The organism is Variovorax frigidus (assembly GCF_051216515.1).
GTDB lineage: Bacteria > Pseudomonadota > Gammaproteobacteria > Burkholderiales > Burkholderiaceae_C > Variovorax.
The window spans coordinates 1,059,608-1,116,251 of sequence record NZ_JBPJZF010000001.1 but is presented as its reverse complement, the minus strand read 5'-3'; the positions used below and the strand labels follow the sequence as shown (position 1 = coordinate 1,116,251).

Genomic DNA, 56,644 nt, shown 5'->3' with positions numbered 1-56,644 from the left:
GACGGGCCTTCCGCAACCGAAACGCCATTCTTGAAGGAACCGAGTTTCGAGGTTTCATAGTGCCTGCCACGGCGGGGCATTCGGCGTTACGTTCCTTTGCGCGCGCTTCAGCAGGCGCAGGCATCGCCCGCATGAACGGGGCCGCCGTGGCAAGCATTGGCGAGCCCGGAAACAGGATGAACAGGCCCTGGCGAACGATTGGCCAATGGAAGAAGAAATGAGGCAGGTGCTTTTGAATTGATGTGGATCAGCTGTGTTCCGAGACCGCCATCGCGAGCAAGGACATCACGTGCTCTGCGATCAGTTCCTTTTCGAACGGACTGACCACCGCCTCGAGTTCGTCGAAGCGCCACGCGCGCAAGTAGGCGCACAGTGCCTTGGTCGCTTCACTCCCTGCATCGAACCGGTACGCAGCGGTGGCAGGGGTGACGCGCAGCCAACGTGTGATCAGGACCTCCGGCAGGCCGATGAGCCAGGCATCTGTCGCCGAGGACGCAAGAAAACTCCCAGCGTACGCCTCCAGGTCGGCGCTGCATCCCGAGGCGGCGTACACCACGCAGTCGCCATCGCTCGTCACTCGCAGTTGAAGCGGAAAGACCCGGTCTTCGTCTCCATGAGGCGGGGCGTGACGACCCGCGTTGGCGATGTGATGCTGCAGCCGCATGAACTGCAGGCCGCCGATCGTGACGCTCGGGCACGGCATGTGGACCTCGTCGCCTTTCAGATCACCGAAGTTGTAGAACTCGAGCAATTCCTGAAGAGGGTCGGACCGTGGGCCGACGCCGAACGTGGTCGAGCAGATCCCGACATTGGCTTCGTGGATGCGTTTCACCGCTTCGCCCCTCTGTGTGACAGTTCTCCATCACGATGCAATCTGCGTGCCGGCTCGGATCGAGCGGAGCCAATGGCTGATTGACTGCGTCAGGTCGTTGATTTGGCTGGCAATGTGCTGGCTTCCCGTCCCTCGTGGTCTTGCAAAGACGCACTCTGGCAGCGGATGAACGTGTTCCGTTCCGTTCCGTCGTAACGTCTTTGCGGGTAACGAGCGACACCTTCAAGCCGCATCTTTTCTCAGTCACGCCATGAGGCCTCGGCAGCAGATGTGAGAACAAATCCACATCTCCTGCATGCCATCGTGCATGTGTGCGCGATCCTCATAGGAGTGGTTCCGTTTTTTCCGTTCGTGGAAACCGGCCTCCCGCTAATGTCCCTCGACGCCCCGCTCCAGAGTGGCATCTGTTGACAAAGGGGCATCGCGTTTTTCGCCCAAAGGGGCAGTCGATCCATCCGACGCTGCACCCGAGCCGGCCCTTCGAGGCATCTTGCACGAGGCCACCGAGGCGGGGCTCTTTCCACGGATTTTCAGGTTCGCATTTCCATGGCCGATACGCCCTTGCATGTGCATCACTTCGATACGGAGTTCCTGGGACAGAAGGACCGGTTTTCCTACTGGGCCGATACCTTCTCCGGCAGCGTCGGCTATGCGGGGCTCGAGAGCCCCAGTCGAGACGACTTTCATCAACACCTTTCGATCCTCGAGGTGCCGGGCGTGGCGCGTTTTCAACGACACCAGGGCAGTGTGATTTCGGTGCACTCGCAACCTGGACAGGTGCAGCGCGTGGAAGCCTATCCCTTCTACCTGATGCTCAAGCTGGGCAACGGTGCCACGACGATCGAACAGGGGCGCGAGGCACTCATCGAGACGGGCGACATGGTGCTGCTGGACGCCAGCAGGGGCATGCAGATGCGCGCGCACGAGGCCGTGAACTCGTTGGTGATCGGTCTGTCGGCACCGCTCACGCAACGCTGGCTTCCCGGCGGCCACGAGTCGGTGGCCTTGCGTCTCGATGGCGCCAAAGGATGGGCGGGCGTGCTGTCGGCCTATCTGCGCTCGCTCGACATGCACCAGCTCGAACGCATCGAGCGGCCCTTCGAACGGGCGCTGATCGGCGAGCACATCCTGTCGATGCTCTCGTTCACGCTGGAGCAGCGGGGCCTGATGAATGGCGGAGAGCCGGTCTCTTCCCGCGATCACCTGCTGCACGGCCGCATGCGCAACTGGATTCGGGACAACTACAGCAATCCCGCCGTCAGCGCATCGATGCTGGCGGACGATTTCAATGTGTCCGTGCGCTATGTGCACAAGGTGTTTTCCATTGCGGGGCGCGGCGTGACCTTCAGGGACGCGCTGCAGTCGGAGCGTCTCGATGCCGCATTGCGCATGTTGCGCACAGCCGCCAGTTCGAACACCTACATGGCCCAGATCGCCTACCGCTGCGGGTTCTCCGACGCGGCCTACTTCGGGCTGGTGTTCCGCAAGGCTTTCGGCTGCACGCCGCGCGCCTATGGGCGAAAGCTCCTGGGCGAGGGGCCGGAGGACGACAAGGAGTCCGCCGCGGAGATGTCCTGAACGGTGGCGGGTGCAGCGCCGCCGCGAGTACGGTGCCGATGCGCATGCGGTGATCGCACCTTGCGCAACGACGCGCTGCGTCGTCTGGCGGAGAGAACATGTCCCCAAGGGGCGAATCCCGCATTCCCAGTCTGGGTCTTTTCGTTCATCATCCTGCGCACTGCGCTGCTCGACCGGCCATCGACCTTCGGTGCCTGGGCACTCGACGGGCCCGATCAAGCCAGCGAACGGCAGAAAAATGAACCGATGCCATCGAAGTATCGGTAGAAGAGTTCCGTAACTCAGGGGGAAGCGATGACAGTCGCAGCAGAGGCAGACGCCGATATCTTTTCGGCGCCGTATGGCGTTGTTCCGCGCGGGCGCGACGGACCGGCAAGCGCTGGTTTTCCGGCGCAGGAGGTGCCGGGGGCGCATGAGGCGTGTGATGCCCGGCCCGGGTGTCCCACCGTCGATCTGGGGGGCATGTCCTTCATGCGCATTCGCGGCGGCAGCGTGGAGGCGTGCCAGCACGCCTTGATCGAACTCGGCGAAAAGCGGAGCTTCTCGCGCCAGGTGCTCGCCGTTCTCCATGGCGAGCTCACCGCCATCGAACCCTCGGGGCGCAGCCTCACGCTGGGGGCTGGCGACGTGGCGCTCCTCGACGCCAGCGGAGGGCTGAACCTGCTGTCGTTGCAGGCGATGGATGCCTGGGTCATCGACCTGTCGGAAGCCGTGGTCGCACGTTGGCTGCACCCTGCGCCGGCCACCACGTCTCGGCTGGCGGGCGACAGCGGATGGGGCAGGTTGCTGTCCACCTATCTGCGCAACTGGGAACTCGAATCCTTGAGCGCGCTGACCAGTCGCTTTGAGAAGGAGCTCATCGGCGAGCATGTGATGTCTCTGCTCACGCTGGCATTGGCACAGGCACAAGGCGGCGCGGCGGCCAGCTCGCCGGCCGTTTCCGCACGCGATCGAAGCATGTACCTGCAGATGCGCCAGTGGGTGCGCGACAACCATGCGGACGCCGAGATCAGCATGGCCGTGATGGCCGCCCGCTTCGGTGCGTCCGCGCGCCATGTGCACCGGGTGTTTTCCAGGGCGGGCGGCGGGGAGTCCTTTCTCGACGCGGTCCGGCACGATCGCCTCGATGCCGCAGCGCAGCTGTTGCGGGCCGTCAGGGCCGGCGGTGCCGCACCCCTGTCGGTGGCCGAGATCGCCGCGCGTTGCGGCTTCTCCGACCCCGGCTACTTCGGTCGCGTGTTCCGCAAGAAGTACGGCCACTCGCCGAGCGAGTTCGCGAAAAGCTTCAACGGGCCGCGCTGATCGGGCCGCGGCGCGGCCGGCCTGAAGCGGAGGTGCTCAGACCGCCATGGCCGCCGTCAGCGGCGCGTGGTGTTCGTAGCCTTCGAGCGTGAAGTCGCTGGGGAGGACCTTCTCCAGCCACTCGGGCTCGTAGACACCGGTGTCCTTGTACGCCGGCACGCGCGACGAGAGCTTCAGCTGCGGTGCGGCGAAGGGCTCGCGCTTGAGCTGCTGCTGCAGCATGTCGACGTGGTTCTCGTAGATGTGCACGTCGCCGATGAAATAGGTGAACCACTTGGGCGTGTAGCCCGTGAGCCGGCCCACCAGATGCAGCAGCGCCGCGCCTTCGGTAAGGTTGAAGGGCGTGCCCAGGCCGACGTCGTTGCTGCGGATGTAGAGGCACAGCGAGATCTCGCCCTTGGCCTTGTTCGGCAGGAACTGGTAGAGCAGGTGGCAGGGCGGCAGCGCCATCTCCTCGATCTGCGCCCAGTTCCAGCCGTGGAACAGGATCCGGCGGTCGGAGGGGTTGTCGATGATGGTGTCGAGGCACAGGCGCAATTGGTCGACGGCCTTGTACAGCAGCACCTTGGTGCCCTCGTCGCCGTCGTCGAAGCTGGCGAGCTGGCGGTAGCCGCGGGACTTCGCGTCGTCGATCTGGCGGGTCTCGGTCGCCGGCAGTGCCTTGTAGGCCGGCCAGTCGCGCCACTGCACGCCGTACACCGGGCCCAGGTCGTCGGTGCCCAGGCGGTAGGGGTTCTCCAGCCAGCGGGCGTTCTCGTTGGCGTTCTGGTCCCACACCTTGCAGCCCAGTTCGCGGAACTCGGCCGCGCTCCTTGACGCGCGCAGAAAGCCCACGAGCTCGCCGATGGCCGACTTGAACGCCAGCTTTTTGGTCGTGACGGCCGGAAAGCCTTTCGTGAGATCGAAGCGCATCATCGCGCCGGGCAGGCTCAGCGTACGGATGCCGGTGCGGTTCTCCTGCCAGCTGCCGTTGTCGAAGATGTCTTGGACGAGGTCGAGGTACTGTTTCATGGCTTGGCTATTCTGCAGCGAAGGCGGTCTTCGCGCTCAGGCACGCAGCACGCGCCCCGGGTTCAGGATGTTCTGCGGATCGAGCCCCTGCTTGATGGCCCGCATCATGCCCAGCGCGACGGGCGACTTGTGCTTCTCGAGCTTGTGCACCTTGAGTTCGCCGATGCCGTGCTCGGCCGAGAACGAGCCGCCGAATTTTTCGACCGCATCGTAGACCAGCGTGTTGACGCGCTCTTCCTCGTCGCGCAGGAAGGCGCGGGCATCGCCTTCGGCCGGCGCCTGCACGTTGTAGTGCAGGTTGCCGTCGCCCAGGTGGCCGAAGTTGACCAGCCGCACGCCCGTGATCTCGCGCTGCAGCAGCGCGTCGGTCTCCTGCACGAAGGCCGGAATGCGCGACACCGCGATCGAGATGTCGTGCTTGATGTTCAGGCCTTCCTCGGCCTGCGCGAGCGGAATGCTCTCGCGGATGTGCCAGAGCTGGTGTGCCTGCGAAAGGTTCTCGGCCACCACCGCGTCGGTCACGCAGCCGTCTTCGAAAGCCGTCTCGAGCAGCGCCTCGAAGCGCGCGCGCGCATGGTCTTCGGACTCGCTGTCGGAGTTCTCCAGCAGCACGCAGTAGGGCACGGCCTCGTCGTCGACGAAGGGCACGCGCAGCTGCGGCATGTGCTTGGCGACCAGGCTCAGCGCGAACTTGCCCATGACCTCGAAGCCGGTCAGGCCGGCGCCGAGTTGCTTGTGCGCCAGGCCCAGCAGCGTGACCGCATGGTCGAGCGAGGGCACGGCGGCCCAGGCCGTGAGCTGCGCCGCGGGCAGCGGGTAGAGCTTCATGCTGGCGGCAGTGATGATGCCCAGCGTGCCTTCGCTGCCGATCAGCAGGTCACGCAGGTCGTAGCCGGTGTTGTCCTTGCGCAGGCCGCTGGTGCCGTCCCAGATCTCGCCCTGCGCCGTGACGATTTCCAGCCCCAGGCACAGGTCGCGCGTGTTGCCGTAGCGCACGACCTGCGTGCCGCCGGCGTTGGTCGCCAGGTTGCCGCCAATGGTGCAGCTGCCCTCGGCCGCGAGGCTCAGCGGGAACAGGAAGCCGGCCTTCTCGGCGGTCTCCTGCAGGGTCTGCAGGATGCAGCCGGCCTCGACCGTCATGGTGAGGTTGGCTTCGTCGATGCCGCGGATGGCGTTCATGCGCTGCAGGCTCAGCACGACCTGCGTGCCGCTGCCGTCCGGAATGCCGCCCACGGCCAGGCCGGTGTTGCCGCCTTGCGGCACCAGCGAACTGCCGGCAGCCGCACAGGCCTTGACCACGTCGGCCACCTGCTGCACGTTGGCCGGTCGCACCACGGCCAGCGCCTTGCCGCGCGCGCGCTTGCGCCAGTCCTGTTCGTAGGCGGTGAGGTCGCCGTCGGCGAGCACGTGGGGGGCGCCGACGATGGCGCGCAGTTGGTCGATCAGGGCGGTGGTCATGGGTGGGAAGTCTCCGGCAGGGCGGCTGTCTTTTCGGCTTGGGCCGCGTGGGCGGCGTGGGCATTGCGCAGCCGCAGTCGAACGTGCAGGGCGCATGCGACGAACAGCGCCAGGCACAACAGGATCTCGATGCCGGCCAGTACGCGGCCGACGGGCAGGGCGTCGCTCCAGGCGCGCACCACGCCTTCGGTGAAGTAGAGCCAGATCATCAGGCTGACCCAGCGGTAGGTGTACATGCGGTTCTTCATCAGGCCCGCGAGCGGCACCACCAGCGGCAGCACCTTGAGCGCGAGCCACGAGCCGCCCGGGCGCAGCGGCGCGAGCCACATCTCCCAGGCCAGGCCCAGCACGATCAGGCCGACGAGGCTGGCCACGGCCAGCCAGCGGGTGGCGGCGACGGAAGAAGAAGAGACGGGGGCGGGTGGCGGCTTTGTCGTTTTCATATCAGGAACACCGCGGAACCGGCTTTGCCGGGCCGCCGGTGTCGCCCCTCGAGGGGGGTTGGCGGAGCGACACGAAGTGCGCGAAGACTGGGGGGTGGTTGGCATCCCTATGATACCGGCCATGAATCGTCGGCAATGGTGGAGGGACCTTTCGCATTTTCCGTGGGGAAACACCGCGGCCGTGCTGGGCGAGCGTTTCCGCGAAGACCGGCTCGGGCTCACGGCCAGCAGCCTCACCTTCACCACCACCATCGCGATGGTGCCCTTCTTCACGGTGGCGCTGGCACTGTTCACGGTGTTCCCGATGTTCGCCAAGATGCAGGGCCGGCTGCAGCGCTGGCTGATCGAGAGTCTGGTCCCCGACAACATCGCGCGCCAGGTGCTGGGCTACCTCAACCAGTTCGCGAGCAAGGCCAGCGGCTTGGGCATCGCGGGCCTGATCGTGTTGCTGATCACCGCCATCGCCCTGATCCTCACCATCGACAAGACGCTCAACAACATCTGGCGTGTGCGGACGCCCCGGCCTTTCGCGCAGCGGGTGCTGATCTATTGGGCCGCGATCACGCTCGGGCCGCTGATCCTGGCGGTCAGCCTGTCGACCACCTCCTACGTGTTCTCGGCCTCGCGCGAGGTGGTGGGTGGGGCGATGGTCAAGCTGGTGTTCGACAGCTTCGAATTCCTGCTGCTCGCGGCCGGCATGGCGTCGCTCTACCACTACGTGCCCAACACCCACGTGCGCTGGGCGCATGCCTGGGCCGGTGGCCTGTTCGTGGCCGCGGCCATCGAGATCGCCAAGCGCGTGCTGGCCTACTACCTGAGCCTGGTGCCGACCTATTCGGTGCTCTACGGCGCCTTCGCCACTTTCCCGATCCTGCTGGTCTGGATCTACGTGGCCTGGGTCATCGTGCTGCTGGGCGCGGTCATCGCGGCCTACCTGCCCAGCCTGCTGACCGGCGTGGCGCGCCGTGGCGGCACCGCCGGCTGGCCGATGCAGCTCGCGATGGAGGTGCTGCAGCGCCTGGCGCGCGCGCAGGCCGAGCCGGTCCGCGGCGTGGGTGCGGCCGATCTGGTGGCACGCATGCGTGTCGATGCCCTTCAGCTGGCGCCGGTGCTCGAGACGCTGGTGGCGCTCGACTGGATCGCGCCGCTGGACGAACAGACCGCCGACGAGAACCCGCGCTACATCCTGCTGGCCGATCCGGCCACGCCCATGGCACCGCTCATCGAGGCCTTGCTGATGCCCCGGGCGGAGCCGCTCGACAACCTCTGGCAGAAGGGGCCGCTGCGCTCCCTGAGACTGGGCGACGTGCTCCTTGTCTAGCAACGTTCCGGATTGCTCCAGAAACACCGCGGAACCGGCTTTGCCGGGCCGCTGGTGTTGCCCCCTGGAAGGGGGTTGGCGAAGCGACACGAAGTGCGCGAAGACTGGGGGTTAGTCGATTTTCACCCTGCCTCGCCAGATGTCGCGGTACATCGCCCAGTCGCCCATGAAGGAATAGAGCGGCCGCTTGAACGAGGCCGGCTTGTTCTTTTCGAAGCCGAAATGGCCGATCCAGGCGAACGCGTAGCCGGCGACCAGGCCGGCCAGCAGCCACCAAGGGTTCAGCGTGACCACCGCCGCTGCCACGCAGAGCAGGGAGATCGTCGATCCCGCGAAGTGCAGCCGTCGGCAGGTGCGGTCGGCGTGCTCGCTCAGGTAGAAGGGATAGAACTCGGCGAAGCTCTTGAAACGGCGGGGATCGGCGGCAGATGCCGTGCCAGTCGTGGTGTCCATGTGCGTCTCCTGGTGGCCGCCGGGTATGGCGCGAAGGCCTTGTTCATAATAGCCACGACCTCCCGGCCGCACCATCCGGCTTTTCCGATCACCTCTTCGAAGCATCCGCCTTGAGCGCCCTTCCCGCCACAGCCGCCAGCACCGCTTCCGCCGCGCCCGGCAGCGGTGCGCCCTGGGTCGTGTGCCTGTGCGCCGAATGGTGCGGCGCCTGCCGCGACTACCGGCCGCTGCTCGAACAGGTGGCGCGCGCGCATCCGCAATTCCGCTTCGCCTGGGTCGACATCGAGGACCATGCCGAGATCGCCGATGCCTTCGACGTCGAGACCTTCCCGACCCTGCTGGTGGCCGGCGCCGACGGCACGCGTTTTCTCGGGCCGCTGCTGCCGCACGCCGAGACGCTTTCGCGCCTGCTCGACGCCCTGCAATCGCCCAAGCCCTCGAGCGCCGACGTCGCGGCGCTGCTGGCGGCGCTGAACCAGTCGCCGGCGGCCTTCTCGGTCTGACCGGCGCTTCCCCTGAACATCCCGGTCTTAGGCGCTGACGCGCCGGCCTGAGTTTCAGCGCCGCGCGCGGCCCCGCTTGCGCCGCCCGGCGTTGGCGATCGCGTGCACCAGGTGCTGCACGAAGGCCTCGACCAGCGGCGGCAGCGTGCGGCCCTCGAGCGCCAGCACCTGCAGCTGGCGCTGCTGCAGCGGTGCCTCGGCGAAGGGCCGCGCCACCACCTGGCCCGCCTCGATCAGGTGCACCACGGTCAGGTGCCCCGACAGCATCACGTCGGGCGTGCGCAGCAGCGGCAGCAGCACCGACGAAAAATTGCTCACGAAGAGCGCGCGGTACTGCAGGCCCTGCAAGCTGCAGGCCTGGTCGAACAGCTGGCGCGCCGTGACGCCCTTGTCGCCCACGGCCAGCGGGTAGCGCACCGCATCGGCCACCGACACCATGCGCTGGCGCGCCAGCGGATGGTCGGGCCGCAGCACCGCGAACACCGGCGCGTTGGCCGCATGCGCGATGCGAAGGCCGGGCTCGGGCGCGACCACGTACTTGAGCGCGATGTCGGTCTCGCCGCGCGCCAGCAACGCGCTCACGCCGTCGGGCGAACCCACGTGCAGCTCGAGCTGGCAGCCCGGATGCGCGGCCTCGAAGCTGCGCATCACCAGCGGCATGAAATGGCCCGCGAAGCCCTCGGTGCAGGCCATGCGGATGCGGCGCGCGCCCTGGCCGCCGAGGTCGCGGACTTCCTCCACCACCTGCTCGATGTCGCGCTGCGCATTGCGCAGATGCGCGGCCAGCCGTTCGCCGGCCGCGGTCAGCGCCATGCCGCGCGCATGCCGCTCGAACAGCGGCGTGCCCAGGCTGTCCTCCAGCTTCGCGATCTGGCGGCTCACGGCCGACGAGGCCACGAACAGCCGCGCCGCGGCCTGGTTGACCGAGCCGCTGCGCGCCACTTCGAGGAAATGACGCATCGGGATGCTGAGCAGGGGGAGGGACATGGCGCAGAGGTATTGCTTTCAAGGCAATGGTAGCTTGCGAAAACGGTGCTGGAAGCATCGGCGTTCAGGCCTTGTACTTGCTGCATCCCAAGCACACACAGGAATCCGCCCATGCAACGCAACGACAGCCTCGCCGCCGCCGCCGCCTATTTCGACGACGGCCGCTTCTTCGCCGACTTGCAGCGCCGCATCGCCTTCCGCACCGAGAGCGACACCGGCGCGGCCACGCCCGCGCTCGAGGCCTACCTGCGCGAGGAACTCATGCCGCCGCTGGCCGCGCTGGGCTTCGAGGCCGAGGTCATCGCCAACCCGGTGCCCGGCGGCGGTCCTTTCCTGATCGCGCGGCGCATCGAGGACCCTGCGCTGCCCACCGTGCTGAGCTACGGCCACGGCGACGTGGTGAGCGGGCAGGACGCGCAATGGGACGAGGGCCTCGGCCCCTGGGCGCTCACCGTGCGCGGCGAGCGCTGGTACGGCCGCGGCACGGCCGACAACAAGGGCCAGCACAGCATCGCTCTCGGCGGACTCGCGGCCGTGCTGCAGGCGCGCGGCGGACGGCTCGGCTACAACCTGACCTGGCTGATCGAGATGGGTGAGGAGGCCGCATCGCCCGGCCTGCACGCGGTGTGCGTGCAGGAGCGCGACAAGCTGCGCGCCGACCTGTTTCTGGCCAGCGACGGCCCGCGGGTCAGCGCCGAGCGGCCCACGCTTTTCCTGGGCTCGCGCGGCGCGGTCAACTTCAGCCTGCGGCTGCGCGCGCGGCCGCGCGGCTACCACTCGGGCAACTGGGGCGGCGCGCTGCTCAACCCCGGCACAGTGCTGAGCCACGCGGTGGCTTCGCTGGTCGACGCGCACGGCCGCATCCTCGTCGACGCGCTGCGCCCGCCGCCGCTCACGCCGGCGGTGCGCGATGCGCTGGCGGACATCGTGATCGGCGGCGGCGCCGACGATCCGGCGGTCGACGAAAGCTGGGGCGAACCCGGCCTCACGCCCGCCGAGCGGCTCGTGGGCTGGAACACCCTCGAGGTGCTGGCGCTGGGCGCGGGCTCGGCCCAGCGGCCGGTGAATGCGATTCCCGCCGAGGCGGTCGCGCACTGCCAGCTGCGCTTCGTGGTCGGCACGCCCTGGCAGGACCTGCAACAGATCGTTCGCGCGCACCTCGACGCCCACGGCTTCGCGCAGGTCGAGGTGCAGGTCACGCTGAGCGGCGCGGCCACGCGGCTGGACCTGGCCAACCCCTGGGTCGACTGGGCTCGCGCGTCGATCGCGCAGAGCAGCGGCCGGCGCGTCGACCTGCTGCCCAACCTCGCAGGCTCGCTGCCCAACGACGTGTTCGCCAGCCTGCTGGGCCTGCCGACGCTGTGGGTGCCGCATTCGTACCCGGCCTGCGCGCAGCACGCGCCCAACGAGCACCTGCTGGCGCCCCTGGCGCGCGAGGGGCTGCAGATCATGGCCGGCCTCTACTGGGACCTGGGCGAGCCTGGCCGCGCGCCCTGGGCCGCGGGCCGGCTGTCGCCGCACACCGCCTGATTGTTCTTTCTATTTCTTCGTACGCACCATGACCCACCTCCACACCCGTCGCCATCTGCTGCTCGGCGCCTCCACCCTGTGGCTTGCTGCCATGCCCGCACTGGCGCAGCCGAACGCCTGGCCCGAACGCCCGATCAGGCTGATCGTTCCCTTCCCGCCGGGCGGCGGCACCGACATCGTGGCGCGCGGCATGGGGCAGGCGCTGTCGGAGCGGCTGGGCCAGCCGGTCGTGATCGAGAACAAGCCCGGCGCTTCCACCATCATCGGCACCGACGCGGTCGCCAAGGCCGCGCCCGACGGCTACACCTTGCTGCTCTCCGGCTCGACCAGCTACAGCGTGAACCCGGCGCTGCGCGCGAAGCTGCCCTACGACCCGGTGCGAGACCTCGCACCGATCGCGATCGTCGCGCGCACGCCGCTGGTGCTGGTGGTGGGGCAGGGCACGCCGTACCGCTCGCTGCCCGAACTGATCGCCGCCGCCAAGGCCCGGCCCAAGGGCCTGCGCTACGCCACCTTCGGTGCCGGTTCGGGGCCGCACCTCGCGGGTGAACTGCTGGCGCTGGCCGCGGGCATCCAGCTGCAGGACATCCCGTACAAGGGCAGCGCGCAGGGCGCGATGGCGGTGATCGGCGGCGAGATCGAGATCGGCCTCGACACCGTGGCCTCGGTGGCGCCGCATGTGCGCTCGGGCAAGCTGCGCGCGCTGGGCATCGTGGGCGCGACGCGCTCGAGCCTGCTGCCGGACGTCCGCACGTTGGCCGAGCAGGGCCTGCCCGAGGCCACCTTCGACGCCTGGTACGGCTTCGCGGCGCCGGCCCGCACGCCGGCCCCGGTGATCGACAAGCTGGTGCAGGCCGTCGGCGCCACCATGGCCAGCCCGGCCCTGCAGGCGCAGCTGCGCGCGCAGGGCATGGAGCCGGTGGTCATCGGCGCGGCGGCCTTCCGCCAGCAGATGGAAGGCGAGATCGCGCGCTATCGCGCGCTGGCCCACCGCGCGGGCATCGCTGCGGAGTAGGGCCGCGGCCGCCGGGGGTCAGGACACGAAGTCACGCAGCGCGAACAGCACGGCGTCGGGCGCCTCGCTCATCAGCGCATGGCCGGCCTGGACCGTCACCACCTGGGCCTGGGGCGCCTTGCCGATCAGTGCCTTGGCCGCGCGCGGTGGTGTCATCTGGTCGGCTTCGCCGAGCAGGAACAGCACCGGGCACTGCACCTGGGCGATCGCGGCCTCGCCGTTGGCGTAGTCGTTGCAGGCCTTGAAGCCGATGTGGAACACGTTGGCGTCGCGGTTGCTCGCCAGCACGCGGCGCATCAGCGCGCGCGAGCTGCCGTGCAGCCAGGTGCCCGGCCCCAGCGAGGAGGGCGGCGGCGCCATCATCGAATGCGAGAAGGTGTTGACCATGGCGATCGCACGCTCCGGGTCGTTGAGCGCACCGTCGAGCAGCGCGGGCGACACCACCATCGGGTAGGCCGTGCCGACCATCGCCAGGTGCGTCACGCGCTGCGGCGCGCGGGCCGCGGTCTCCAGCGCGATCAGCGAGCCGAAGCTGTGGCCGATGAGCGCCGCCTTGTCGATGCCGGCCGCGTCGAGCAGCGCGATCACGAACTGCGCCGCATCCTCCACGCTGGCCGGCGCCGGGCCTTCGCTCTTGCAGTGGCCGGGCAGGTCGATCGCCAGCACGTTCCAGCCGTGGTTGGCGAACCAGCGGCTCTGCAGGATCCACACGCTGTGGTCGTTGAGCACGCCGTGGATGAACACGACCGTGGGCTTGGCCGCGTCGATGGACTTGCCGCCGGTGTAGGCGTAGGTGCGGTGGCCGTTGACGAGGAGTTCCATCTCAGGTCCCCGCCTTTTCTGCGGCCTTGAGGGCGCGCTTGAGGTCGTCGATCAGGTCGGCCGGGTCTTCCAGGCCGATCGACAGCCGGATCGTGCCCTGGCCGATGCCGGCGCCGGCCAGTGCTTCGTCGCTCATGCGGAAATGCGTGGTGCTGGCCGGGTGGATCACCAGGCTGCGGCAGTCGCCCACGTTGGCCAGGTGGCTGAACAGCTTGAGCGCCTCGATGAAGGCCTTGCCCTGCGCGCGGCTGCCCTTGATGTCGAAGCTGAACACCGCGCCCGCGCCGCGCGCGCCGTGGCGCAGCAGCTTCTTCGCCAGTGTGTGGCTGGGGTGCGAGGGGATCAGCGGATGGCCCACGCGCGAGACGAAGGGGTGCTCGGCCAGGAACTCGACCACCTTCTGCGTGTTGTCGATGTGGCGCTCCATGCGCAGCGGCAGCGTCTCGATGCCCTGCAGGATCAGCCAGGCCGTGTGCGGGCTCATCGAGGCGCCGAAGTCGCGCAGGCCCTCGCGGCGCGCGCGCAGCAGGAAGGCGCCGACCGTGCTTTCCTCGCTGAACACCATGTTGTGGAAGCCGTCGTAGGCCTGGCTCAGCTCGGCGAACTTGCCCGACTTGTCCCAGTCGAAACTGCCGCCGTCGACCACCACGCCGCCGATCACGGTGCCGTGGCCCGACAGGAACTTGGTCGCCGAGTGGTAGACCAGGTCGGCGCCGTGGTCGAAGGGCTTGATCAGGTAGGGCGAGGTCAGCGTCGAGTCGACCAGGAGCGGCACGCCGGCCGCATGGGCGATGTCGCTCACGGCCGGGATGTCGAGCACGTCCAGGCCCGGGTTGCCCACCGTCTCGCCGAACAGCAGTTTGGTTTCGGGCCGGATGGCGGCGCGCCAGCCGTCGAGGTCGTTGGGCTTGACGAAGGTGGTCTCGATGCCGAAGCGGCGCATCGTGTAGTGCAGCAGGTTCTGCGAACCGCCGTACAGGGCCGTGCTGGCCACGATGTGCGAGCCGGCGCCCATCAGCGTCGCCACGCTCAGGTGCAGCGCGGCCTGGCCGCTGGCGGTGGCGATGGCGCCGATGCCGCCTTCGAGCGCCGACACGCGCTGCTCGAGCACCGCGTTGGTCGGGTTGCTGATGCGGCTGTAGACGTGGCCGGCGCGTTCGAGGTTGAACAGGGCGGCCGCGTGGTCGCTCGATTCGAATACGAAGGAGGTCGTGAGGTGGATCGGCACGGCGCGCGCGCCGGTGGTCGGGTCGGGCGAGGCGCCGGCGTGCAGCGCGAGCGTGTCGAATCCGGGGTCGGAATAGCCTGGCATGGGTCTCCTGGGAAGTCGGTCTTGGAAGCCTGTAACGCCCGGTCACGCCTGCAGGGCGGAAGGGCGCGCACCGTGTGGTGCGATGGGCGGCTATTGTGAGCCAGATGGGCTATATTCAAAATGCAAACCGGCCCCTGTCAGAAGAGGATGACCCCGAGGTAAAAAAGATGAAAGTCAGCGACATCCTGCGTGTGAAGGGCAACACGCTGTACACCGTGACCCCCGACGAATCCCTGGCCGATGCCGTGACGACGATGGCCGAGAAGGACATCGGCTCGCTCGTGGTCATGGAACATGGCGACCTGGTGGGCATGCTCACCTTCCGCGAGGTCATTGCCGCCATCGTGCGCAACGGCGGCCAGATCGGCGGCTCGCTGGTGCGCAAGGCCATGGACGATGCCCCCGTCACCTGCACCGCCGAGACCGACCTCGACGAGATCCGGCGCATCATGCTGGACCGCCACGCGCGCTACATGCCGGTCATGGACCAGCGCATGCTGATGGGCGTGATCAGCTTCTACGACGTGGCCAAGGCCGTGGTCGACAGCCAGAACTTCGAGAACAAGATGCTCAAGGCCTACATCCGCGACTGGCCCGCCGAGGACGAGAGCAGCGGGAGCTGAACGGGACCATGAGCGACAGCGCGGAAGCCATCGCCCGCGACATCGCTGCCGTGGCGCGCATCAGCGCCGTTCCTTCGCTGCTGCGCCTGATCTGCCAGAACACCGGCATGGGCTTTGCGGCAGTCGCCCGTGTGACGGACGGCACCTGGACCGCCTGCGCGGTACAGGACAACATCCGGTTCGGGTTGCTGGCGGGTGGCCAGCTCGACGTGAAGACCACGCTGTGCAACGAAGCGCGCACGGCCCGGCGGCCGGTGGTGATCGACCATGCCAGCCTCGACCCGGTCTACCGCGACCACCACACGCCGCGCATCTACAACATCGAGAGCTACATCTCGGTGCCCATCATCCGGCCCGACGGCACCTACTTCGGCAACCTGTGCGCCATCGATCCGCGCCCGGCCGTCGTGTCGGACCCCCGCACGGTCACCATGTTCACGGTGTTCGCCGACCTGATCGCGCTGCAGCTGGAAAGCGAAGACCGCCGGGATGCCACCGAATCGGCATTGGTCGATGCGCGCGCCACGGCCGAACTGCGCGAGCAGTTCATCGCGGTGCTCGGGCACGATTTGCGCAACCCGCTGGCCGCCATCGGCGCCGCTGCCGAAGTGCTGGTGCGCAGCAAACCTGAAACGGACGTGGTGCGCGTCGGCGAGCGCCTGCGCACGACCACGCGGCGCATGTCCCGGCTCATCGACGACGTGCTCGACTTCGCACGCGGTCGGCTCGGCTCGGACATGGGCCTGAACTTCGAGCGGGTGGACGACCTCGGCGCCGCACTGAGCGACGTGGTGGCCGAACTGCGCGAGGCCAATCCCCATCGGGCCGTCAGCGAATCCATCGCCGTCGACGTCGCGGTGCACTGCGATCGCGGCCGGCTGCAGCAACTGCTGTCGAACCTGCTGGGCAATGCGCTGACCTACGGCGCGGTCGACCGGCCGGTGAGCGTGCGGGTCGCGGTCGATGACGATGCGCTGGTGCTGGCCGTGTCCAACCATGGCGAGCCGATCCGGGCCGAGGACCTGCCGCGCGTGTTCGAACCCTACTGGCGCCCGCGCAGCAGCGTGCCGGGCGGTGGCCTCGGACTCGGTCTGTACATCTGCGCGCAGATCGTGCTGGCGCACGGCGGCGAATTGCGGGTGAGTTCCTCGGCCGAGGCGGGCACCTGCTTCACCGCGCGCTTGCCGGTAGACGGCCCGGTCGCGATCGCCTGAGCGCCGGGGCGCTCAGCAGTCACTCACCACTTCATCTCGCCCTTGGCGACCTTGGCACCCAGCTCGAGCGACGAAGTCTCGCCCAGCGCAGGGTAGCGCTTTTTCATCGCCTCGATCAGCGCCGCCGAATCCTTGGCCTTCGCGGTCTCGGTGTCGAAGGCGCGGATATAGCCGGCGGTGAAGCGGGCCGCCTGCAGCGGCGTCGAGGCGCCGGCCAGGAAGTGACCCGGTACCACGGTCTTCGGCTTCAGCCCGTCGATGGTCTTCAGCGTCGACAGCCAGTCGGTGTGCGACTGCGGCGTCTGCGTGTCGGCCATCCACACGTGCAGGTTGTTGGCCAGCACGACGCCGCCGACCACGGCCTTGATCGAGGGAATCCAGACGAAGCTGCGGTCCGGCTGCGGCCCCTTCAGGCCCATGACCTGCAACTTGTGGCCCTCGAGCGTCAGGCTGTCGCCTTCGAGCACCTCGGGCACGAGTGTCGTCTTCGGCGCATCGGCGCCCAGCTTCGGGCCCCAGAACGCGAGCTTGCCGGCGGCCGTCTCGCGGATGTGGGCCACGGTCGGCGCGGTGGCGAGCACCCGGGCGTCGGGGAAGGCAGCCTTCACCGTTTCGAGGCCGAAGTAGTAGTCCGGGTCGCCGTGGCTGATGTAGATCGTGGTGAGCTTCCTGCCGCTGGCGCGGATCTTCTCGACCACGTCCCGCGCCTGCGCGGCGCCGAACTGTGCATCGACCAGGATGGCCTCGCTCCGACCGGTGACCAACACCGAGGAGACCGGGAAGATGGCCTTGGCGCCCGGGTTGTAGACCTCGAGCTGGAGGCGATCGGCTGCGAAGGCGGGAGCGGCAAGGCTCAGCGCGGCGACAAGCGAGAACAAAGGGCGGAAAAATTGAACGCGGACCATCTGGATTTCCAACAAGTGACAAGGAAACCCCAGCGTAGTTGGCCGGAATCAAATGAAAAATGGCGGAATCGCGTTCGGTCTGTTTCTGGAATCGGTCGAATCAGGGGGCGGACCGCACGCGATCCGCCCTCCGTCCCCGATCAAGGCGCGGCATCGACCGCGACCAGCGCAGCTCCCGGGAAGCGCGCGAACAGGTCGCCCATCCGCAGGGCGCCGTCGTGCACGGTGTGCACCTCGCCCGTGAGCACGTTGCGCAGGCGCGTGCCGTCCGGCCAGCCTGGCAGGCACAGCACCGTTTCGCCCCAGACCGCCTCGCCCAGCGGCAGCCAGTGCGCGGCCGCATGTTCGGGCGCCGCCCATTCGACGTCGCTCGACAGCCTGGCGAACAGCCGCCCCGCGACCACGATCAGCGCCCGGCCCTCGTGGCGGCGCGAAAAGGCCAGCACATGCTCGGCACGCGTGCCTTCGGCCGCGAGCGCGGTGTAGTCCCCGTCGCGGAACAGGGCCGGGTCGGCGCGGCGCAGCGCCAGCAGGCGCCACAGCACCCACAGCTTGGCACCGCCGTCGTGTGGCGCGGCGGCCAGCGCGTGCGCGCCTTCGGCCTTGGCCGGCGACCGGTTCAGCGCCGTCAGCCGGTCCAGCCAGCCCGCGCGCGCCGGGTAGTCGACCGGGCGCCGGTTGTCGGGGTCGACCAGGCTCAGGTCGGTGAGTTCGTTGCCCTGGTACAGGTCGGGCACGCCCGGCGAGCCGTACTTGACCAGCGTCATCGACAGGCTGTTGAGCGCGCCGAACCAGGCCAGCGTGCGGCCCAGCGCCTGCAGGTCGTCGAGGAAGGGGTTGTCGTCGACGCGCGCCAGGATGCGCTGCACGAAGCCGGTCAGCGCGTCTTCGTAGGACTGGTCGGTGAAGACCCAGCTGGTGTGGACCTTGGACTCGCGCGCGGCCTTGAGCATGTACGTTTCGATGCGCTCGACGTAGCCGGCGCGCGCCTCCGCCGTCAGCCCGCTCGCGGGCAGCGTGCCCAGCAGCGTCTGGTAGAGCAGGTACTCGTCGGCTGCCGACGGATCGGGCTGTGCCTCGTCGGTGCGGTTCATCGCACGCCAGCGGCGCAGCGCGAGCCGCCAGGTGGCCGGCATTTCCGACAGCACGTCGATGCGCGTGCGCACATCCTCCGAGCGCTTGTTGTCGTGTGTCGAGGTGGCCAGCATGGTGTGCGGCCAGCGCGCGGCGCGGTCGGCACTGGCGGCGTGGAAGTCGGCCACCGTCATGCCGAAGTGCGCCGGTTCGCCGCCCACTTCGTTGAGCGAACTCAGCGGGAAGTAGCGGTAGAAGGCCGTGTCCTCCACGCCCTTGGCCGTGACCGGCGCGCTGAACTGCTGGAAGCGGATCGCCAGCCGCAGCGCGCGGGCGCGCAGCGATGCGTCTGCATCGGGCACGGTCTCGCCCAGCAGCGTGAGCCGCAGGAAGTCGAACACCGAGCCGTCGGCATCGCGGCTGCGCCGGCGCGCCTCGTCGACCGCGCGATCGATGTAGTGGCGGTCCTGGTCGGAGGGCGCCTCCAGGATGTAGCTGCGGTAGACCGGCAGGCAGGCCGCCACTTCCGACAGCGCACGGCGCAGCGTGTTGAGCGTGTAGTCGCGGGTGCGGCGGTCGCCGCGCGCGATGCGCAGCAGTTCGCTCGACAGCACGTTGAGCTCCGACGACAGCGCGTTGCGCATGATCGCGCGCTTGCCCTCGTAGGCCAGCTCCTCGAAGGGCTGGAGCACGCCGGTGAAGCTGCGCCAGATGCGCGCGAAGCGCCCGGCCGCGGCGGTGTCCACCAGCACGCCGTTGACCACGGTCGCGAAGCGATAGCCCGTGGTGCCGTGGATCGCCCATTGCACCGGCACTTCTTCCTGCGAGGCGGCGATCTTCTCGGCCACCACATAGAGCGGTCGCGCGGGCCGGCCCTGCGCGTCGGGGCCGGGCAGCACCAGGCCGGCGCGCCGCGCATAGCCCTGCTGCAGCCGGTCGAAGTACTGGGCCGGGTCGTACAGGCCGTCGGGGTGGTCGATGCGCAGCCCGTCGACCGCGCCCGCGGCCGCCAGGTCCAGCGCCATGCCCTGCGTCGCCTCGAACACCTGCTCGCGCTCGATGCGCAGCGCGGCCAGTTCGTTGATGTCGAAGAAGCGCCGGTAGTTGATCTCGTCGGCCGCCACGCGCCAGTAGGCGACGCGGTAGGCCTGTGCGTCGAGGAGGTCGTGCAGCGCATCGCGTTCGGCGGGCGCGTTGAGATCGGCCACCGCGGCGGCGATGGCCTGCGCCACGTCGAGCTGGCGCGTCACCAACCGTCCCAGCCGGCTCTTGAGCAGTTCCTTGTCGCGCGCGCGTTCGGCCACGGCGTCGGGCTCGGGCGCCTCGCGTGCGGGCAGGTGGCCGAAGGAGGTGGCGATGCTGGCCAGGCTGGCCGCCAGGTCGGGGTCGGCGAGCCGGGCCTGGGCACGCTCCAGCACGCGCGGGTAGGTCTCGGGTGCGAGCGGCAACCGGTGGTCGTGGTAGCGCAATGCCAGGCTGCCGGTGTCGGCGTCGAAGGCCAGCACCAGTTCGCCGCGCGCCAGCACGTCGCCGTAGTGGTCGCCCAGCACCGGCACCAGCACCTTGCCGTGCAGCTCGGCGTTGAGCGGCTGCCAGTCGATGTCGAAGTGCTGCGCGTAGAGCGAGGCGGGGCCGTTCTCGAGCACGTCCATCCACCAGGCGTTGTCGGCGCCCAGCACGCCCATGTGGTTGGGCACCAGGTCGAGCAGCTGGCCCATGCCTTGCGCGCGCAGCGCGGCGGTGAAGCGTTCGAAGCCTTCGGGGCCGCCGAGCTCGGGGTTGATCTGGTCGTGCGCCACCACGTCGTAGCCGTGCATGCTGCCCGGGCGTGCGCGCTGGATCGGCGAGCAATAGACGTGGCTCACGCCCAGCCGCGCGAGGTAGGGCAGCACCGCGATCGCGTGGTCGAAGGTGAAGTCCTTGTGGAACTGCAACCGGTAGGTGGCGCGCGGCACCAGCGTCTCGACACCGCGGCGCGCGGTCGGCGCGCGGGCCGGGTGCGGGCGCACCGCCTCGAGCGTCTTGAACAGCCGCAACGCGTTTTCGTCGGTGGCCAGTTGCTGCAGGTCGAGCGTGAGCTTGCGCTGCCAGTTCGGATGCGCGTCGGTGGTGCCGGGCATGTTGGCCTGCTCGATCTGGCCGATCACGTCCTCGATCTGCACCATCATGACCTGCGACGGCGTGCCGGCCATGAAGGCGTGCAGCGCGGCCACGGTCTCGGGTGCCAGCGCCTGCGCGCCGGTGGCCACGGCCACCGCGTCGGGTGTCAGCAGGCCCGCACGCTGCACCGCGAGCAGCAGGCGCACGCGCTCCTGCGCGCGGTCGAACAGCTGCTGCTCGAACAGCGCCTGGCTCGGGAACAGGCCGAGGGCGAGCCGCAGCCGCAGGTCGTGGCCGGCCCACCAGCCGGTGAGCGTGGCCAGGTCGTGCGTGCTGATCGCCACCAGCGCACGGCGCGGATAGTCCGCCGGCGCCTTGAATTCGCCGTCGGCACCGCGCTCGAAGTACATCAGGCGGTACGACAGCACCTCGAAGCGCGCCAGCGCGCCGCGCATCTCCTCCGCGACGGTGCCCAGGTCTTCGCCGATCACCATGCACTGCGCGCGTTGGCTCTCGATGGCGACCACGGCCAGCATCTCGTGCAGTGCGTAGTGCACATAGGCGCCGTCGTGCGGCGTCTTGCCGGGCGGAATCCAGAACAGGCGCATCAGGCCCATCACATGGTCGATGCGCAGCGCGCCGGCACCGCGCATGTTGGCGCGCAGCGTCTCGACGAAGAAGCGGTAGCCGTCGGCGCGCAGCTTGTCCGGCCGCAGCGGCGGCAGGCCCCAGCCCTGGCCGTTCGGATTGAACTCGTCGGGCGGTGCGCCCACGCTCGCACCGTGTGCGAAGGTCTCGCCCTGGCACCAGGCATCCGAGCCCGCACGGTCGACCGACACGGCAAGGTCCAGGTACAGCCCGACCGCCATGCCCAGTGCCGCGCACTGGTCGCTCGCACGCTGGAGCTGGCGGGCCGCCTGCCACTGCAGGTACTCGAAGAAGCCGATGCGCCCGGGCTGCGTCTCGGCGAAGCGCGCGACCTCGGGCGAGGCCGGATCGCGGTAGGCCTCGGGCCAGACCGGCCAGCCCCAGACCGACGCATCGGTCTCGAAGAAATGCGCCTGCAGCGCCTCGAACAGCGCATGGCGTCGCAACGCCTCGCCGCGTTCCGCGCGGAAGGCCTCGAAGGCGGCCGCGGTGGCGCTGCGGCCGCTGCGCTGCTGCGCGCGGAATTGGGCATACAGCAGTTCGAGCACCTCGAACTTGGCGGCGGCGACACCCGGGTAGTCGACCAGCGGGGCTTCGCGCAGCGCGGTCAGCCGGGCCTGGAACTCGGGCGATTGCACCAGCCGTTGCGCAGGCTCGCAGTCGCGGAATTCCTCCACCGCCTCGACGTCGATGTAGAGCACGTCGAGCATCAGCCGCGACGAGGGGCTGTAGGGACTGGCATGCGCCGGGTTGTGCGGGAACAGCGCGTGCAGCGGGTTCAGCCCGATGATGCCGGCGCCGCGCGGCGCGATCTGCTGTGCGAGCTGGGCCAGGTCGCTGAAGTCGCCGATGCCCCAGTTGCGGGGCGAGCGCAGCGCATAGAGCTGTACCGCCGGGCCCCAGACGCGGCCGTCGCCCTCCAGCGCGGGCGGTCGGTAGCAATGCGGCGGCGCGGCCAGCACCAGCGTTTCGCCGGACAGGCCGTCGAGACTCAGCCGGTGATAACCGACGGGCAGTGCGAGGTCGATCGTGAGGCGCCGTTCGCTCATCGGCATGCCGTCGCGCTCGGCGCGTGCGATCTCCGGCGTATGCCGCAGGTCGATGCGGCCATGGTGCAGCGTGCCGTCCTCGGCATGCACGGCCCAGGCGGCCTCGCTGGCGTCGGAGGGCAAGCGCACCGTGAGCGACCAGCCGGCCCGCCCGGCGTCGATCGCCACGGCCGGGGGCAGGCCTTCGCGCCAGGCCTGCGATTGCACCTGCGCCAGGCTCTCCTGCGGCAACGCGGCCGCATCGATGCCGAAGCTGCCGAGCAGCGCGACCAGATTCGTCGGCGCGATGACGTGGCGATGGCCAAAGATGTCGTGGTAGTCGGTCGCGATGCCGAAATGGGCGCACAGGCGCTGCAGCGCGTCGTGTTCTCCGAGATGCGGGAGGTGCGGGACGTCAGGCAAGCGGGTTCTCCTCGAGGGTGACGCACACGGCGCCGGGCAGCAGTCGGTTTGAACCGGCTTCGATGCCCCAGGCATGAAGCAAGTCTCCGGCCAACGGTGCGGCCTCGGTGGGCCGGGGGCCGAAATGGGCCAGCAGGTGGAGCTTGGCGGTCGTGCCCGGCGCGGCACCGCCGACCGTCCATTCGACGCGCAGCGCTTCGCCGTCGCGCCAGAAGCGTCCGCCGCTGTGCTGCCCTGCGAGCCGCGGCACGAGCCGGTCGCGGCGCAACGCGAGCAGTTCGCGCACATGTGCGAGCAGCTCGGCATGCGCGCCGGTCTCGCGTTCCTCCCATTTCAGCTTCGACGCGAGAAAGCTCGATTCCGCATTCGGGTCGGGAATCCGCGCGCGCGCGGCCTCGTCCTTGAAGGCGGCAAAGCCGCCGAACTCGGCGCGCCGGCCTTCGGACACCGCGGCCGCGAGCTCGGGGCCGAAGTCGCAGAAGTAGAGGAAGGGCGTCGACGCCGCGTACTCCTCGCCCATGAACAGCATCGGCGTGTGCGGCGACAGCAGCAGGCAGGCATAGGCCGTACGCAGAAGCACCGGGTCGGCCAGCATCGCGATGCGGTCGCCGAAGGCGCGGTTGCCGACCTGGTCGTGCGTCTGCAGGAAGGACACGAAGGCGGCCAGCGGCAGCCGGTCGCTGGGTTCGCCGCGGCGTTCGCCGTTGCGGAAGGGCGAAGGCTGGCCCTGGTAGACGAAGCCCTGCGCCAGCGCGAGGCCGAAGCTCGCGACCGCGTCGTCCGCATAGTCGGCGTAGTAGCCGTCGCGCTCGCCGGTGGTCAGCACATGGGCCGCATGGTGCAGGTCGTCGTTCCACTGCGCGGTGGCGCACAGCGGTGCATGGTCGGCATCGCGCTCGAGGTAGTGCGCGCCGTTGGCATCGTTCTCCAGCACCACATGGACCCGGCGTTCGCGGCCCGGTCCGTCGCGCAACGCGGCGCAGATCTCGCTCACGATGTCGGGCGTGGAGTCGTCGCGGATCGCGTGCACCGCATCCATGCGCAGGCCGTCGAAGCGGAACTCCTCGACCCAGTAGAGCGCGTTGTGCACGAAGAAGTCGCGCACCGTGCGCGCGTGCTCGCCGTCGTAGTTGATGGCCGCGCCCCAGGGCGTCTGGTGGGCGGGGTTGAAGAAGGCCGGGCTGCCCGCGTGCAGGTAGTTGCCTTCGGGGCCGAAGTGGTTGTAGACCACGTCGATCAGCACCATCAGGTCCAGTGCATGGGCCGCGTCGACGAAGGCCTTGAGTTCGTCGGGCGTGCCGTAGGCCGCATCGGGCGCGAACAGCAGCACGCCGTCGTAGCCCCAGCCGCGCTGGCCCGGGAAGTCGGCCACCGGCATGAGTTCGATCACGGTGAAGCCCAGCGCCGCCAGTTCGGGCAGGCGCTTCTGCGCAGCGGCGAAGGTGCCTTCGGGCGTGAAGGTGCCGATGTGCAGTTCGTAGATCGCGGCCTCGGTCCAGGGCCGGCCGCGCCAGGCGTCGTCCTGCCATGCGTAGGTGGACGGGTCCACCACTTCGCTCGCGCCGTGCACGTCGTCCGGGTTGCGGCGCGAAGCCGGATCGGGCACGGCCGTGCCGTCGGCCAGGCGGAAGCGGTAGCGGTCCCCGGCTTGGGCTTCGGGCAGCACAAGTTCGTGCCAGCCGTCGTCGCTGCGCACCATGGGCAACGCGTCGTCGCCGCGCACGAGCGCGACGCGCTCGTGGCCGGGGGCCCAGTAGCGAAAACGCACGCCGCCGCCGTCGAGGGGCGTGGCGCCGAAGGGCATTGCGTGGAGGTGTTTCATGGTGTCTTCCTGACGGGTCGGCTCAGCAGCACCAGCGATCGGCAGTGCAGGTTCAGGCTCGGGGTGTCGAGCGGAGGGTGCGCTTCGGTGAGCGCGTCATGGGTGGTGTCGAGCACGAGCTGCCAAGGGCCGCCTTCGTCGATCGGCAGCACGAAGTCGAGGTGCTCGTGGTGGGCGTTGAACAGCAGGAAGAAGTCGTCGTCGTCGAGCGTCTCGCCGCGTGCACCCACATCGGCGATGCCGCGGCCCGACATGAACATGCCGATGCAGCGCGCATTGCCGTCGTTCCAGTCGTCCGGGTTCATCTCCTGGCCGTCGGGCCGGAACCAGACCAGGTCCTTGACCTCGGCACCGTCGAGCGGTGCACCGCGGAAGAAGCTGCGCCGGCCGAAGGACGGATGGCTGCGGCGGAAATGCACCAGGTGGCGCGTGAAGTCGCGCAGTGCCTCGCGCTCGGCATCGAGGTTCCAGTCGATCCACCCCAGTGCGTTGTCCTGGCAGTAGACGTTGTTGTTGCCGTTCTGCGTGTGGCCTGACTCGTCGCCGGCCAGCAGCATCGGCACGCCTTGGGACAGCAGCAGCGTGGCCAGCATGTTGCGCTTCTGGCGCGCGCGCAGCGTGCGCACCTCGGGGTCGTCGGTCGGGCCCTCGACACCGCAGTTCCACGACACGTTGTTGCTGTTGCCGTCGCGGTTGCCTTCGCCGTTGGCCTCGTTGTGCTTGTCGTTGTACGACACCAGGTCGTGCAGGGTGAAGCCGTCGTGCGCGGTGATGAAGTTGATGCTCGCGTGCGGCTGCTTGCCCGACCAGCCGTACAGGTCCTGCGAGCCCGTCAGGCGCTTGGCCACTTCGCCGAGCAGCCCGCCGTCGCCCTTCCAGTAGCCGCGCATGCTGTCGCGGTACTGGTCGTTCCACTCGGCCCAGCCCAGCGGGAAGTTGCCGACCTGGTAGCCGCCGTGGCCCAGGTCCCAGGGTTCGGCGATCAGCTTGACGCGGTTGAGCACCGGGTCCTGCCGGATCGCATCGAAGAAGCCGCCCAGGTTCTCGACCTTGCCCGACTCGCGCGCGAGCGCCGAGGCCAGGTCGAAGCGGAAGCCGTCGACGTGCATCTCCTCGACCCAGTAGCGCAGCGAGTCCATGACCAGTTGCAGCGCGCGCGGGTGCTCGAGGTTGACCGTGTTGCCGCAACCGGTGAAGTCGTCGTAGTAGCGCCGGTTCTCCGAATTGACGATGTAGTAGGACGCGTTGTCCACGCCGCGCAGCGACAGCGTGGGGCCGAGCTGGTTGCCTTCGCAGCTGTGGTTGTAGACCACGTCGAGGATCACCTCGATGCCCGCCGAGTGCAGCGTCTTCACCATGGTCTTGAATTCCTTGACCTTGCGCGACGCGCTGTAGCGCATCTCGGGGGCGAAGAAACCCAGCGTGTTGTAGCCCCAGTGGTTCTGCAGGCCGTTCTCGACCAGGTGGCGGTCGTTGAGGTAGCTGTGCACCGGCAGCAGCTCGACCGTGGTCACGCCCAGGCGCTGCAGATAGTCGATCACGGGTGCGGTGGCCAGTGCCGCGTAGGTGCCGCGCAGCTCCGGCGGCACCGCGGGGTGCTGCATGGTGAAGCCGCGCACGTGCATCTCGTAGATCACCATGTCCTGGCGCGCGATCTTCGGTCGCCGGTCCTCGCCCCAGGTGAAGGCGGTCTCGAGCACGCGGCCCTTGGGCATCAGCGCCGCGCTGTCGCGGCGGTCGAAGGACAGGTCCTCGCGCTTGCTGCCGATGGTGTAGCCGTAGAGCGCATCGCCCCAGCGCAGCTTGCCGACCAGGTCCTTGGCGTAGGGGTCGATCAGCAGCTTGTTCGGGTTGAAGCGATGCCCTTCCTCCGGCTTGTAGGGGCCGTGCACGCGGTAGCCGTAGGCCATGCCGGGGCGCGCCTCCGGCAGGTAGCAATGCCAGACGTCGTCGGTGCGCTCGCGCATCACGATGCGCTGCAGCTCGTGGCGGCCGGTGTCGTCGAACAGGCAGAGCTCGACCTTCTGTGCATGCTGGGAGAACAGCGCGAAGTTCACGCCCTCGCCGTCCCAGGTGGCGCCGCGCGGGTAGGCGGTGCCGGGCCACACGACGTGGATCGGGTTTGCTGATTTCATGGAAGCGGTGCCTGGCGAAAGAGAAAGATGGAAGAAACGCGGGCGCCGCGTGCGCGGCTCAGGGCAGCTTGTCGCGCTTGTCGGTCAGTCGATCGGCACGGTCCTTGAGCGCCTGGCCACGGCGCGGCCACCACTCCTCGATGCGCTCGGCGGCCCAGTCCTTGCCGCCCAGGCCGAAGGCCAGCGCGATGGCGAACACCACGCCGCCCAGCAGGATCAGGAAGCTCTCGCGGATGATGTCGCCGCCGACCTTGATCTGGTCGAGCGCGATCAGCACCACGAAGGCCAGCACCGCGTACTGCGCGAGCTTGCCCAGCAGCAGGGCATCCTGCATCTTCACGTTGCGGCAGTAGGTGGTCACCGTGTCGCCGATGAAGCGCGCGAAGTACGAGCCGAAGGCCAGCACCAGCAGCGCCACGAACACGTTGGGCACGAACCAGACCACGCGGCCCAGCAGGTCGGTGATGTAGGTCAGGCCCAGGCCGTTGAAGGCGATCAGCAGCGCAGCCAGGACCACGAGCCAGTAGACCAGCACGCCGAACACCGTGGTGGTGTCGCCGTTCATGCCGCCCTGGCGCAGGAAGCCGTCGAGGCCCGAGCGTTCGGTGAGCACGTTGAAGTTGACCGCTCGCAGTGCCTTGACGACCGCGAAGCGCGCCACCTTGGCCAGCAGCCAGCCCGCGATGATCACCACCACCGCGATCAGCAGCCGGGGCAGGAAGGCCCCGATCTGGAACAGGATGGCCCGCGCGGGCTCCAGGTGAATGCCGAAATTTTCCATGGTGTGTGTCTCCGGTGCCGTGGCGTGGATGTTCAAGTCAATGGTGGCGGTCGACCAGCGCCAGGATGCCCTGCAATGGCACCTGCACCCAGTCGAGGCGGTTGTCGAGTTCGTAGCGCAGCTCGTACATCGCCTTTTCGAATTCGAAGAGCGCGAGCAGGCGGGCGGCGGACTCGGCCGTCTGCGCCGACCCGCCTTGCGCCATGCGGGCGGTGTAGGCCGCGAGGAAGGCCGCGCGTGTCTCGGCTTCCCAGTCGCGTGCCGCGGGCTCGAGCCGCGCCAGTTCGTCCGCACTCTGCGCCACGCGGCGCAGGGCCGACCAGCGCGCATAGTTGAACGAACGCACCATGCCAGCCACGTCGCGCAGTGCCGAGCTGCGTTGGCGGCGCTCCTCGAAACTGCGGGCCGGCTCGCCCTCGAAGTCGATGATCAGGAAGTCGTTGCGCGAGACCAGGACCTGGCCCAGGTGGTAGTCGCCGTGGTAGCGCGTCTTGACGCCGGTCTGGCCGTCGAGCGGGAAGTCGGCCACGCGGGCCCGCACTTCGGCCGCGCGCGCCAGCAAGCGCTTGGCCTCCTCCTGCAGTTCGGGCGTGAGATCGGGCAAGCGCTCGGCCAGTCGATCGAGCGTGCGGCCCGCACCTGCGGCGGCGCGCTCGCGCCAACCGATCACGTCGTCCGTGGTCGTCGGCTCGGGGTCGAAGGCCGGGTTGCCGGTGCGCTTGGACAGCGCAAGATGCAGTTCGGCCGTGCGCTCGCCCAGCGTGTGCATGAGCGAGAGGAAGCCGCCGTGCACGTCGGCCGGCTGCGGCGCGTCCATGGTGCGCAAGGCTTCGAGGTAGCGCTCGAGGTAGCTCAGCGTGTAGTCCCAGCCGTCGCCCTGGTTGGGCACGAAGGCCTGGACCATGGCGAGCGTCATGGTGCTGCCGTCGTCGGCCATGTACTCCAACGCGCCGGCCACCGGCACGCAGTTCGGGTACTTCGCGACCTCGGTCAGGAAGCGACCCATCTCGAGCTCGGGGTTGATGCCCGCGCGCAGCCGGCGGTAGCCCTTGAGGAACAGGCGCTCGCCCAGCGTGACCACGGTGTTGCTGCTCTGCGCGGTCGGCGCGGTGACGGGCAGCGAGGCCACGTCGTCGCCGGCCAGGCTCGCGAACGCGGCGGTGTGACTGAAGCGCAGCTTGCCGCCGGCGGTCGGCAGCTCGGAGCCGCGGCCCATCGCCTCGACCAGCGCCCGGCAGAAGCTCTCGTCGAAGAAGGCATCGGCCATCACGCCCACGTTGGCCTGCTGGCGCACCTTGGCGACCGGGCAGGCCATCAGGGCCTTGAGCCGTTCTTCCTCGCTGTCTTCCCAGGCCAGTGCCAACGGCATGAAATAGGTGGCGGCCTCGGCCGGCCCGTCGAGGTCGAGCAGCGGCAGCATCCAGTTGCGACCGTCGACTTCCCAGACCGCCTGGTCGCGCATCCGCGCACGCAGGATCGAGGTGCCCTTGGAAGCGTACCAGCGCTGCGTCTCGACATGGCGCGGCAGCGTCTCGGTTTCCAGCTGCAGCCGCATGCGTTCGGCCATGCCGATGCGCCAGGGCATCACGCGGTCGCGGAAGAAGCTGGTCCAGCCGTCGAACAGCACCAGCACTGCGCGGTCCTGCAGCGGCGTGCCTTCCTGGTGCCAGCTGGGCATGGGTGCCTCGGCCGACAGTCGGAACCAGTAGAAGCCGTGCGAGGGCAACGTGAGCAGGTAGGGCAGGTCGCCGATCGGCGGGAAGGGCGTCTTGCCCAGCATCTCGACCGGCACCCGGCCCTTGAAGACCGACAGGTCGAGTTCGACCGGCTGCGCGGTGCGCGACAGGTTGAACACGGTGAGGATGGTGTCGTCCTCGTGCTCGCTCAGGTAGGCCAGGATCTTGCGATTGCCCGGCTTGAGGAAGCGCCGCTGGCCGCGGCCGAAGGCGCGGCTGGTCTTGCGCACGGCCAGCATGCGCTTGGTCCAGTTGAGCAGCGAGCTGGCTTCGCGCGATTGCGTCTCGACGTTGAGCGCCTCGTAGCCGTACATCGCGTCCATGATGGGCTGCAGGTACAGGCTCTGCGGGTCGGCGCGCGAGAAGCCGGCGTTGCGGTCGGGGCTCCATTGCATCGGCGTGCGCACGCCGTTGCGGTCGCCTACGAACACGTTGTCGCCCATGCCGATCTCGTCGCCGTAGTAGATGATGGGCGAGCCCGGCATCGACAGCAGCATGCTGTTCATCAGCTTGATGCGGTCGTTGTCGTTTTCCATCAGCGGCGCGAGCCGGCGCCGGATGCCCAGGTTGATGCGCGCGCGCGGATCGGCCGCGTACATGCGGTACATGTAGTCGCGCTCCTTGCTGGTCACCATCTCGAGCGTGAGCTCGTCGTGGTTGCGCAGGAAGATCGCCCACTGGCAGCCGTCGGGAATGTCGGGCGTCTGCTGCAGGATTTCGATGATCGGGTCGCGGTCTTCCTGCGCGATCGCCATGTACATGCGCGGCATCAGCGGGAAGTGGTACGCCATGTGGCATTCGTCGCCGTTGCCGAAATACTCGCGCACGTCCTCGGGCCACATGTTGGCCTCGGCCAGCAGGAAGCGGTTGGTGTACTCGGCATCGATCGCGGCGCGCAGTTGCTTGATCACCGCGTGCGTCTCGGGCAGGTTCTCGTTGCTGGTGCCGTCGCGCTCGACCAGGTAGGGAATGGCATCGAGCCGGAAGCCGTCGACGCCCATGTCGAGCCAGAAGCGCATCGTCTTGAGGATGGCCTCCATCACCGCCGGATTGTCGAAGTTGAGGTCGGGCTGGTGGCTGAAGAAGCGGTGCCAGAAGTACTGCTTGGCCACCGGGTCCCAGGTCCAGTTCGAGGTCTCGGTGTCGGTGAAGATGATCCGCGTGCCCTGGTAGATCTGGTCAGTGTCGCTCCACACGTAGAAGTTGCGCTCGGGCGAGCCCGGCGGCGCGAGCCGTGCGGCCTTGAACCACGGGTGCTCGTTCGAGGTGTGGTTGATCACCAGCTCGGTGATCACGCGCAGGCCGCGCGCATGGGCCGCGTCCAGCATCTCCTTGAAATCAGCCAGCGTGCCGTACTGCGGATGCACGTCCTCGTAGCCGGAGATGTCGTAGCCGTCGTCGCGCAGCGGAGAGGGGTAGAAGGGCATCAGCCAGATGGTGTTGACGCCCAGCTCCTTGACGTAGTCGAGCTTCGCGGTCACGCCCTTGAAGTCGCCCATGCCGTCGTTGTTGCTGTCGAAGAAAGCCTTGACGTTGAGCTGGTAGATCACCGCATCGCGGTACCACTGCGGATCGTGGCTGGTGTCGATCTCCGGCGTTTCCAGCGTGAGGGCGGGCAGGGTGGGCGAGGGTGCATTCATGGCCATTGCGCTTCTTTCTGCTTCTTCTTCGTGAGGGTCAAAGGAAATACTCGAAATCGTTCTCGTCGCGGGTGCGACGCCGCACGCGCAGCACATGGGCCGGCGTGTGCTGCGGGTCGAGTTGCACGTAGTGCCACTCGCCCTGCCAGAGGAAGCGCTGGTCGCTCAACAGGTCGTGCACCTGGAAGGACTGGCCTGCAGGCACGCCGATCGATTCGGCGGTGAGCCCGATCCAGCCCGACTGCGTCTGGTGCGGATCGAGGTTGACCACCGTGACCACCACGTTGCTGCCGTCGTCGGACGACTTGGCATAGGCCAGCAGCTGGTTGTTCTCGACCGGCAGAAAACGCAGCGTGGCGTTGGTCTGCAGCGCCGGGTTGTCGCGGCGGATGCGGTTCAACCGTGCGATGAAGGGCGCCAGGCTGTGCGGCATCTCGGTGCGCCAGTGGCGCAGCTGGTACTTCTCGGAATCGAGGTACTCCTCGCTGCCGGGGTTGCGCGGCAGGTGCTCGAGCAGCTCGTAGGCCGGGCCGTAGATGCCGTAGTTGGCCGCCAGCGTGGCGGCCAGCGTGAGCCGCAACCGGAACATCGGCGCCTCGCCGCTCTGCAGTTGCTCATGCAGGATGTCGGGTGTGTTGGGCCAGGCGTTGGGCCGGAAATACTCGTGGCCCGGCGAACTCGACAGTTCGGTGAAATAGGCCGTGAGTTCTTCCTTGCTGTTGCGCCAGGTGAAGTAGGTGTAGGACTGCGAAAAGCCCAGCTTGGCCAGCCGGTGCATCACCTTCGGCCGCGTGAAGGCCTCGGCGAGGAACAGCACGTCGGGGTGCTCACGCTTGATCTCGGAGATCGCCCATTCCCAGAACGGGAAGGCCTTGGTGTGCGGGTTGTCGACGCGGAAGATCGTGACGCCTTCGCCGATCCAGTGGTCGATCACGCTCTTGAGCTCGGTCCACAGCCCCTGCCAGTCGTCGCACTCGAAGTTGAAGGGATAGATGTCCTGGTACTTCTTGGGCGGGTTCTCCGCGTACTGCACCGTGCCGTCGGGCCGCCAGCGGAACCAGCCCGGATGCTGCTTGACGTAGGGGTGGTCGGGCGCGCACTGGAACGCGATGTCGAGCGCGATCTCCAGGCCGTGCTTGCCGGCCTCGGCCACCAGGTGGCGGAAGTCCTCGGGCGTGCCGAGCGCGGGCAGGATGTCCTTGTGCCCGCCTTCTTCCGAGCCGATGGCCCAGGGGCTGCCGACGTCGTCGGGCTCGGTCACGAGCGCGTTGTTCTTGCCCTTGCGGTCGACCCGGCCGATCGGGTGGATCGGCGGGAAGTACAGCACGTCGAAACCCATGCGCGCGATCGCGGGCAGCCGGGCCTCGACATCGGCGAAAGTGCCGTGCTGGCCGAGCTCGGTGCCGGCCGAGCGCGGGAACAGTTCGTACCAGCTGCTGAAGCGGGCCCGCTCGCGGTCGACCACCAGCGACAGCTCGGCGCCGTAGCGCGCCTCGAAGCGGCGATCGGGGTACTTGGAGGCGAGCGTCTCTAGCGCGGTGTCGAGAGCCAGCGCCTTGAGGCGGGGACCGTCGATGCCGCGGTCCGTGGCAGCCTCGGCCAGCTCGGCGGAGGCGCGGGCCAGGGCCTGCGCGTCCTCGCCGCTGGCACGCGTGCCCGCCGCGGCGATCTCGAGTGCACCGACCTGTGCCGCGATGCGGATATCGGCTTCGTCGACACGCCGTGTCAGTTCATGGCGCCACGACGCGAAACCGTCGACCCAGGCCAGCACCGTGTAGACGTAGCGCCCCGGCACCGGCGGCAGGAAGGACGCGTGCCAGACGTCGTTGTTGCTCAGCGTCATCGGCGTCTCGTGCACCGTGGTCTCGCCTTCGCGCCACCACTGCAGCAGCACGCGCAGCACGTCGTGGCCGTCGGTGAAGCAGTGGGCCGTGACCTCGAAGGCTTCGCCCGCGATGCGCTTGACGGCGAAGCGGCCGCCGTCGACGGCCGGCAGCACGGCGTCGACCACGGCGCGCACGCGGCCCTCCTTGGGCATGCCGTGCGGCAGTGCCAGCAAGGCGGCGACCTGGGTCTGCGGCATCGCCGGTGCCGCCGGGATGACGGTGTCGGCTGCGGTGGGCGCGGCCGGGGGGAGGGTGGACTTGGGGGTCTTGGGAGGCTGTGAACTCTTAGGCATGGGGCACGTGCTTGAGGATCAGGGTGGACAGGGGCGGCAGCGTCAGGTTGAGCGATTGATGGCGGCCGTGCGCGGGCAGGGGCGAGGTCTGGGCGCCGCCCAGGTTGCCCCAGCCTGCACCGCCGTAGTCGCGGGCGTCGCTGTTGAGCAGCTCCTGCCATTCACCGGCCAGCGGCACGCCGACCGTGTAGTTGGTGCGTGGCAGCGGTGTGAGGTTGCACAGCACAAGCAAAGGCGCGCCGTCCTTCGCCTTGCGCAGGAAGGCGAACACGCTGTTCTGCGCATCGTCGGCCTCCACCCACTCGAAGCCGTCGGGCGAAAAGTCGACCTCGTAGAGCGCCGGCTCGGCCTTGTAGACGCGGTTGAGTTCACGCACGAAATGCTGCAGGCCGCCGTGGCCCTCGGTGCCCGTGACCCACCATTCGAGCTCGCCGTCGTGCGTCCATTCGCGGCGCTGGCCGAACTCGCCGCCCATGAAGAGCAGCTTCTTGCCCGGATGTGCCCACATCAGGCCGAACAGCGCGCGCAGGTTGGCGAACTGCTGCCAGCCGTCGCCGGGCATCTTGTTGATCAGCGAGCCCTTGCCGTGCACCACTTCGTCGTGTGAGAGCGGCAGCACGAAGTTCTCGTTGAAGGCATAGACCAGCGAGAAGGTCAGCTGGTGGTGGTGGTGCTTGCGGTGCACCGGGTCCTTGGCGAAGTACGACAGCGTGTCGTGCATCCAGCCCATGTTCCACTTCATGCCGAAGCCCAGCCCGCCCATGTCGGTCGGCCGCGAGACGTTGGGCCAGGCCGTCGACTCTTCGGCGACGGACACCGTGTCCGGATGCGCGCGGTAGACGGCGCGGTTCAGGTCGCGCAGGAAGTCGACCGCCTCGAGGTTCTCGCGACCACCGTCCTTGTTCGGAATCCATTCGCCGGGCTGGCGCGCGTAGTCGAGATAGAGCATCGAGGCCACGGCGTCGACGCGCAGGCCGTCGAGGTGGTAGCGCTCGAGCCAGAACAGTGCCGACGAGATCAGGAAACTGCGCACCTCGTTGCGGCCGTAATTGAAGATGCTCGAGTTCCACTCGGGGTGGAAACCCTGGCGCGGGTCCTCGTGCTCGAACAGGTGCGTGCCGTCGAACACCGACAGGCCGTGCGCATCGGTCGGGAAGTGCGAGGGCACCCAGTCGAGCAGCACACCGATGCCGCGGCTGTGCAGGTGGTCGACGAAAGCCATGAAGTCCTGCGGCGTGCCGTAGCGCGCCGTGGGTGCGAAATAGCCGGTGGTCTGGTAGCCCCACGAGCCGTAGAAGGGATGCTCGGTCACCGGCATCAGTTCGACGTGCGTGAAGCCCATGTCGACCACGTAGGCCGCCAGGCGCTCGGCGAGCTCGCGCCAGCCCAGCATCTCGCCGCCCTGGCGTTGCCAGGAGCCGGGATGCAGTTCGTAGACCGACATTGGTGCATCGAGCGCGTTCTTCGGGCCGCGCCGCTGCATCCAGTCGGCGTCGTTCCATTCGTAGTCGTCGAGCGACCAGACGCGTGAACCGGTGGCCGGTGGATGCTCGGCATAGAAGCCGAAGGGGTCGGCCTTGTCGACCGAATGGCCGTCCTGCGCGAAGACACGGTACTTGTAGACCGCGCCGCGCGTCGCATCGGGCGAGAAGCCCTCCCAGATGCCGCTGGCGTCGGAACGCGGCTCGAGCCGCAGGGCGGTGTCGTTCCAGCCGTTCCAGTCGGCCACCACGGAGACGGCGCGGGCGTTGGGCGCCCAGACCGCGAAGGTCGCGCCGCCCTCGGGCTGCATCTGGCAACCCATGGCGCGATGCATCCCTGCATGCGTGCCTTCACGGAAAAGCCAGACGTCCTGATCGCTCAGGCGTGGGGATGGGATGTGCACGGGTGGATTCCTCCTGCGCAGGCGGGTCCGGCGAATTCCGGCGGCGCCCTTGCGACAGTGTTCATTGAACCGTATGCCCGACCATGAATGGGCCGCCGAGCGCCCTTTGCCTTGTCGGACAGGAGCTATTTGCACCTTTCATGCCACGGCCGAGGTGCAGGCAGGAACCCGCCGCGCCCCCGGCGGCGCAGACGGGCGAAGGGGCGGACTCAGCCGCGCAGGCGATTGGCGCTGGACACCGCGTCGTTGTACTTCTTGACCATGTCGTTGAAGGCCTTGGCGGTCTTGGCCTGCTTCATCGTGCGGTAGGTGCCGATGAAGGAAACCAGCGACGAGCCGGTGCTCTCGTGGGCCGAATCCGGACGCGGCTCCTTGTCCTTGGCGGCAGCGTAGAGCTCGCGCTGTTCGGCCAGGGTCTTGTCGAGCGAGGCCACGATCGCATCGGCGGCCTGGTATTTGGCCGGGTCGCGGATGTCGGCTTCGCTGTCGAAGAGCGACACCACTTCCTCGGCCTGCTGCAGGCCCAGCTTGGTGTTGTAGCCGAGCACGTCGCCCGAGGCCTTCAGCTTGGCCAGCATGGCAACGCTGCGCTTCTTTTCTTCGGCACCCAGCACGGTGCTGAAGCTCTTCATGCTGGCCGTGCTCCTGTCGAAGGCGGCGCGCACGTCCGCATCCTGCGCCTTGCCCTTGGCGAGGTCGTCTTCCTGGTAGGCCTTGGAACTGTAGTAGACCTCCAGCGACTTGAGCTGGGTCACGAGCGTGCCGAGTTCCTTGATCAGCGCGTCGGCGCTCTGGTCGAGCGTGTCCAGTTCGGACGCGGGCAAGGCGCGCGCCTTCTTCAGCTGCTCCAGCGCCAGGTCGACCCAGCCCGCGCTGATCGAGAGGTTCTCGGTGGCCTTGCGCTTGGGAATGTTGAGCTTGAGGTAGCGCTCGTGGGTCTCGGGCAGGCCGAAGGTGCCGATCAGCTTGTTGTAGCCCTGCGTGTAGCCATTGAGTTTGGCGCTGGTCGCCTGCCCGACGTCCACGTTGCTGGCGGCCGATTTGACCTTGTCCCCGACGGCCGAGGCCGCCGCGCTCACGCTCGATGCAGCATCGCCGGCCTTGCCGCAAGCAGTGAGGGTCAGGACGGCGCAGGCGGTGGCGGCGACGATCCAGAGGTGCTTGCGGGTGGTGCTAGTCGGTTTCATTCTTGTATGTCCAAAGAGGTAGGAATAAGGCTTGGTAACTTAATGCATCTGCGGGCCCGGCATTGCAGGACAGGACCGCAGATGTAAAGCAAAGTCACACATGGGGACTTTACCGTCGGCCAATCAAGGATGATACTGTATGAAAATACAGTATTTTTCATGTCCGACACCTTCATCCCCCTGCATGCCCTCAAGGGCCGCGGCGCGGCCACTCGCCTGGCCCACCGCTTCGAGCGCGACGTGCGCGAGGCCAGCGACGACGGCTGGGGCTCGCTCGACGAGACGGCCGCCGAAGCGCTGCTGCCGCTGCAGACCGAGGTGCGTTTCGAAGACGCGAAGTCGGTGCTCAGCGAGAACGATTCGCCCGACATCCCCTTCGACCGCTCGCTCAACCCCTACCGCGGCTGCGAGCACGGCTGCATCTACTGCTTCGCGCGGCCCACCCACAGCTATCTCAATCTCTCGCCCGGCCTGGACTTCGAGACCAAGCTGATCGCCAAGCGCAACATCGCCGAGGTGCTGCGCACCGAGCTGGGGCGCAAAGGCTACCGTCCCAGCCAGATCGCGATCGGCACCGCGACCGACTGCTATCAGCCGATCGAGCGCGAGCTGCGGCTGACCCGCGCGGTGATCGAGGTGCTGCAGGAAACCCGCCATCCCTTCGGCCTGGTCACCAAGTCCAGCGCGGTCGAGCAGGACCTCGACCTGATCGCGCCGATGGCGGCCCAGCACCTGGCCGCGGTCTACGTCACCATCACCACGCTCGACGCCGCCCTGGCGCGCAAGCTCGAGCCGCGCGCCGCGGCGCCGCACCGGCGGCTGCGCACCATCCGCACGCTGGCCGAGGCGGGCGTGCCGGTGGGGGTGAGCGTGGCGCCGCAGATCCCGTTCATCACCGACGACATGGAGAAGGTGCTCGAGGCCGCCTGGGAGGCGGGCGCGCGCTGCGCCTTCTACACCGTGGTGCGGCTGCCCTGGGAAGTGGCGCCGCTGTTCAAGCAGTGGCTCGAACTGCACTACCCGGACCGCGCGGCGCGCGTGATGGCGCGCATCCACGAGATGCGCGGCGGCAAGGACTACGACGCCGACTTCGCCACCCGCATGAAGGGCAGCGGTCTGTGGGCCGACCTGATCCGCCAGCGTTTCGAGAAGGCCACCCATCGCATCGGCTTCAACCGCCAGCGCATCCCGCTGGACCTCGGCGCCTTCAGGCCGCCGGGTGCGGCGGGGCAGGGCAGCCTGTTCTGAAGCGCCTCGGAACGCGCAGAGGCTCGGATCGCAACGATGCGATCGACGTTCACACCATCGGCATCGGTGGTTGCGCCGCTACGCAACCCGCGGGCTTCAACACGCGCTCGGTCGAGGCCGGCGACTTCGCCAGCTTGTCCGTCGGCCGGCGCGGGCGGCGGATCAGTTCGCCGCCGCAGTTGGGGCAGGTGCCGGCGAGGTGGCGTTCCGCGCAATCGCTGCAGAAGGTGCACTCGAAGGAGCAGATCCGGGCGTCCGCCGACTCGGCGGGCAGGTCGCGGTCGCAGCATTCGCAACCTGGGCGCATCTGGAGCATGGAAAACCTCGGCAAAGCTGTGTCGCCGAAGCTTAAACGAGACGGCGCGGCGCCTGGAGTGGACGGTGCCTGCGGCTCGGCTGCAGGGGGCGGCGGGAACGCCGCCGCGGCGTCTCAGCTCGCCTTCCAGCGTGCGCAGCGCGATTCGGCCTTGGTCGTCCATGGCACCTCGCCCTTGATCGATTCGACGACCTTGTAGTAGTCCCAGGGCTCCTTCGACTCGGCGGGGGTCTTCACCTGCAGCAGGTGCATGTCGTGCACCATCAGGCCGTCGCCGCGCAGCCATCCGCCCTTGACGAACATGTCGTCGAACTTGGCCTTGCGCAGTTGTGCCATGACCTTGTCGGCGTCGTCGGTGCCCGCGGTCGTCACGGTCTTCAGGTACTGCAGCGTGGCCGAGTAGTTGCCGGCCTGGAAGGAGGACGGCATGCGCTTCTGCTTGTCGAAGAAGCGCCGTGCCCACTCCCTCGATTCCGCGCTCTGGTTCCAGTACCAGCTGTCGGTGAGGTACATGTTCTGCGCGGTCTTCAGGCCTAGTGCATGCACGTCGTTGATCGTGATGATCATGCCGGCGAGCTTCATGTTCCTGCCGATGCCGAACTCCGCGGCGGACTTCAGCGCGTTGACCGTGTCGCCGCCCGCATTGGCCAACGCCAGCACCTGGGCCTTGGAGCTCTGCGCCTGCAGCATGAAGGAGGAGAAATCGCTCGCGCCCAGCGGATGCTTGACCGAACCCACGACCGTGCCGCCGTTGTCGAGGATCACCCTGGTCGCGTCGTTCTGCAGCGAGGCGCCGAACGCGTAGTCGGCGGCCACGAAGAACCAGGACTTGCCACCGCCCTTCACCACGGCGTTGGCCGTGCCGCGCGCCATGGCCACGGTGTCGTAGGCGTACTGGATGGTGTAGGGCGAGCAGAACTCGTTGGTGAGGCTGGAAGCGCCCGAGCCCACGACGAAGTAGGGCTTCTTCTTGTCCGCGGCCACGCCGGCCATCGCGATCGCGGCACCGGAGTTCACGCCGCCGATCAGCATGTCGACCTTGTTCACGTCGAACCACTCGCGCGCCTTGGCCGCCGCAATGTCGGGCTTGTTCTGGTGGTCCATCGTCAGCAGTTCGATCCGCTTGCCGTCGATCGCGCCGCCCATGTCGGCGATCGCCATGCGGATGGCGTCCGCGCCCGCGGGGCCGTCGTAGTCGCGGTAGATGCCGGACATGTCGCTGATGAAGCCGATGCGGATCAGGTCGTCGGAGATCTGGGCATGGGCCATGGCGGCCGAGGCCATCAGCGCGAGGGCGCAGGCGATGCGGGACTTTTTCATGGGTGTCTCTCTTGTCTTCTGGAAGGAAATCGATGGCTCAGAGCGCGAATTCGGGCCGCACGGCGCCCATGCGCGGCAGGCCCATCATTTCGCGCGCCTCGGCCGGCGTGGCGGGCTCCATGTCCATCTCGCGGATGATCCGCACGATGCGTTCGGTGAGCTGCACGTTGGTCGCGAGCTCGCCCTGGCGGAAGTAGAGGTTGTCCTCCAGCCCCACGCGTGCATGGCCGCCGAGCAGCAGCGAGGCCACGTTGGCCTCGAGCTGCGACGGGCCGATGCCGCTCACGCAGAAGATGCTGTTCCTGGGCAGTGTGTCGACCATCATCTGGAGGAAGCGCGGCGAGTAGGGCATGGCGTTCTGGAAATTGCGGTGCACGTTCATCACCAGGTTCACGAAGTGCGGCGCGTCGTCCAGCCCTTCGTCGATCAGCGTGGTGGTGTCCTGCAGGATGTGCGTGGGGCTGAAGACCTCCCACTCGGGCTTGATGCCGCGCGCCTTCATGCCTGCGGCGAGTTCGCGGCCGCGCGCGAGCGAGGTGTCCATCAGAATCTCCTTGCCCTCGAAGCTCAGGTTCAGCGTGGTGGCGTCGAGCGTGCACATCTCGGCACCGGCGTCCATGCCCTTGAGCCGCTCCTCCCAGAGGATTTCCCAGCGGCCGCCCGCCAGCGGATGCACCATGTCGCCGTGCACGCCGCCGCCGGTGGAGTTGTTGATCACGATGTCGCTGCGCGCACGGATGCGCGTGTTGATGTCGCGGTAGATGGCGGGGTTGCAGGTGGCGCCGTCGTCGGGTCGGCGCGCATGGATCGCGACCACGCTGGCGCCCGCGTTCCAGCAGCGGACCGTGTCGTCGGCGATCTCCTGCGGCTGCGTCGGCAGGTGCCGGTTCTGCGACTTGTGGGCCATGCCGCCGGTCGGGGCGATGGTCAGGATGACTTTGCGTTTGGACATGGGATCGGCTCTGGAGTGGGGACAAATGCGGACCATTGAATCCGCATGGGGTGGCGCCGATTGTTCGATCCCGGGTCCTGCAGGTCAGTCGTCGCAACGACAATTCACGTCAGGGTTTACGCGGCCGCATGATGCGTCGCGCACGATCACGCGTCCTTTCCCACCTTGCCCGCGCGCTTCTCGAGGAAGGCACGCACGCGCACCTTGGCCTCGTCGTCGCCCTGCGCCACGGCCGACATCAGGGCCTCGACAAACAGGCCGTCGGAGCGGCTCATGTCGGCGATGCGCGGCAGCGCCTGCAGGATCGCGAAGTTGGACAGCGGTGCATTGCTTGCGACCTTGCGTGCGAGCTCGATCGCCTTGTCGAGGGCCGCGCCGGGCTCGACCAGATAGTTGCTCAGGCCCGCGGCCTGGCCCTCGGCCGCATCGAGAACGCGGCCGGTGAGCATCATGTCGGTCATGAGGCTGAAGCCCGCGAGGCGCGGCAGGCGCACCGAGCCGCCACCGCCCACGAAGATGCCGCGCTGGCCTTCGGGCAGGCCGTAGAAGGTGCTGCGCTCGGCCACACGCAGGTGCGCCGTGGCCGCGAGCTCGAGCCCGCCGCCGATCACCGCGCCGTGCAGCGCCGCGATCACGGGCACGCGGCCGTACTGGATCTGCTCGAAGGCCTGGTGCCAGGCGCGCGAATGCAGCACGCCGTCGGCGACGCTGCGTTCCATGACCTCCGACAGGTCGAGGCCGGCGCAGAAGTGCTCGCCGGCGCCGCTCAGCACCACGGCGCGGCAGTGCGCGGGCAGGGCCGAGAACGCGATCTGGAGTTCGGCCAGGAAGGCATCGCTGATCGCGTTGCGCTTGTCGGGACGGTGCAGGCGCAGATGCACCAGCGCATCCGACTGCGTGACCTGGAGGAAGCGGAGCTGGCTGCAGGGGCCGGGCAGGGGAGAGAAATCGTCATGCATGAAGAGGGTGCTTGTGGAATGTGTTCTCAGATCCGGATGACGTCGGCATCGCCGACATAGAGCCGCGCCACCTCGTCGGCGCGCCGTGCCAGCACCATGCGCTGGTTCACGTAGCCCTTGTCGGTGATCTCGCCCGCATCGGCATCGAGCGGTTCGGCCATGAACAGGATGCGGCGCGGCATCTGCGAGGAGCCCGCGCCGCTGCGCTGGAAGGCGGCCAGCGCCTCGCGCACCTTCTGCGCGACCGCGGCGGGGCCGGCCGCCAGCGCGGCGGCCGTGGGGAAGACCAGCGCGCCGATCTCGTCGCGGTCGTGGCCCGCGATCACCGCGTCGGCCGCATAGGGCGACAGGGCCGAGACCAGCTGCAGGCGCAGCGGGCCGACCGAGACCCAGGTGCCGCTCGAGAGCTTGAAGTCCTCGGCCACGCGGCCGTCGAAGATCACGCCGCGTGCCGGGTCTTCGGGGTCGACCAAGTAGCCCGCATCGCCGATACGGTAGAAGCCTTCGTCGTCGAAGGCGGCGGCCGTGAGTTCGGGCGCGTTGCGGTAACCCGGGAACACCGAGACGCCACGCACGCGCATCTCCTGTTTCTCGCCGTTGCGCACCAGCTTGAGTTCGAGGCCGGGCAGCGGGATGCCGATGCAGCCCGCGCCGTCGAGCCGGAAGTGCGCGCTGGTGACCAGCGGCGAGGTCTCGGTCGAGCCCCAGGAAGTGGTGAGCCACAGCGGTTCGTCGCGCACGCTCGCGGCCAGCGCCTCGAGGCGCTTCCAGGTGCTCGAGGGCAGGGCCGCGGCGGCGTAGAAGACCAGCAGCAGAGGTGACAGCACCTCGCGTGCGAGATCGGAATCGGCTTCCAGAAAGGGCAGCAGCATGTCCAGGCCGCGCGGCACGTTGAAGTGCAGGTTGGGCCGCACCTCACGCAGGTTGCGCACGGTCTTCTCGATCAGCCCGGGCGCGGGGCGCCCGTCGTCGATGTACAGCGTGCCGCCATGGCGCAGCACCAGATTCAGGTTGTGGTTGCCGCCGAAGGTGTGGCTCCAGGGCAGCCAGTCGAGCAGCACGGGTTTGCGCGTCGCGAGGAAGCGCCAGGTCTGCGCCAGCGCCTGCTGGTTGGCGCACAGCATCCGGTGCGTGTTGACCACGACCTTGGGCTGGCCGGTCGAGCCAGAGGTCAGCAGGAACTTGGCCACGTCGTCGCCCTGCAGGGCCTCGAAGGCGGCCCTCACGGCGGGTGTTTCGGCGGTGTCGAGGAAGCTGCCGAAATGCAGTGCACCGGGCACGTCTTCGGCGCCTTCGCTCAGCACCTTGACCGCATCGTCGGCACAGGCGCTCATCGCCGCACCGTAGGTCTGGGCGTTCGCCGCGTAGACCAACGAAGGCTGCAGGGTTTCGACGATGCCGCGGATCTTCGCGCAGTCCTTCGTCAGCCGGCAGTAGGCGCTGGAGACCGGGCAGAAGGGCAGGCCGATGTGCAGCGCGGCCAGCATCAGCATCGCGTGGTCGATCGAATTGTCGGAGAGCACCACCACCGGGCGGTCGCGCGGCAGCTGCAGGTCGAGCAGTCGCTGCGCGATGGCGCCGACGGCCTGGAGCAACTGGCCCCAGCTCACGCGCCGCCACGCGCCGCTGCCATCGCGTTCGGCGAAAGCCAGCGTGTCAGGCGTCTCTGCGGACCAGCGCTCGAGCCAGTCGCCGATGCAGCGGGAGTACGCGCCCAGGGGTTCGGGGGAACGGAGCACCACGCTGCCGTCGGCTTGCTGCAGGCACAGCGCGCGTGCGGGCGCTACGAGGGCGGGGTTGTCGTAGAGGGCGACCATGCTGCGGTTCTTTCTTTTTGCTGCGGTTGCGTGCCGGCGATCAGGTCGGCTGGGCCGGTGCGGCCTTGGCCTGGATCAGCCCGATCAACACCTCGTCGCGCCGGGCCTCGAGCGTCGCGAGGCTCTGGCCCTCGAGCGCATCGGCCATGCCCTGGACGATCAGGGCCTTGAGTTCGGGCGTCATGGCCGGCGTGCCGAGGTCCTGCCACCAGGCTTCGATCGGGCCGCCCAGGTGGTCGAGCACATGCGCGATGCCGCCCGCGCCACCCGAGAAGTGGAGGTTCATGAACGGGCCGAACACGCCCCAGCGCAGGCCGGGCCCGAAGGCGATGGCCGTGTCGATGTCTTCCACCGTGGCCACGCCCTGTTCGACCAGGTGGAAGGCCTCGCGCCAGAGCGCGGCCTGCAGCCGGTTGGCGATGTGGCCCCTGATTTCCTTGCGGCCATGGATGGGCCGCTTGCCGACCGATGCGTAGAACTGCATCGTGCGTTCGATGGTGTGTGCCGAGGTGCGCTCGCCGCCGATCACCTCGACCAGCGGGATCAGGTGCGGCGGGTTGAAGGGGTGGCCCAGCACCACGCGTTCCGGGTGCCGGCAGGCCGACTGAATGTCGGTGGTCGAGAGGCCCGACGAGCTCGAGGCCAGGATCACCTCGGGCGGCAGGCGCGCGTCCATGCGCTGGAACAGATCGGTCTTGAAGTCGCGCCGCTCGGGGCCGTTCTCCTGCACGAAATCGACGCCCTGCAACGCGGTGTCGAGGTCGGGGTGGAACCGGAGGCGGTCCATCGACGCGCCCGGCGCGAGGCCGAGCCGTTCGAGCATCGGCCAGTGCCGGGCCACGCTCGCGCGCAGCCGCGCCTCGGCATCGGGCGAAGGATCGGTGGCCACCACGTCCAGCCCGTGGGCCAGGAAGTGGGCGGCCCAGCTGGCGCCGATGACGCCGGTGGCGACGATGGCGACGCGCTGGATGGTGGGAGAAGTCATGGGGGAAAAGGCAGTCGGTGGACGAGAGAGGCGAAGGCGCGGGCGCTCGCACGTGGGGTCTTTGCGCTTCGAATTGTTGGATGGGTGCTGCGAAGTCACAGTCGTCTGAACGACAATCCGCACCTGGGAAAACCTCAGGACCGGCTCCCGCGCCAACGCACGCATCCACCCTCCATGAGCTTCAAGACAGCGCCGCGCGCGGCCGGCATCACCCTGCAGCAACTGCTGGCCGAATCGGCGTGGTTCGCGCTGTTGACGCCGGCTGCGCGCGACCAGGTGCTGGCCGACGTGGTCGAGCGGACGGTGGCGGTCGGCGATGCGCTGATCCGCCACGGCGAGACCGCGCTCTGGTGGAACGGCGTGATGGAGGGCGTGATGAAGTGGTCGACGGGCACGCGCGCGGGGCGCTCGGTCACGCTGGGCGGGCTCACGGTCGGCAGTTGGTTCGGCGAAGGCAGCCTGCTGCGCGGCAAGCCGGTGCAGGCCGACATCATCGCGCTGCGCCACAGCCGCGTCGCCATGCTGCCCAAGAACACCTTCGAGTGGTTGTACGAGACACAACCGGCCTTCGGCCGCTTCCTCACCAACCAGATCAACGAGCGCCTGCACTGGTTCATGGGCGACTTCGCCGCGCATCGCGTGCTGGGCGTCGAGGCGCAGGTGGCGCGCGCGCTGACCGGGCTGGTGCACCCCTGGCTGAACCCCGGCGGCGATCTGCACCTGCAGATCTCGCAGGAAGAACTGGCCAACCTCGTGGGGCTGTCGCGCCAGCGCTGCAACCAGGCGCTGAGCCAGTTCAAGGCCATGGCGGTGGTGCGCACCGAGTACGGCGGCATCACCATCCTCGACATCGACCGGCTCACAGCGTTGACCACGGTCGAGTAGTGCGCCTGGCGGGCGCGTAAGCTTCAAACCCCCAGCCAGGTCGCCAGCGCCGCGGGCTCGGCTGCCACGGCCGCGGATTCGGCCGCGAGCACGATGCGGCCCTTCTCCATCACGATCGCGCGTTCGGTGTGGGCCAATACACGGCGCCAGTCGCGGTCGACGATCAGCGTGGCGATGCCGGTGCTTCGGATGTCGGCGATCACACGCCAGATCTCCGCCACGATCAGCGGCGCCAGGCCTTCGGTGGCCTCGTCGAGGATCAGCAGCCGCGGGTTGGTCATCAGCGCGCGGCCGATCGAGAGCATCTGCTGTTCGCCGCCCGACAGCTGCTGGCCGCCGTGCGAGAGCCGCTCGGTCAGGCGCGGGAAGGTCGCCATCACACGCTCGAAGGTCCATTCGCGCCGGCCGTCGATGCCGGCGCGCGCGCTCATCAGCAGGTTCTCACGCACCGAAAGGTTGGGGAAGATGCCGCGGCCCTCGGGAACGTAGCCGATGCCCAGACGCGCGATCTTCTCGGGCGCCCAGCCGGTCACATCGCGGCCGTCGAGCAGCACGCGGCCGGAGGCGGGGCGCACGTAGCCCATCAGCGTGCGGATCAGCGTGGTCTTGCCCATGCCGTTGCGCCCGAGCAGGCCGAGCGAGGTGGCCGCAGCCTGGGTCGCATCGACGCCGCGCAGGATATGGCTGTCGCCGTAGTAGGTGTGAATGGCTTCGATCTGCAGCATCTCAGTGGCCCTCGACCTGTTCTTCGCCCAGGTAGGCCTCGCGCACGCCCGGGTCGTTGCGGATGGCGGCCGGTTCGCCGGTCGCGATCACGCTGCCGTTGACCATCACGGTGATGCGGTCTGCGATGCGGAAGACCGCGTCCATGTCGTGCTCCACCAGCAGGATCGCGTGCGAGGCCTTGAGCCGCGTGAGAAGGGCCAGCATGCGCTCGGATTCCTCCGCCCCCATGCCCGCCAGCGGTTCGTCGAGCAGCAGCACGCGCGGGCGGGTCGCGAGGCACATCGCGACCTCAAGCTGGCGCTTGGCACCGTGGCTCATGGTGCCGGCGATGCGGTGCGCCTCGCCCTCGAGGCCGGCGGCGCGTAGCGCCTCCTCGGCGGCGGCATTGCTGGCGGCGCAGCCGCGCGCAGACTGCCACAGCGCCCAGGGCCGCGGCGTGGCGGCCTGCGCGGCCAGGCGGCAGTTCTCGTGCACGGTGAACTCCGGGAAGATCGTGGTGCGCTGGTAGCTGCGGCCCACGCCGTCGCGCGCGCGGCGCGATTGGGCGCGTGCCGTGATGTCGATGCCCTCGAGCGCGATGCGGCCGTCGGACGCCTCGATCTCGCCCGAGAGCATGTTGATCAGCGTCGACTTGCCGGCGCCGTTGGTGCCGATCACTGCATGCACCTCGCCGCGGCGCAGGTCGAGCGTGACCGCGTTCACGGCCACCAGGCCGCCGAAGCGGCGGGTCAGCGTGTGGACGGACAGGAGGGGCGTGCTCATGGCGTCACCGCCTTCGCTGCGGGCGTGGGCGAGAGCCGCGCCGCGAGCCCGATCAGGCCCTTGGGCAGCAGCGCCACGAACACGATGATCGCGATGCCCAGCGTCAGCTGCCAGTGGTCGGCCAGCGGACCGACCAGCGCGTGCGTGCCCAGCACCTCCTTGAGCAGCGTGAAGGCAACCGCGCCGATCACCGCGCCGCGCAGGTGGCCGAGGCCGCCCAGGATGATCATCAGCAGCACCTCGCCCGAGTTGTGCCAGGCCATGAGTTCGGGGTTGACCACGCCGTCGCGCGCGGCGACCAGGAAGCCGGCCAGGCCGGCCAGCGCACCCGCGATCACGAAGGCCGCGAGTTTGTAGCCGTAGACCGCAAAGCCGGCCGCGCGCATGCGCTGCTCGTTGACACGGATGCCGGCGAGCGCCGCGCCGAAGCGCGAGCGCCGGATCAGCGCAAGCAGGCCGTAGGTGCCCGCCAGCGCGGCCAGCACGACATAGAACTGCACCCGGCGGTTCTCCATGTCGATCGCGCCCAGCGCGGGCCGCACGTACAGGTAGATGCCGTCGCTGCCGCCGCCGACCTTGGTGTCGTGGAACACGAAGTAGGCCATCTGCGCGAAGGCCAGCGTGACCATGATGAAGTACACGCCGCGGGTGCGCAGGCTCAGCGCGCCCACGGCCAGCGCATACAGCGCGGCGCTGCCCATCGCGAGGGGCAGCAGCCAGGCGATCGAGCCGCCCTCGGGCCCCGATCCCAGCACCGTCGCATAGGCGCCGATGCCGTAGAAGGCCGCGTGGCCCAGGCTCACCAGCCCGGTCATGCCGACCAGCAGTTCGAGGCTCAGCGCGAAGATCGACAGGATCATGACCTTGACGATCAGGTCCGACGTGTAGGGGCTCAGCATCGGTCCGAGTGCGGCCAGGGCCAGGGCGCAGAGCACAGGAGTCCAGTGGGAAAGGTTCTTCATGTCAGTGCCTCTTGCCCATCAGGCCTTCGGGGCGCCATATGAGGATGATCGCCATCAGCACGTAGATGCCCATGCCGCTGAGTTCGGCGAAGAAGACCTTGCCGAAGGTGTCGACGAAGCCCACCAGCAGCGAGGCCACCAGCGCGCCGGTGATCGAGCCGATGCCGCCGATCACCACCACCACGAAGCAGATGATCAGCACGCTCGCGCCCATGTTCGGGTAGACCGAGGACATCGGCGCGGCGATCATGCCGGCCAATGCCGCGAGTGCCACACCGGCCGCGAACACGATGCGGTAGAGCCGGCGGATGTCGATGCCGAGGCCGCGCACCATGTCGCGGTTGCTCGCGCCGGCGCGGATCATCATGCCCAGCCGCGTGCGGTTGACCACCAGGTAGAGCCCGATCGCGAGCACGATGCAGGCCGCGGAAGCGAACAGCCGGTACCAGGGGTAGCTCATCAGGTCACCGAGCGCGAAGCTGCCTTCGAGCCAGGGTGGCGCCTTGACGCCGTGCACGTCGTTGCCCACCAGGATCGAACGCAGCTCCTCGAACACCAGGATCAGCCCGTAGGTCATCAGCACCTGCTGGAGGTGGTCGCGCTGGTAGAGGTAGCTGAAGAAGGCCCATTCGAGCAGGTAGCCGAAGATGGCCGCCAGCACCACGCCCGCGAGCAGCATCACGATGAACTGGTCGCCGAACAGCGGCGACAACGCGAACGCCATGTAGGCGCCCAGCATGTAGAAGCTGCCGTGCGCCAGGTTGATGACGCCCATGATCCCGAAGATCAGCGTCAGCCCCGAGGCCACGAGAAAGAGCAGCAGCCCGTACTGAACCGAGTTCAGGCATTGGACGAGGAAGGTGCCGAAATCCACGTTGGGGGTTCTCTCTGGACGCGATCGTTGAGAAGGGGATGCAGTGCGTGAGACACCGCGGATCCGGCTCCGCCGGTCCGCAGGTGTCGCCCCCGGCGAGGGGGTTGGCGTAGCGACACGAAGTGCGCGAAGCCTGGGGGAGAGCCAGCCCTACATCCTGCAGCCGCGCGCTGGATCGGCCAGGCCCTTGACCGCGATGCTCACCATCTTGTTCTCCTTGCCGTCGACCTTGCGCAGGTAGATGTCCTGCACCGGGTTGTGCGACTTGCTCACCGAGAAGCTGCCGCGCGGGCTGTCGATCTTGGCGCGCTCGATGGCGGCCGAGAACTCGGCCTTCTTCGAGATGTCGCCCTTCACGGCGTCGAGGCCGATCGCCAGCATCTGCGCGGCGTCGTAGCCCTGCACCGCGTACACGTCGGGGTGCAGCTTGAAGGCCTTGGCATAGGCGGTGCGGAAGCTGTTGTCGCGCGGCGTGTTCAGGCCGTCGGCATAGTGCAGCGTGGTCAGCATGCCCTGCGCGGTGTCGCCTTGCGCATCAAGCGTGCCGTCGGTCAGGAAGCCCGGGCCGTAGAGCGGAATGGTCTTGTTCAGGCCTGCGGCCGCGTAGTCCTTGACGAACTTGACGGCGCCGCCGCCCGCGAAGAAGGCATACACCGCATCGGGCTTGGCTGCGGCGATCTCGGTCAGCAGCGCCTGGAACTCCACATTGGGGAAGGGCACGGTGAGCTGCTTCACCACCTGGCCGCCGGACTTCTCGAAGCCTTCCTTGAAGCCGTTGACCGACTCGTCGCCGGCCGCGTACTTCCAGGTGATGGTGATGGCCTTCTTCTTCTTTTCCTGCTTGGCCGCGACCTCGCCCATCGCGTAGGCCGGCTGCCAGTTGGAGAACGAACTGCGGAAGATGTTGGGTGCGCACATCGGGCCGGTCACGGCATCGGCGCCGGCGTTGGGCACGATCAGCACGGTGCCGCTCTCCTTGGCGGCCTTGGCCATGGCCATGGCGACGCCCGAGTGCACCGTGCCCACGATCACGTCGACGCTGTCGCGCTTGATCAGCTTGTTCACGTTGTCGGTGGCCTTGGCCGGATCGGACTCGTCGTCGACCTTCACGTACTCGATCTCGCGGCCACCGAGCTTGCCGCCCTGTTCCTCGACGCGCAGCTTGAAACCGTTCTCGATGGCCACGCCCAGCGCGGTGTAGGTGCCGCTGTAGGGCAGCATCAGCCCGACCTTCAGTTTGGCGGGCTGGGCATGGCCCGCGGTGGCGATGCAGGCCAGCGCGAAGGCCGCAAGGGCGGTCACGGTGCGGCGCGTGGTGGGGTGGCTCATGGATGTCTCCTGTTGTGGATGAACGAAACGGTGGCGTCGATCACGGCCTGCGGCTGGTCCCGGTGCGGGGAGTGCCCGCAGTCCGGCAGCTCGAGCAGTTGCGTGTTGGAGACCCGCGATGCGATGCCGCGGATCTGTTGCAGGGTGCCGTACTCGTCGTCCACGCCCTGGATGGCGAGCACCGGGCAGCGGATGCCCTCGAGTTCGGCTTCGATGTTCCAGTGGCGGAAGGGCGGGTGCAGCCAGATGCGGTTCCAGCCCCAGAAGGCCGAGTCCGGATCGTCGTGGTAGCGGCCGAGCTTCTGCGGCAGGTCGGTGCCCAGGTAGGCGGTGCGCGCGATCTCGATGTTCGCGACGGTCTTGTCTTCCACGAAGATGTGCGGCGCGAGCAACACCAGCCCCGCGACCTTGGCGGGGAAGCGCGCGGCATGCAGCAGCGCGATCGAGCCGCCGTCGCTGTGGCCGAAGAGCCAGGGCGCTTCGTCGATGCCCAGCGCATCGAACAGCGGCGGCAGTACTTCGTGCGCCTGACGGTGCATGAAGTCGACATCCCAGGTCTCGTCGGCGTCGCGCGGGGTCGAGCGGCCGTAGCCGGGCCGCGAGAACACCAGGCCGCGAAAGCCCCCGGCCGCGCACAGCTGCGCGGGGAAGTCCTTCCACATCGCGACCGAGCCCAGGCCCTCGTGCAGGAAGACGAGGAGCGGCGCCTCGCTGCGTTCGGGGGCGATCCATTCGCACTCGATGCGCACGGCGCGGCCGCGCCAGTCGATGGTGGCGAACGTCGCGCTCATGGATGTGGCTCCTTCCCCCGCTGGGGGGAGGGAGAAAGACAAGGACTTCCTCACGCCTGTTGCTCCTGCTCGCGCAACCTGAATCTCTGGATCTTGCCCGTGGCCGTCTTCGGCAGCTCGTCGACGAACTCGATGAAGCGCGGGTACTTGTAGGCCGCCAGGTGCTGCTTCACGAAGGCCTTGAGCTCTTCTTCCGTGGCCGCGCTGCCGTTCTTCAGCACCACGAAGGCCTTGGTCTTGGTCAAACCGTCGCTGTCCTGCTTGCCGATCACCGCGGCCTCGAGCACGGCCGGATGCCGCATCAGCGTGGCCTCGACCTCGAAGGGCGAGACGTAGATGCCGCTGACCTTGAGCATGTCGTCGCTGCGCCCGGCATAGGTGTAGTAGCCGTCGGCATCGCGCGAGTACTTGTCGCCGCTCTGGGTCCAGCCGTCGCGGAAGGTCGCGGCGCTTTTTTCCGGGTTGCCCCAGTACATCAGCGCGCTGCTCGGGCCATGGATGTAGAGGTCGCCGACCTCGCCGTCGGGCACGGGCCGGCCGTCCTCGCCGCGCAGCTCGATCCGGTAGCCCTCGACCGGGCGGCCGGTGGTGCCGTAGCGGATGTCGCCCGGCCGGTTGGAGATGAAGATGTGCAGCATCTCGGTCGAGCCGATGCCGTCGATGATCTCGCAGCCGTAGTGCGCCTTGAAGCGCTCGGCGATCTCGCCCGGCAGCGCCTCGCCGGCCGACGAGCACATGCGCAGCGCGACCGCTTCGCGCGCGGGCTTGGCCGGCGAGGCGAGCATGCCCGCGAAGCCGGTGGGCGCGCCGAAGAAGACCGTCGGCTTGACGGCCGTGCCGTGCGCGGCCTGCGCTTCGCCGGTCCAGCGCCGGAAGGTGGCGTCGGGCGTGGGCCGTTCGGCCATCAGCACCACCGTGGCGCCGACCGACAGCGGGAAGGTCAGGCCGTTGCCCAGTCCGTAGGCGAAGTAGAGCTTGGCGGCGGAGAAGCAGACGTCGTCCTCGGTCAGGCCCAGCACCGGCTTGCCGTAGAGCTCGGCCGTCCACCACGGGTTGCCGTGGGTGTGGACCGTGCCCTTGGGCCGGCCGGTCGAGCCCGAGGAGTAGAGCCAGAAGGCGTGGTCCTGGGCCAGCGTGGGCGCGGGCGCGGCCATCGGTGCGTGGGCCGCGATCTGCGCCTCGAAGTCGAGCCCGCTCGGCGGCAGCGCCGCGGTCGGCTGCGAGACGAACAGCTGTTTCAGCGCATGCGGCGCGCGGCCCATCGCATCCTGCAGCACCGGCACCAGTGCGCCCGAGACCAGCGCGGCCTTCGCGCCGCTGTGGTCGAGCATGTAGGCGTAGTCGCCGGCCGTCAGCAGCGTGTTGACCGCCACCGGCACCAGGCCCGCGTAGAGCGCGCCGAGAAAGCTCACCGGCCAGTCGCTGCTGTCGAGCTGCAGCAGCAGCACGCGGTCCTTTCGCTGAAGGCCCGCGGCGCGCAGTGCGCTCGCCAGCCGGCGGGCCCGGTCCTCGAGCTGGCCGTAGCCGAGCGTGCCGCGGTCGTCGATGTAGGCCAGCTTCTGCGCGCGGCCTCGGTTGAGCGCGAACAGGTGCTCGGCGAAGTTGAAGTCGGTGGGCGGGTTCATTGTGTGTCTCCTGAGGCCGTGGATGCCGGCGCGTTCTGTTCGGGCCCGTGCGTCGGCTACAGCCCGAGCGCGGCCAGCACCGCAGGGCTGGCCTGCACCGCGCTGCGGCGGTGGTAGAAGTCCAGCGCGCGCAGCCCGCCGAGTTCGGCACCGCCGCCCGCGCGGCCCGGGCCGCCGTGCAGCGACATCGGCATCACGTTGCCGTGGCCGGTGTGGGCTTGCGCCACATCGGGCGTGACCACGTGCACCCGGCCATGGCTCGCGGCCACGCGCACGGCGGTGCGTGCCAGCGCGCTCTCGTCGCTGCCGTACAGCGAGGTCACGAGCGAACCCTGGCCGCGGTGCGCCAGCGCGATCGCGTGCTCGGCGTCGCGGTAGGGCAGCAGCGTGGCGACCGGGCCGAAAACCTCGACGTCATGCACCAGGGGGGCCGCGTCGGCATCCTTCGCGCCCAGCAGCACCGGGCCGATGCAGGCCGCGATCGCGGGGTCGGCGTCGATCAGCGCTTGCTGGCTGCCGTCGTGCAGCTGCTCGGCCTGTTGGCGCAGCGTGGCCAGGCCTTCGCGCACCGACTGCAGTTGCGCGCGGCTCACCAGCGAGCCCATGCGCACGCTCTCGTTGCGCGGGTTGCCCACGGTGATGGCGCGCAGCTTGGCGCCGATGGCTTCGGCCGCGGCGTCGTAGACGTCGGCCGGCACGAGGATGCGGCGGATGGCGGTGCACTTCTGCCCGCTCTTGACCGTCATCTCTCGCACCACTTCGCGCACCAGCAGGTTGAAGGCCTCGCTGCCCGGCGCCGCGTCGGGCATCAACAGGGCGGAGTTCAGGCTGTCGGCCTCGATGTTTGCGCGCACCGAGCGCTGCGCGACGGCCGCGTGGGAGCGGATCAGCGCGCCGGTTTCGGCCGAGCCGGTGAAGGACACGACGTCGAAGGGCTCGAGCGCATCCATCAGCCCGTTCGAGCTGCCGCAGATCACCGACAGCGCGCCGGCCGGCAGCACGCCTGCGTCGACCACGTCGCGCACCATGCGCTGCGTGAGCCAGGCGGTGGAGGTGCCGGGCTTCACGATCACCGGCACGCCCGAGAGCAGCGCCGGCGCCGCCTTCTCCCACAGCCCCCAGGCCGGGAAGTTGAAGGCGTTGATGAACAGCGCGACGCCTTGCGTCGGCACCTGGAGGTGCTGCGACAGAAACACCGGCTCCTTGCCGAGCTTGACCGCGTCGCCGTCGCGCAGCACCTGCACGTCGCCCAGCGCATCCCCCCACTTGGCGTACTGGCCGAGCGTGAAGATCGCGCCGTCGATGTCGACCGCGGAGTCGTTCTTCACCGTGCCCGAGTTGGCGGTGGCGATCTCGTAGTAGGCGTCGCGGTGCGTCTGCAGCACCTTGACCACCGCTCCGAGCAGGGCCGCGCGTTGCCGGTAGGTGAGGGCGCGCAGGCCGGCGCCGCCGGTGTCGCGGGCGAAGCGGAAGGCCTCGGGCAGGTCCAGCCCGGTCGCATCGACGCGGGCCAGTTCGGTGCCGAGCACGGGGTCGAAGAGCGGCGTGCCGGTGCCGGTGCCGTGTTGCCAGCGGCCGGCGACGTGGTTGGCGAGAAGTTCGGTCATGGGTGCGGTCGGTCCGGTGGCCTCAGTGGCGCGTGAATTGGATCTGGCCTTCGGGCAGCAGGTAGAGCACGAGCGCGCGGCCCTGTGCGACGGTCGGGTGGTGGGCGCTGCCCGGCGGGTAGACGCACCAGCCGGCCGGGCGGCCGTCGAAGGTGGCGTCGCCCTCCAGCGGCATGATCAGGTCGATCTCGCCGTTCGGATGCGTGTGGTGCGGGCCCGCGAGATCGGTCATGTCGACCACGTCGACCGAGAAGCGGTGCAGTGCGTCCTCGGGCTTGAAGGGCCGGCCGTAGCGGATGCCGCCGCCATCGCGCTCGCAGAGCCAGCGCTCGGCCACGCCTTCGAGGCAGGCGCGCTGCAGCGCCACGAAGGTGGGGCTGCCGGCGCCGTGCTCGGCGTTGAGCCATCGGTCGAGCGCGTCGTCGAGCGGGCGGCCCGCGATCTGCGCTGTCAGGTTGGCCACCAACTGGTGGAAGTTTTCTTTGGACATGGTCTTCGTCGTGGGGCGAACGGTCTTGCAGGTGAAGTGCGGTTGCAGCTTTGGGCTGCGTGCAGTATCTTGCGTCTCATCGAACAATAGGCACCATGATGCATGTTGTCAAGCAACATAGTGCATGTATGGCGTTTACCCTGAGCGCGCAAAATCACGTGACTGAATTGAGGAGTTCCATGACTGAGGAAGTGCAGGCGGGGGAAGTGGCGGCGGAGTCGCCTGAGCCGACAGTTGCGGAGGCGGTGCGCAATCCCTTGCTGGCCGCGCTGGGCGACCGGGTGCGCAACCTGCGCGCGCAACGCGGGCTCACGCGCAAGGCGGTGGCGCTGTCGGCCGAGGTGTCGGAGCGCCATCTGGCCAATCTCGAATACGGCATGGGCAATGCCTCGATCCTGGTGCTGCAGCAGGTGGCGACGGCGCTGCACTGCTCGCTGGCCGAACTGGTTGGCGACGTCACCACCAGTTCGCCAGAGTGGCTGTTGATCCGCGAACTGCTCGAGCACCGCAGCGAGGCCGACCTGCGCCGTGCGCGGCTCGCGCTGGGCGAACTGCTGGGCAGCGGCCGCGGCGATGCGGCGCGGCACCGGCGCATCGCGCTGATCGGACTGCGCGGCGCGGGCAAGTCCACGCTCGGGCCGCTGCTGGCGCAGGACCTCGACGTGCCCTTCATCGAGCTGAGCCGCGAGATCGAGACGCTGGCCGGCTGCAGCGTGCGCGAGATCCACGACCTCTACGGCACCAGCGCCTATCGGCGCTACGAGCGGCGCGCGCTCGAAGAGGTGGTGCAGATCCACAGCGAGGTGGTGATCGCCACGCCGGGCGGCATCGTGTCGGACCCGGCCACCTTCAACGAACTGCTGTCGCACTGCACCACGGTGTGGCTGCGCGCCGCGCCCGAGGAGCACATGGGCCGCGTGGTGGCGCAGGGCGACACCCGCCCGATCGCCGCCAGCAAGGAGGCGATGGACGACCTGCACCGCATCCTCGACGGCCGCGCCGCCTTCTATTCGAAGGCCGACCTGCAGATCGACACCAGCGGCCAGACGCTGGAGCAGAGCTTCAAGGCCCTGCGCGGCAGCGTGCGCGCCGCCATCGCCGCCGCCTCCTGAACCCGGCGCCGGCGGCGCCTCCGTAACTGAAGAAAAACGCAACAGGCATTGACTTGCATGGTCGCATGCATGATGATGCATGTCAGGCGATCGAGAAATGCACTATGTTTCTTGTTCTTTCGTTTCACGGAGACCCGCATGACCCCCACCCCTGACACCGCCCCCCGCGTCGACTACCGCACCGAACCCGCCCAGTACCGGCACTGGAAACTCTCCGTGCAGGACGACGTCGCGCAGCTCACGCTGGACATCGCCGAGGACGGCGGCATCCGTCCGGGCTACAAGCTCAAGCTCAACAGCTACGACCTGGGGGTGGACATCGAGCTCAACGACGCGCTCAACCGCGTGCGCTTCGAGCACCCGCAGGTGCGCTCGGTGATCGTGACCAGCGGCAAGGACCGGATCTTCTGTTCGGGCGCCAACATCTTCATGCTGGGCGTCTCGAGCCATGCCTGGAAGGTGAACTTCTGCAAGTTCACCAACGAGACGCGCAATGGCATCGAGGACTCGTCGAAGCACTCGGGCCTCAAGTTCCTGGCCGCCGTCAACGGCGCCTGCGCGGGCGGTGGCTACGAGCTGGCCCTGGCCTGCGACGAGATCGTGCTGGTCGACGACCGCTCCTCGGCCGTGTCGCTGCCCGAAGTGCCGCTGCTGGGCGTGCTGCCCGGCACCGGCGGCCTGACCCGCGTGACCGACAAGCGCCATGTGCGCCACGACCTGGCCGACATCTTCTGCACCAGCGTCGAAGGCGTGCGCGGCCAGCGCGCGGTGGACTGGCGCCTGGTCGATGCGATCGCCAAGCCCGCGCAATTCGGTGCGATGGTGCAGGAGCGCGCCGCGAAGCTGGGCGAGGGCGGTCGTCGCGCGGACAAGGGCGCACAGGGCGTGAAGCTGGCGCGCGTCGAACGTGAAGAAACGCCCGACAGCCTGCGCTATGCACACGTGAGCGTCGACATCGACCGCAGCCGTCGCACCGCGACCCTGACCGTGCAGGCACCCTCGGGCGCCCAGCCCGGCGACGTCGCTGCCATCGAGGCCGCGGGCGCCGACTGGTGGCCGCTGGCCATGTGCCGCCAACTCGACGACGCGATCCTCAACCTGCGCACCAACGAGCCCGACATCGGCACCTGGCTGCTCAAGACCGAAGGCGACGCGCAGGCCGTGCTCGCGAACGACGCGACCATGCTGGCCCATCAAGACCACTGGCTGGTGCGCGAGACCCTCGGCGCGCTGCGCCGCACGCTGGCGCGGCTGGACGTGTCCTCACGCACGCTGTTCGCGCTGGTCGAACCGGGCTCGTGCTTCGCCGGAACGCTGGCCGAGCTGGCCTTCGCGGCCGACCGCACCTACATGCTGGCGCTGCCCGACGATGCCGAGCGTGCGCCGAAGCTCACGCTCGACGAATTCAACTTCGGCTTCGTCCCGATGGTCAACGACCAGAGCCGGCTGCAGCGCCGCTTCTACGAAGAGAGCGCGCCGCTCGAGGCCGCACGCGGCGCGGTCGGCCGCGCGCTGGATGCCGACGAGGCCCTGAGGCTGGGCTTGGTCACGGCGGCGCCCGACGACATCGATTGGGAAGACGAGCTGCGCATGGCCATCGAGGAACGCACGGCCATGTCGCCCGATGCCCTGACCGGGCTGGAGGCCAACCTGCGCTTCGCCAGCAAGGAAAACATGAACACCCGCATCTTCGGCCGGCTCACCGCCTGGCAAAACTGGATCTTCAACCGGCCCAACGCGGTCGGCGCCAAGGGGGCACTGAAGGTCTACGGCACCGGCGAAAAGGCCGGCTTCGACATGGGACGTGTCTAACCCCCCAGGCTTGCGCACTTCGTGTCGCAGCGCCCACCCCCTTTCAGGGGGCAGCACTGGCGGCCCGGCAAAGCCGGTTCCGCTGTGCTCCCGAACAGAAATCTCTTCCGCCACAACGCACCCGC

At 68.6% G+C, this 56,644-nt stretch carries 45 protein-coding genes (1 of these 45 only partly in view); 13 read left to right on the top strand and 32 right to left on the bottom strand.

Annotation, left to right across the window (positions count from 1 at the left end; genetic code table 11):
* Nucleotides 1-60, top strand: partial view of a helix-turn-helix domain-containing protein gene (locus tag ACSFBC_RS05200; protein ID WP_435509230.1) — the final stretch only. It extends 672 nt beyond the left edge of the window; the window shows 60 of its 732 coding nt (coding positions 673-732); its start codon lies beyond the left edge, outside the window; its stop codon occupies nt 58-60.
* 187 nt (nt 61-247) lie between these two features.
* On the opposite strand, the gene ACSFBC_RS05195 is transcribed toward ACSFBC_RS05200, so the two are convergent.
* Nucleotides 248-832 carry a hypothetical protein gene (locus ACSFBC_RS05195; RefSeq protein ID WP_435509229.1) on the bottom strand — a complete coding sequence of 195 codons (585 nt, stop codon included), beginning with the start codon at nt 830-832 and terminating at the stop codon, nt 248-250.
* 546 nt (nt 833-1,378) lie between these two features.
* Here ACSFBC_RS05195 and ACSFBC_RS05190 point away from each other — a divergent pair.
* Together ACSFBC_RS05190 and ACSFBC_RS05185 are read left to right on the top strand one after the other, a co-directional pair.
* Complete coding sequence (locus ACSFBC_RS05190) at nt 1,379-2,410, top strand: AraC family transcriptional regulator (RefSeq protein WP_435509228.1); 1,032 nt, start codon at nt 1,379-1,381, stop codon at nt 2,408-2,410.
* A 294-nt stretch (nt 2,411-2,704) separates the two neighbouring features.
* Complete coding sequence (locus tag ACSFBC_RS05185) at nt 2,705-3,712, top strand: AraC family transcriptional regulator (RefSeq protein ID WP_435509227.1); 1,008 nt, start codon at nt 2,705-2,707, stop codon at nt 3,710-3,712.
* Nucleotides 3,713-3,748: 36 nt separating this feature from the next.
* Here the strand turns inward: ACSFBC_RS05185 and ACSFBC_RS05180 are convergent, their stop codons facing one another.
* The 3 genes from ACSFBC_RS05180 to ACSFBC_RS05170 are packed head-to-tail and all read right to left on the bottom strand — an operon-like array spanning nt 3,749 to nt 6,624.
* The gene (locus tag ACSFBC_RS05180) at nt 3,749-4,723 is read right to left on the bottom strand and encodes a thymidylate synthase (protein ID WP_435509226.1); all 975 of its coding nucleotides are present in this window, start codon (nt 4,721-4,723) and stop codon (nt 3,749-3,751) included.
* 36 nt (nt 4,724-4,759) lie between these two features.
* Nucleotides 4,760-6,181, bottom strand: a complete 1,422-nt coding sequence (locus ACSFBC_RS05175; RefSeq protein WP_435509225.1) for an FAD-binding oxidoreductase — start codon at nt 6,179-6,181, stop codon at nt 4,760-4,762.
* On the bottom strand, nt 6,178-6,624 hold the full coding sequence (locus tag ACSFBC_RS05170; RefSeq protein ID WP_435509224.1) for a DUF2069 domain-containing protein: 447 nt from the start codon (nt 6,622-6,624) through the stop codon (nt 6,178-6,180). Before ACSFBC_RS05170 ends, ACSFBC_RS05175 begins: the two co-directional genes overlap by 4 nt.
* Nucleotides 6,625-6,733: 109 nt before the next feature.
* Between ACSFBC_RS05170 and ACSFBC_RS05165 the strand changes: the two genes are divergently transcribed.
* On the top strand, nt 6,734-7,945 hold the full coding sequence (locus tag ACSFBC_RS05165) for a YihY family inner membrane protein (RefSeq protein ID WP_435509271.1): 1,212 nt from the start codon (nt 6,734-6,736) through the stop codon (nt 7,943-7,945).
* Between the two features lie 111 nt (nt 7,946-8,056).
* Here ACSFBC_RS05165 and ACSFBC_RS05160 read toward each other — a convergent pair whose 3' ends face one another.
* A complete protein-coding gene (locus ACSFBC_RS05160; RefSeq protein WP_435509223.1) occupies nt 8,057-8,398 on the bottom strand; it encodes an Mpo1-like protein in 342 nt (113 codons plus the stop codon).
* Nucleotides 8,399-8,508: 110 nt separating this feature from the next.
* Between ACSFBC_RS05160 and ACSFBC_RS05155 the strand changes: the two genes are divergently transcribed.
* Entirely contained in the window at nt 8,509-8,901 is a 393-nt protein-coding gene (locus tag ACSFBC_RS05155) for a thioredoxin family protein (RefSeq protein WP_435509222.1), read from the top strand.
* Between the two features lie 54 nt (nt 8,902-8,955).
* On the opposite strand, the gene ACSFBC_RS05150 is transcribed toward ACSFBC_RS05155, so the two are convergent.
* Nucleotides 8,956-9,888, bottom strand: coding sequence for a LysR family transcriptional regulator (locus ACSFBC_RS05150; protein ID WP_435509221.1), 933 nt, complete (start codon nt 9,886-9,888; stop codon nt 8,956-8,958).
* Between the two features lie 111 nt (nt 9,889-9,999).
* On the opposite strand from ACSFBC_RS05150, the gene ACSFBC_RS05145 reads away from it, so the two are divergent.
* A complete protein-coding gene (locus tag ACSFBC_RS05145; RefSeq protein WP_435509220.1) occupies nt 10,000-11,418 on the top strand; it encodes a M20 family metallopeptidase in 1,419 nt (472 codons plus the stop codon).
* Between the two features lie 28 nt (nt 11,419-11,446).
* On the top strand, nt 11,447-12,433 hold the full coding sequence (locus tag ACSFBC_RS05140) for a Bug family tripartite tricarboxylate transporter substrate binding protein (RefSeq protein WP_435509219.1): 987 nt from the start codon (nt 11,447-11,449) through the stop codon (nt 12,431-12,433).
* Nucleotides 12,434-12,451: 18 nt separating this feature from the next.
* Here ACSFBC_RS05140 and ACSFBC_RS05135 read toward each other — a convergent pair whose 3' ends face one another.
* Both ACSFBC_RS05135 and ACSFBC_RS05130 read right to left on the bottom strand, forming a co-directional pair.
* The gene (locus ACSFBC_RS05135; protein WP_435509218.1) at nt 12,452-13,255 is read right to left on the bottom strand and encodes an alpha/beta fold hydrolase; all 804 of its coding nucleotides are present in this window, start codon (nt 13,253-13,255) and stop codon (nt 12,452-12,454) included.
* Nucleotide 13,256: 1 nt separating this feature from the next.
* Nucleotides 13,257-14,567 carry an O-acetylhomoserine aminocarboxypropyltransferase gene (locus ACSFBC_RS05130; RefSeq protein WP_435509217.1) on the bottom strand — a complete coding sequence of 437 codons (1,311 nt, stop codon included), beginning with the start codon at nt 14,565-14,567 and terminating at the stop codon, nt 13,257-13,259.
* A 167-nt stretch (nt 14,568-14,734) separates the two neighbouring features.
* Between ACSFBC_RS05130 and ACSFBC_RS05125 the strand changes: the two genes are divergently transcribed.
* Together ACSFBC_RS05125 and ACSFBC_RS05120 are read left to right on the top strand one after the other, a co-directional pair.
* Nucleotides 14,735-15,190: a CBS domain-containing protein gene (locus ACSFBC_RS05125; protein WP_435509216.1), complete on the top strand. Its 456-nt coding sequence runs from the start codon at nt 14,735-14,737 to the stop codon at nt 15,188-15,190.
* Between the two features lie 8 nt (nt 15,191-15,198).
* Complete coding sequence (locus ACSFBC_RS05120) at nt 15,199-16,404, top strand: GAF domain-containing sensor histidine kinase (RefSeq protein ID WP_435509215.1); 1,206 nt, start codon at nt 15,199-15,201, stop codon at nt 16,402-16,404.
* Between the two features lie 23 nt (nt 16,405-16,427).
* On the opposite strand, the gene ACSFBC_RS05115 is transcribed toward ACSFBC_RS05120, so the two are convergent.
* The 9 genes from ACSFBC_RS05115 to ACSFBC_RS05075 form a co-directional block, all read right to left on the bottom strand.
* The gene (locus ACSFBC_RS05115) at nt 16,428-17,309 is read right to left on the bottom strand and encodes an MBL fold metallo-hydrolase (protein ID WP_435509214.1); all 882 of its coding nucleotides are present in this window, start codon (nt 17,307-17,309) and stop codon (nt 16,428-16,430) included.
* A 140-nt stretch (nt 17,310-17,449) separates the two neighbouring features.
* Nucleotides 17,450-22,582: a malto-oligosyltrehalose synthase gene (locus ACSFBC_RS05110; RefSeq protein ID WP_435509213.1), complete on the bottom strand. Its 5,133-nt coding sequence runs from the start codon at nt 22,580-22,582 to the stop codon at nt 17,450-17,452.
* On the bottom strand, nt 22,575-24,404 hold the full coding sequence (treZ, locus tag ACSFBC_RS05105; RefSeq protein ID WP_435509212.1) for a malto-oligosyltrehalose trehalohydrolase: 1,830 nt from the start codon (nt 24,402-24,404) through the stop codon (nt 22,575-22,577). The genes ACSFBC_RS05110 and treZ overlap by 8 nt, the downstream gene beginning before the upstream one ends.
* Nucleotides 24,401-26,539: a glycogen debranching protein GlgX gene (glgX, locus tag ACSFBC_RS05100; RefSeq protein ID WP_435509211.1), complete on the bottom strand. Its 2,139-nt coding sequence runs from the start codon at nt 26,537-26,539 to the stop codon at nt 24,401-24,403. The genes treZ and glgX overlap by 4 nt, the downstream gene beginning before the upstream one ends.
* Before the next feature lie 58 nt (nt 26,540-26,597).
* The gene (locus ACSFBC_RS05095) at nt 26,598-27,320 is read right to left on the bottom strand and encodes a mechanosensitive ion channel family protein (RefSeq protein ID WP_435509210.1); all 723 of its coding nucleotides are present in this window, start codon (nt 27,318-27,320) and stop codon (nt 26,598-26,600) included.
* Nucleotides 27,321-27,357: 37 nt separating this feature from the next.
* Entirely contained in the window at nt 27,358-30,696 is a 3,339-nt protein-coding gene (gene treS / locus ACSFBC_RS05090; RefSeq protein WP_435509209.1) for a maltose alpha-D-glucosyltransferase, read from the bottom strand.
* 37 nt (nt 30,697-30,733) lie between these two features.
* Entirely contained in the window at nt 30,734-32,779 is a 2,046-nt protein-coding gene (locus tag ACSFBC_RS05085) for an alpha-1,4-glucan--maltose-1-phosphate maltosyltransferase (RefSeq protein WP_435509270.1), read from the bottom strand.
* A gap of 88 nt (nt 32,780-32,867) precedes the next feature.
* On the bottom strand, nt 32,868-34,754 hold the full coding sequence (gene glgB / locus ACSFBC_RS05080; RefSeq protein WP_435509269.1) for a 1,4-alpha-glucan branching protein GlgB: 1,887 nt from the start codon (nt 34,752-34,754) through the stop codon (nt 32,868-32,870).
* Between the two features lie 215 nt (nt 34,755-34,969).
* Nucleotides 34,970-35,947 (bottom strand): DUF3829 domain-containing protein, encoded by a 978-nt coding sequence (locus ACSFBC_RS05075; protein ID WP_435509208.1) that lies wholly within the window; start codon nt 35,945-35,947, stop codon nt 34,970-34,972.
* Nucleotides 35,948-36,106: 159 nt separating this feature from the next.
* On the opposite strand from ACSFBC_RS05075, the gene ACSFBC_RS05070 reads away from it, so the two are divergent.
* Complete coding sequence (locus ACSFBC_RS05070; protein WP_435509207.1) at nt 36,107-37,195, top strand: PA0069 family radical SAM protein; 1,089 nt, start codon at nt 36,107-36,109, stop codon at nt 37,193-37,195.
* A 49-nt stretch (nt 37,196-37,244) separates the two neighbouring features.
* On the opposite strand, the gene ACSFBC_RS05065 is transcribed toward ACSFBC_RS05070, so the two are convergent.
* From ACSFBC_RS05065 to ACSFBC_RS05040, 6 genes are all read right to left on the bottom strand, one after another.
* Complete coding sequence (locus tag ACSFBC_RS05065) at nt 37,245-37,511, bottom strand: DUF1272 domain-containing protein (RefSeq protein WP_435509206.1); 267 nt, start codon at nt 37,509-37,511, stop codon at nt 37,245-37,247.
* Between the two features lie 114 nt (nt 37,512-37,625).
* The gene (locus ACSFBC_RS05060; protein ID WP_435509205.1) at nt 37,626-38,831 is read right to left on the bottom strand and encodes an ABC transporter substrate-binding protein; all 1,206 of its coding nucleotides are present in this window, start codon (nt 38,829-38,831) and stop codon (nt 37,626-37,628) included.
* 37 nt (nt 38,832-38,868) lie between these two features.
* Complete coding sequence (locus ACSFBC_RS05055; RefSeq protein WP_435509204.1) at nt 38,869-39,783, bottom strand: beta-keto acid cleavage family enzyme; 915 nt, start codon at nt 39,781-39,783, stop codon at nt 38,869-38,871.
* Nucleotides 39,784-39,929: 146 nt separating this feature from the next.
* Nucleotides 39,930-40,742, bottom strand: a complete 813-nt coding sequence (locus tag ACSFBC_RS05050; RefSeq protein ID WP_435509203.1) for a crotonase/enoyl-CoA hydratase family protein — start codon at nt 40,740-40,742, stop codon at nt 39,930-39,932.
* A 26-nt stretch (nt 40,743-40,768) separates the two neighbouring features.
* Nucleotides 40,769-42,559 (bottom strand): feruloyl-CoA synthase, encoded by a 1,791-nt coding sequence (locus tag ACSFBC_RS05045; RefSeq protein WP_435509202.1) that lies wholly within the window; start codon nt 42,557-42,559, stop codon nt 40,769-40,771.
* 40 nt (nt 42,560-42,599) lie between these two features.
* On the bottom strand, nt 42,600-43,544 hold the full coding sequence (locus ACSFBC_RS05040; protein ID WP_435509201.1) for a 3-hydroxyacyl-CoA dehydrogenase NAD-binding domain-containing protein: 945 nt from the start codon (nt 43,542-43,544) through the stop codon (nt 42,600-42,602).
* Between the two features lie 174 nt (nt 43,545-43,718).
* Here ACSFBC_RS05040 and ACSFBC_RS05035 point away from each other — a divergent pair, with 174 nt between their 5' ends.
* Nucleotides 43,719-44,429, top strand: a complete 711-nt coding sequence (locus ACSFBC_RS05035; protein ID WP_435509200.1) for a Crp/Fnr family transcriptional regulator — start codon at nt 43,719-43,721, stop codon at nt 44,427-44,429.
* Between the two features lie 23 nt (nt 44,430-44,452).
* On the opposite strand, the gene ACSFBC_RS05030 is transcribed toward ACSFBC_RS05035, so the two are convergent.
* The 9 genes from ACSFBC_RS05030 to ACSFBC_RS04990 form a co-directional block, all read right to left on the bottom strand.
* A complete protein-coding gene (locus ACSFBC_RS05030; RefSeq protein WP_435509199.1) occupies nt 44,453-45,154 on the bottom strand; it encodes an ABC transporter ATP-binding protein in 702 nt (233 codons plus the stop codon).
* Nucleotide 45,155: 1 nt separating this feature from the next.
* A complete protein-coding gene (locus ACSFBC_RS05025; RefSeq protein ID WP_435509198.1) occupies nt 45,156-45,917 on the bottom strand; it encodes an ABC transporter ATP-binding protein in 762 nt (253 codons plus the stop codon).
* The gene (locus ACSFBC_RS05020; RefSeq protein ID WP_435509197.1) at nt 45,914-46,879 is read right to left on the bottom strand and encodes a branched-chain amino acid ABC transporter permease; all 966 of its coding nucleotides are present in this window, start codon (nt 46,877-46,879) and stop codon (nt 45,914-45,916) included. Before ACSFBC_RS05020 ends, ACSFBC_RS05025 begins: the two co-directional genes overlap by 4 nt.
* Before the next feature lies 1 nt (nt 46,880).
* The gene (locus ACSFBC_RS05015; RefSeq protein WP_435509196.1) at nt 46,881-47,753 is read right to left on the bottom strand and encodes a branched-chain amino acid ABC transporter permease; all 873 of its coding nucleotides are present in this window, start codon (nt 47,751-47,753) and stop codon (nt 46,881-46,883) included.
* Nucleotides 47,754-47,903: 150 nt separating this feature from the next.
* Nucleotides 47,904-49,082 (bottom strand): ABC transporter substrate-binding protein, encoded by a 1,179-nt coding sequence (locus tag ACSFBC_RS05010; protein WP_435509195.1) that lies wholly within the window; start codon nt 49,080-49,082, stop codon nt 47,904-47,906.
* A complete protein-coding gene (locus ACSFBC_RS05005; protein ID WP_435509194.1) occupies nt 49,079-49,873 on the bottom strand; it encodes an alpha/beta fold hydrolase in 795 nt (264 codons plus the stop codon). Before ACSFBC_RS05005 ends, ACSFBC_RS05010 begins: the two co-directional genes overlap by 4 nt.
* Nucleotides 49,874-49,923: 50 nt before the next feature.
* The gene (locus ACSFBC_RS05000; RefSeq protein ID WP_435509193.1) at nt 49,924-51,498 is read right to left on the bottom strand and encodes a benzoate-CoA ligase family protein; all 1,575 of its coding nucleotides are present in this window, start codon (nt 51,496-51,498) and stop codon (nt 49,924-49,926) included.
* A 56-nt stretch (nt 51,499-51,554) separates the two neighbouring features.
* The gene (locus ACSFBC_RS04995; protein WP_435509192.1) at nt 51,555-53,105 is read right to left on the bottom strand and encodes a 3,4-dehydroadipyl-CoA semialdehyde dehydrogenase; all 1,551 of its coding nucleotides are present in this window, start codon (nt 53,103-53,105) and stop codon (nt 51,555-51,557) included.
* 22 nt (nt 53,106-53,127) lie between these two features.
* Nucleotides 53,128-53,595: a 4-hydroxylaminobenzoate lyase gene (locus ACSFBC_RS04990; protein ID WP_435509191.1), complete on the bottom strand. Its 468-nt coding sequence runs from the start codon at nt 53,593-53,595 to the stop codon at nt 53,128-53,130.
* 179 nt (nt 53,596-53,774) lie between these two features.
* Between ACSFBC_RS04990 and ACSFBC_RS04985 the strand changes: the two genes are divergently transcribed.
* Both ACSFBC_RS04985 and boxC read left to right on the top strand, forming a co-directional pair.
* A complete protein-coding gene (locus ACSFBC_RS04985; RefSeq protein ID WP_435509190.1) occupies nt 53,775-54,707 on the top strand; it encodes a helix-turn-helix transcriptional regulator in 933 nt (310 codons plus the stop codon).
* A gap of 138 nt (nt 54,708-54,845) precedes the next feature.
* Nucleotides 54,846-56,519, top strand: coding sequence for a 2,3-epoxybenzoyl-CoA dihydrolase (boxC, locus tag ACSFBC_RS04980; protein ID WP_435509189.1), 1,674 nt, complete (start codon nt 54,846-54,848; stop codon nt 56,517-56,519).
* The last annotated feature ends 125 nt before the right edge of the window (nt 56,520-56,644 follow it).

Excerpts from the sequence above, each read along its gene's own strand:
- ACSFBC_RS05190 (WP_435509228.1), top strand. The coding sequence starts at position 1,379 with ATGGCCGATACGCCCTTGCATGTGCATCACTTCGATACGGAGTTCCTG.
- ACSFBC_RS05185 (WP_435509227.1), top strand. The coding sequence starts at position 2,705 with ATGACAGTCGCAGCAGAGGCAGACGCCGATATCTTTTCGGCGCCGTAT.
- ACSFBC_RS05180 (WP_435509226.1), bottom strand. The coding sequence starts at position 4,723 with ATGAAACAGTACCTCGACCTCGTCCAAGACATCTTCGACAACGGCAGC.
- ACSFBC_RS05175 (WP_435509225.1), bottom strand. The coding sequence starts at position 6,181 with ATGACCACCGCCCTGATCGACCAACTGCGCGCCATCGTCGGCGCCCCC.
- ACSFBC_RS05170 (WP_435509224.1), bottom strand. The coding sequence starts at position 6,624 with ATGAAAACGACAAAGCCGCCACCCGCCCCCGTCTCTTCTTCTTCCGTC.
- ACSFBC_RS05165 (WP_435509271.1), top strand. The coding sequence starts at position 6,734 with ATGATACCGGCCATGAATCGTCGGCAATGGTGGAGGGACCTTTCGCAT.
- ACSFBC_RS05160 (WP_435509223.1), bottom strand. The coding sequence starts at position 8,398 with ATGGACACCACGACTGGCACGGCATCTGCCGCCGATCCCCGCCGTTTC.
- ACSFBC_RS05150 (WP_435509221.1), bottom strand. The coding sequence starts at position 9,888 with ATGTCCCTCCCCCTGCTCAGCATCCCGATGCGTCATTTCCTCGAAGTG.
- ACSFBC_RS05145 (WP_435509220.1), top strand. The coding sequence starts at position 10,000 with ATGCAACGCAACGACAGCCTCGCCGCCGCCGCCGCCTATTTCGACGAC.
- ACSFBC_RS05140 (WP_435509219.1), top strand. The coding sequence starts at position 11,447 with ATGACCCACCTCCACACCCGTCGCCATCTGCTGCTCGGCGCCTCCACC.
- ACSFBC_RS05135 (WP_435509218.1), bottom strand. The coding sequence starts at position 13,255 with ATGGAACTCCTCGTCAACGGCCACCGCACCTACGCCTACACCGGCGGC.
- ACSFBC_RS05130 (WP_435509217.1), bottom strand. The coding sequence starts at position 14,567 with ATGCCAGGCTATTCCGACCCCGGATTCGACACGCTCGCGCTGCACGCC.
- ACSFBC_RS05125 (WP_435509216.1), top strand. The coding sequence starts at position 14,735 with ATGAAAGTCAGCGACATCCTGCGTGTGAAGGGCAACACGCTGTACACC.
- ACSFBC_RS05120 (WP_435509215.1), top strand. The coding sequence starts at position 15,199 with ATGAGCGACAGCGCGGAAGCCATCGCCCGCGACATCGCTGCCGTGGCG.
- ACSFBC_RS05115 (WP_435509214.1), bottom strand. The coding sequence starts at position 17,309 with ATGGTCCGCGTTCAATTTTTCCGCCCTTTGTTCTCGCTTGTCGCCGCG.
- treZ (WP_435509212.1), bottom strand. The coding sequence starts at position 24,404 with ATGAAACACCTCCACGCAATGCCCTTCGGCGCCACGCCCCTCGACGGC.
- glgX (WP_435509211.1), bottom strand. The coding sequence starts at position 26,539 with ATGAAATCAGCAAACCCGATCCACGTCGTGTGGCCCGGCACCGCCTAC.
- ACSFBC_RS05095 (WP_435509210.1), bottom strand. The coding sequence starts at position 27,320 with ATGGAAAATTTCGGCATTCACCTGGAGCCCGCGCGGGCCATCCTGTTC.
- treS (WP_435509209.1), bottom strand. The coding sequence starts at position 30,696 with ATGAATGCACCCTCGCCCACCCTGCCCGCCCTCACGCTGGAAACGCCG.
- ACSFBC_RS05085 (WP_435509270.1), bottom strand. The coding sequence starts at position 32,779 with ATGCCGCAGACCCAGGTCGCCGCCTTGCTGGCACTGCCGCACGGCATG.
- ACSFBC_RS05075 (WP_435509208.1), bottom strand. The coding sequence starts at position 35,947 with ATGAAACCGACTAGCACCACCCGCAAGCACCTCTGGATCGTCGCCGCC.
- ACSFBC_RS05070 (WP_435509207.1), top strand. The coding sequence starts at position 36,107 with ATGTCCGACACCTTCATCCCCCTGCATGCCCTCAAGGGCCGCGGCGCG.
- ACSFBC_RS05065 (WP_435509206.1), bottom strand. The coding sequence starts at position 37,511 with ATGCTCCAGATGCGCCCAGGTTGCGAATGCTGCGACCGCGACCTGCCC.
- ACSFBC_RS05060 (WP_435509205.1), bottom strand. The coding sequence starts at position 38,831 with ATGAAAAAGTCCCGCATCGCCTGCGCCCTCGCGCTGATGGCCTCGGCC.
- ACSFBC_RS05055 (WP_435509204.1), bottom strand. The coding sequence starts at position 39,783 with ATGTCCAAACGCAAAGTCATCCTGACCATCGCCCCGACCGGCGGCATG.
- ACSFBC_RS05050 (WP_435509203.1), bottom strand. The coding sequence starts at position 40,742 with ATGCATGACGATTTCTCTCCCCTGCCCGGCCCCTGCAGCCAGCTCCGC.
- ACSFBC_RS05045 (WP_435509202.1), bottom strand. The coding sequence starts at position 42,559 with ATGGTCGCCCTCTACGACAACCCCGCCCTCGTAGCGCCCGCACGCGCG.
- ACSFBC_RS05040 (WP_435509201.1), bottom strand. The coding sequence starts at position 43,544 with ATGACTTCTCCCACCATCCAGCGCGTCGCCATCGTCGCCACCGGCGTC.
- ACSFBC_RS05035 (WP_435509200.1), top strand. The coding sequence starts at position 43,719 with ATGAGCTTCAAGACAGCGCCGCGCGCGGCCGGCATCACCCTGCAGCAA.
- ACSFBC_RS05030 (WP_435509199.1), bottom strand. The coding sequence starts at position 45,154 with ATGCTGCAGATCGAAGCCATTCACACCTACTACGGCGACAGCCATATC.
- ACSFBC_RS05025 (WP_435509198.1), bottom strand. The coding sequence starts at position 45,917 with ATGAGCACGCCCCTCCTGTCCGTCCACACGCTGACCCGCCGCTTCGGC.
- ACSFBC_RS05020 (WP_435509197.1), bottom strand. The coding sequence starts at position 46,879 with ATGAAGAACCTTTCCCACTGGACTCCTGTGCTCTGCGCCCTGGCCCTG.
- ACSFBC_RS05010 (WP_435509195.1), bottom strand. The coding sequence starts at position 49,082 with ATGAGCCACCCCACCACGCGCCGCACCGTGACCGCCCTTGCGGCCTTC.
- ACSFBC_RS05005 (WP_435509194.1), bottom strand. The coding sequence starts at position 49,873 with ATGAGCGCGACGTTCGCCACCATCGACTGGCGCGGCCGCGCCGTGCGC.
- ACSFBC_RS05000 (WP_435509193.1), bottom strand. The coding sequence starts at position 51,498 with ATGAACCCGCCCACCGACTTCAACTTCGCCGAGCACCTGTTCGCGCTC.
- ACSFBC_RS04995 (WP_435509192.1), bottom strand. The coding sequence starts at position 53,105 with ATGACCGAACTTCTCGCCAACCACGTCGCCGGCCGCTGGCAACACGGC.
- ACSFBC_RS04990 (WP_435509191.1), bottom strand. The coding sequence starts at position 53,595 with ATGTCCAAAGAAAACTTCCACCAGTTGGTGGCCAACCTGACAGCGCAG.
- ACSFBC_RS04985 (WP_435509190.1), top strand. The coding sequence starts at position 53,775 with ATGACTGAGGAAGTGCAGGCGGGGGAAGTGGCGGCGGAGTCGCCTGAG.
- boxC (WP_435509189.1), top strand. The coding sequence starts at position 54,846 with ATGACCCCCACCCCTGACACCGCCCCCCGCGTCGACTACCGCACCGAA.